The organism is Bacillus sp. AR4-2 (assembly GCF_008274865.1).
Lineage (GTDB): Bacteria > Bacillota > Bacilli > Bacillales > Bacillaceae_G > Bacillus_A > Bacillus_A cereus.
Window position 1 is genome coordinate 958,187 of the sequence record NZ_CP031062.1, and the last position, 57,142, is coordinate 1,015,328.

The window sequence follows — 57,142 nt, forward strand, 5'->3', positions numbered from 1 at the left end:
CACCAAAGCCCATAACAGTTCCTCCTTTTAATAGGAAGGGAAAACCAAGAGGTCACTCATGTGTTTTAACGGATTCCATTTACTTTATTCTTTTACGAATGAATGGAGCAGGTCCTTTTTAAAATAGATTTATGCCGCTATTTGTCGGGTAGTAAGACCCGGATTGGTGAGGGCTGATTAAAGTTTCACTTTATTATTTAAGAGCGAATAAATGAAAAATAAAATATCTAATAATATAGATAGAAATCCGCTTTTATACCTTTCAATAAAAGAATAATAGCATTATATATTATAAGGAATACTTGTCCTTAATTGTAAATGAAAGGGGGGAATTGGTATGAGTTATGGCTATGGTCACCCTCCAAAAAAATGCTTTGAACATCATAATGAAACTTTATCAACGGGTGTATTACGTAGACATTCCGCTACGTTATTTCTTACTGTTGAAGCTATGAATGTTGATCCAGATGATACTCGTAGAGTAACAGTTGAAATGTTTGATTGGTCATCAGGTTCTCCGGTATTATTACCATTAATAGACCCTTCAACACAAACATTGCCACCTAATCGATATGTTACTTTTCGTTCAGCAGCTCTTCCTCCAGCACTTTTTGCTTATGAAGTAAGAATCATTCGTCCGAAAGATAGAGATGTTGTTACGAATGTTTTTGGTCTTAGTGCAATCGTATTTAACCCACAAGAAGGAAATAATGTTTTACAACATGATTTAGCAAAATTAGACCTTAAATAGATTTTATAAAGGTCTATTTATTGAGCATGATTAAAAAAAGAGTAGGATGTAATCCTACTTTTTTTTAACGTTAATTAGAATTTTAAAAGAAATCCTTCATTATTTTAGCATCTTTAATATTCACTATCACACCTTCTACCTTATCTTTCTTCTCATCTTTAGCAATCGAAATTTGCTCCTTATTATCAGCCCACACAAGAAATTCTTCTTTTGAGTCATCTTTATATGTAACAGTAATAGTAGAATGTGCAGATTCTCTCTTTTTTTGATCTAGTGTGATTTGTTTAGGAGTGCCTTTTTGGACTGCTGAAACGATAGATTGTATCATTTTTTCGTTGTCTGTTTGAGATTTGGAAGTAGTATGATTTGTTGTTTTCAGTATTTCAATGTCTGTAATATTAGCAGAATTTAATTGAAAGGTATTTTGTTTATGTTCTTGCTTAACTTGTGAAGCTTTATCTGTAGCCGAGGTGCTTGTACAACCTATTAAATTGAAAGATAGAGCGGTTAGAGTGCATATAGATATGATTTTTTTCATAGTATCCCTCCTCAAGTTTAATTATAACAATTTTCTGTTAATTTAGGTAGTTATTGTAAGGAGAAGATGTTTTAAAGTGGTAAATGATGATGTTCATTCTCTATTAAAATCAAAATTCACATAACTTTTTTCATATTTTATGTTTAACATTTCGAAAATGGGTGTACTACATATAATATAACAAATAATTCATTTTAAAGGAGGAAGTTAAAGATGGAAACGAAGTATAGTAAACCTTTTGTATATGAATTTATTACGGAGAAAGAGGTCATGAATGCGGCGAATGATCTCGTGAAAAAAGGAATAGACCAAAAAGATATTTACGTATTAACGCATGAGAAAGATAGGACAGATAGAATTGCGGACAATGCAGACGTGAATACAATTGGGATAAAAGAGGAGGGACTTGGGACAAGCATTATTAACGTCTTTCAAAAAACAGGAGATCAGTTAAGAAATAAAATGCAAGAGTTAGGGCTTAATGAGGAAGAAGCGAACTTTTATGAAGAAAAACTGGATGAAGGGAAAATCTTGTTATTCGTTAAGGATTTAGAAAGAGTCGGTGAATGGTTACAAGAAAGAAGATGCATGTATTCTATTTAAATTTGTATCCTTTAAATCTATAAATCTATTACGAAAAGGAGATTGTAAATATGAGTGAGAACGGACTAAAAGAACAAGTTAAAGGTAAAGTTGAAAAGAAAAAAGGACAAGTAAAAGAAGGAATTGGTGAAGTTACAGAAGATAGAGAGTTGAAAAATGAAGGTAAGTGGGAAAAAACGAAGGGAACGATAAAAGAAAAAGTCGGAAAAGTGAAACAAAAGATAAGTGATGAATTGGATAATAAAGAATAATATATGTTCATCAAGCTTTAGTTACATACTAAAGCTTGATGAATTCAATATAAAACGAATATAGGAGGTTTAATTGTGGGACTTATTATTACGTGTATTGTAGGTGGACTTATTGGTGCGTTAGCTGGAATGATTACAGGAAAAGACTTTCCGTTAGGTATAGTTGGAAACGTGATTGCCGGATTAATCGGATCTTGGGTAGGTAGTGCGTTATTTGGTCATTGGGGTCCTGAATGGGGAGGCATTTTTGTTCTTCCAGCGTTATTAGGTGCAATCGTCTTTATTTTAATCGTTACATTCTTCTCTAGAATGCTGCGGAAAGCGTAAGTATGATAATAAATAGTAATCTTAAGTTTATTATATATAGTTATAAAGTTAATGAACTGATAAAAATACATAAAAAAGCATCCAATTAAACTAATTTGGATGCTTTTTTATGTATTTTACATAGGAATGAGTGGAGGATGAAGAACCCCCCACTCATTAACATTACACTTTCTATTATGTATTAAGCCATCGTTACCTTTTTACAATTATTTATTCTTACGACTTGCCTTGGTTCTATATGAGATAAGTCCTCGCTATTACTTATATCAACTACAATTGTATTCGTTAGTATATTAATAATGGAACCAACTAATTTTGTAGCATGATCGTGTCGATAAGAAAATTGAACAAAATCTCCCTTTTTAAAGTTGTGCTCTTCCATAGATAGATCCCCCTAAAAATAATGTTTATACATTATACATACACAAATTTATAAGTTTTAAACATTTGGTAGTATTTTTTACGTGTTAAGCCGAGAAAGGTGTAGAAAATTTATTTATAATGAAAATAAAAAAATATGTTTAAAACTAATTTTTATGGGTAATTAAATAGTAAAAGTTCGAGATAAGGGGGCGGAAATGATGAATTTAGGAATAAATATTTTGCAAAATGATGTAGGTTATACGGTACAACTTAATGGTGAAATTGATGCGTATACGGCATCAGATTTAAAAAATAAGATTATGCCTATTGCAAGCGAAAAAGAGGTTCAGATTGTAGTAGATTTTCATAACGTAGATTATATGGATAGTACTGGTTTAGGTGTTTTTATAGCTCTATTAAAAGCGGTTAAGAAAAATGATGGAAAACTAGAGTTTATCGGTGTATCTAAAAGATTAAAAAGATTATTCGATATTACAGGATTAACGGAAATATTAAATTTGAATTCTGATTTTGAAAAAGTAGAAAGAAGGTGACTAGGGATGATGGAGAGATTTGAAAAGATAGAAATGAAAATTCCTGCAAAGGCAGAATATGTGGCTATTATTCGTTTAACAATGGCTGGTGTTGCGAATCGAATAGGCTTTGCTTATGACGATATAGAAGATATGAAAATTGCTATTAGTGAGGCGTGTACAAACATTGTACAACATGCATACAAAGAAGACGTTGGAGAAATTACAATTGTCTTTGGGCTATATGAAGATCGATTAGAAATTATGGTTGCGGATAATGGGGTTAGCTTTGATTTTAATAACTTAAAAAGAAAAGTTGGTCCGTATGATATTAGTAAACCAGTAGAACATTTGCCGGAAAATGGTTTAGGTTTATATTTAATCAATACGTTAATGGATGATATACAAATCATGCATGATGAGGGCATGACGGTTTTAATGACAAAATATATACAAAGAGAGCAGGTGGAGAATGATGGAAATCCAATCTCAACCTACGAATCTTACTAAAGAAGACGTTATTAAACTAATTGCAGACTTCCAACAAAACCAATGTAATGAAGCGCAGGAAAGGTTAGTTGATCATTATAAAAATCTCGTATATTCCATTGCATATCGCTATTCAAAAGGCGGGCCGATGCATGAGGATATTATACAAGTAGGCATGTTAGGGCTCTTAGGTGCAATAAGAAGGTATGATTATTCGATAGGGAATGCTTTTGAGCCTTTTGCAATACCTACGATAGTAGGGGAAATAAAGAAGTATTTACGCGATAAAACTTGGGGCATTCACGTTCCAAGGCGAATTAAAGATTTAGGCGGAAAAATTAAACTTGCGATAGAGGAGTTAACAGATCACCTGCAACGTTCGCCGAAGATTATAGAAATCGCAAATCATTTAGGACTATCGGAAGAGGAAGTTCTAGAGATTATGGATGCTAAAAATAATTATCGAGTATCTTCCTTAGATGATGTAGTTGAAAATGCATCTGATGGTAGTTCGGTAGCGAGAATTGAATCTGTAGGTGAAGTAGAGCAAGGATATGAAGAGACAGAAAGGCGTCTCGTTTTAAAGGATATTTTTAACGTATTAAATGACACGGAAAAGAGTGTTATTCATTATATATTTGGAGAAAATTTAAATCAAAAAGATACAGGGGAACGGTTAGGTATTTCACAAATGCACGTTTCTCGTATTAAAAGACAAGCGATAAGTAAATTGAAGCAAGCCGCATTTTTAGATACATAAAAATTTAAAATAATGATGTTTAAAACATGAGAAAAGGGGTACTTATTAAGTATAGGAGGAGATATGAAAATGTCACACGATGTGAAAGAACTAATCGAAGGATTGAATGAAGATTTAGCAGGAGAATACGCAGCAATCATTATGTATAACCATAATGCAGCTACAGTTTCTGGTATATATAGACAAGTGTTAAAGCCTTTCTTTGAATCTGAAATTAGTGATGAACAAGGACATGCCCTATATTTAGCGGAGAAAATTAAGACGCTAGGTGGTACACCTACTACGATCCCTTTATCAGTGAAACAAGTAGAAGATGTTAGAGAAATGTTAGAATACGCTAGACAATCAGAATATGAAACAATTAAGCGTTATGAAACGAGAAAAGAACAGGCAGCGAAATTAAATATGACAGAGTTAGTTGTAAAGCTAGAAGATATGATTGCAGATGAAACTAATCATATGGAAGAATTAGATCGTCTTTTAAATGATAAAGCAATGGTGTTAAATTAAAAGTAGAAATTTATAGAGTGAAAGAACAAATTCCTATTTCTGGGAGTTTGTTCTTTTGTTGTATAAATATGTTTGAGTAAGAAATTTTCATTTTGTAACTGAGTATGTAATACTAGAAAAATAGAAAATAATAATAGATTTACATTTTAAATAAGAAAAGGGGAAATAACTTGTGTCCATTTTAATTGTTGATGATAATCCGGTTAACATATTTGTAATTGAGAAGATTTTAAAACAAGCCGGATATCATGATCTTGTATCGCTCAATTCTGCACAAGAGCTCTTCGAATACATACAGTTTGGAAAAGATTCTTCCAGGCATAATGAAATTGATTTAATATTATTAGATATTATGATGCCTGAAATTGATGGACTTGAAGTTTGTAGGCGATTACAAAAAGAGGAGAAGTTTAAAGATATCCCTATTATTTTTGTTACAGCTTTAGAGGATGCAAATAAATTGGCCGAAGCTCTTGATATGGGGGCAATGGATTATATTACGAAACCTATAAATAAAGTTGAACTATTAGCACGTATGCGTGTAGCGTTACGCTTGAAATCGGAATTAAATTGGCATAAAGAACAAGAAGAAAATCTTCGGAATGAACTAGATTTAGCTACGCAAGTACAAAGAAACTTATTAAGTAGCCCATTACGAGAAGATCATATAAAAATTGAAGCAAGTTACTTACCTTCATTTAAACTAGCTGGAGATATGTATTATTGGTATAAAATCGATGAAAATCGCTACGGTATTATATTATTAGATGTGATGGGACATGGTGTATCTGCTTCATTAGTTTGCATGTTTATTTCGTCTGTATTACGTGAAACGATTAAATGTTTAATTGATCCAGAACTTGTTATTAAAGAATTAAATAAATATATGACCCTTTTACATAATGAAAATGATAATATTCCCTATTATTTTACGGCCATATACTTAGTTGTTAATACAGAAGATAGAACAGTTGAATATGTAAATGCAGGGCATCCTTCTGGATATGTTTTAGTTGATGAAACAAATGTAGTTGAACTAGATCGCGGGAGTTGTGCGGTAGGATTTTTTGATGAAATAAAAGTTAAAAAGACAGTTATACCTTTTGAGAAGAACGCTCAAATACTATTGTTTACAGATGGTGTTCTTGAAGCAATTGCAAATGATGAATTTGAGGCTGAAGAGAAATTACGTACTTTTACAGAAAGAAAATGGGGGGATTTAGAAGGCGAGATAGAAGGGTTTTACAAGGAAGAACAAAAGAAAGCGCAATCAGATGATATGTGTCTCATTATGATACAAACGAATGCGAAATAAAAAGCGTATGAAATCCAAACAGAGGATTTCATACGCTTTTTATTGTATTTTTTGATAAATTTGTTCGCTAGGATTAAATTGAGTATAATGCGGCATTATATTTGAAAAACGAAGAGTTTCTTTATTCCCTAAACATAGAAAACCATTGTGACCTAAGCTTTCATAAAATAGTTGCTGCACTTGATTTTGAAGTTTACTTGTAAAGTAAATTAAAACGTTACGACAAAGTATAATATGAAACTCGTTAAAAGATTGATCGGTTACTAAATTATGCTGTGCAAAAATAATGTTTTGTAAAAGTGATGGATTAAAATAAGCAAAACGATTATCTGTTGAATAATAGTTAGAAAACGCTTGTGTACCGCCAGCTTGTAAATAGTTTTTCGTATAAGTTTGCATTTTATTTAACGGGAGGATACCTTGTTTTGCTTTTTCTAACACATTTGTATTCATATCTGTTGCGTAAATAACCGACTTTTCACTTAATCCTTCTTCGTGAAGTAAGATGGACATTGATAATACTTCTTCACCAGTTGCGCATCCAGCATGCCAAATTCTAATTTCGGGATGCTTTTTTAATTCAGGAATAACATGCTCTCTAAGCGCTTTAAAAAAGGCAGGGTTACGGAACATCTCAGTTACATTAATTGAGAAATCATTTAATAACTGTTCTAAAACCCCTTCCTCGTGAATTACTTTTTCAATTAATTTTGAAATGGTTGGGATATTAGAGAGCTGCATTCGATTACAAATCCTTCTATAAATAGATGTGCGAGCATATTGGCGAAAATCAAATCCTGATAGTTTAAATACCGCTTCCAATAGTAATTCAATTTCTAAGTTCGTGCGCTCATCCGTATCTACTGATGGATCAAAATTATAATACTTATTTTCCACTCCAACTAAACCTCACTTATTTTATTAACCATACACTCATTACCGAATAGAGTTGATGTAGATTTAATGGTTTACTTATATAATCTGAAGCGCCAGCAGATAAACATTTTTCCTTATCATTTGGCATTGCTTTAGCAGTTAATGCGATAATAGGTATTTCATTTAACCCTAAGTTCATTCGGATATTTTCCATCGTTTCATAACCGTCCATATTAGGCATCATAATATCCATTAAAATAAGGTCAATATTTGTATTACTTTTTAGTATTTCTAAACACTCTATGCCGTTTTGGGCAGTAATAATGTTGGCATTTTGTTTTTTTAATGCGTTTTGTAACGCAAATATATTTCGATGATCATCATCGACAATTAAAATGGTTTTCTCTTGGAAGACGTTATTTGTTTCGGGAGTAACGATAGTTTCTTCAACAACTTCAGCAGGAATAACATCTTCTATCGTTGCTGCGACTTCTAAATTGGATAACTGTATATCATGTAATCCATTTGGAAGGTTAGGAATATATACCGTGAAAGTACTACCTTCTCCTACATTACTCTCTAACGTAATCCAACCACCTAATAATCTCGCAAACTCTTTACAAATAGATAAACCTAATCCTGTACCACCATACTTTCGAATCGTTGCTCCATCTGCCTGTTGAAAGGCTTCGAAAATAAGTTGATGCTGTTCTTTAGCGATACCAATACCAGTATCTTTTACTGAAATTGTAATCCAATCTTTACTTATAGACTGCATATCATGACTCAAATTGGTTGTTTCTATCGAATCAAAATGTAAAGAAACGGATCCTTTTTCTGTGAATTTAAATGCATTGGATAATAAGTTTTTAATAATTTGCTCAATCCGTTTTGCATCTGTATAAAACAGATCAGGAATCGTATCACTGTCCTCAATAGTAAATTCGACATTTTTTTGTGCAGCTATATGTAAAAAGTTTTGATGCATATTGGCTGCCATGTCACTTATGTTCGTTGCCTCAAAAATGATGTCTAGTTTGCCTGCTTCTACTTTAGATAAATCTAGTATGTCATTAATTAAAGTAAGTAAGTCTTTCCCTGATGAATGAATGACAGTTGCTAATTCAATTTCATCGTCGGATAAATTGTTATCATGATTTTCTCTTAACATTTCAGATAATAGTAAAATACTATTTAACGGTGTGCGTAATTCATGTGACATATTTGCTAGGAACTCAGATTTGTATTTTGAGCTGCGTAACAACTCGCTTGCTTTTTCTTCTAATTCTGATTTGGTAATTTGTAAGTCAGCTGTCTTCTGCTCAGCCTCTTCAGTTCTAGACTCTAATTGTTCATTCGTTGTTCGTAATTCTTCTGCTTGCATTTGTAGTTCTTCCGCTTGCGTTTGCAATTCTTCTGATTGAACTTGTAACTCTTCTGTCATTGCTTGTGATTCATGTAAAAGAGTTTGAATTCGCATACGTCCCATAATGCTATGGATTGTTAAACCTAGATTATCAACGGTTTGTTGAATTAAATCTTGATGTAAATCTGAAATCTCAGTTACACTTACTAACTCCATTACTGCGATTACTTCATCCTCAAATAAGATAGGGATGATTAATAGATTTTTAGGACGTATTTCTAATACTCCGCTAGTGACATAACGAAACTCTTCGGGTATATCCCTGAGAATAAAACTTTTCTTTTCTAAGGCAGACTGTCCAATGAAACCTTCACCCATTTGAATGGATTGTTTCCCAATATCAGCACCTTGATCGGCGAAAGAAGCTTTTTTCACATAGTAGACAGTTTCTTCATATTCTTCACGTACATAAAATGCACCGCAAGAAGTTTGCGTTTTTTGTATAATTCCACTAAGAATTTTTTTACCTAACATCTCAATAGAAGATACACCTTGATACATTAAAATTAATTCTGCAAGCTCCGTTTGTAACCACTCTCTTTTCGATATTTCGTCTAGTAGGTGATTCGTTGTATGAGCAAGATCTTTTATTTCATCACGTGTGTTTACATGAATTCTTTCCGTGATTTTTTCTTTAGAAGAAATGGATTTAATAACTTGAATTACATTTTTAATCGTTTTTGTAATGGAATTCGAAATATAGAGTGAAATGATAATAGAAATACAAGAAAGTAAGAACAATAAACTGTATAACCAAATCTCTAATTTATTATTTTCAGTATCTAATTGTGCTGCTCTTTTTTTCGTTAATTGCTCCTCAGTGCTACGGAAGTTAGTTACCTGTGACTGTAATGACTGAATTTGAGTCGTGTCGATTGTTTGTACATTATTACTATTATTATTTGCAATGAGTGGGTGAATCTCTTTATTTATCCAACTAATAATATTTTCGTTAATCTGTTTTAATTTTTCTTGCTGAGATGGGTTATCCTCTAATAATGAGAAAAGATCTTGATAATGCTTTTCGTAATCCTTTTCCGCAGAATTAAGAGATTGTACGTAATTTGGATTATTAGAAATGATAAACCCTTTCGCTTTATTTTCAATTGTTAGTAAATCTTTCTCCACTTGATTTGTTAAATTGAGAACTTTAAAATCGTGATCAATAATAAAATTACGAGATTTTTGTAAATTAGAAATCTCATTGTTCAACATAATGAAAGAAACAAGTAAGAACAAAATGATAACTAAATAACCAGCCATAATTTTGTAGCGAATACTAAATTTTGCTTTCGAGTTCATTAAAAATTCCTACCTTCAAGGTTATTAAAACTTTTCTATTTTAAAGAATGAAAAACGTAATATATATTATATCAGTTTTCATAAGGCTAAACTAGAAATCCCCCTATTGTATTAGGGGGTTCTTTTTTAATAGAGGAAATCATTTTGAAATATAAAACTATATATGAAAAGTAACAATCGAGGGAATAGGGGATAACAAAACTTTTAAGAAGGGAAGAGTGTTCTTAAAGCTCTTTTTGCATCTATTCCTTCAAAAATAAATAATACAAGATCTCTCTTTTTTACAGTAAGGAAAAAGGATACTAGAGTGCTTAAGTTTTTAATAGAAGTAAGTGTTCCGTGTTTACTTATAAATACATTCGTTTGAAATGTTGTCATTAAAGCATAAAAATGATGAATTTGAGTTATTGTAGGTGTTTCATTATAAGAAATAGTAGTAGAGTGAATGGCGTTCATCGTAATATTCCTTTCCATATAGTAAGCATAACAATATAAACATACCCGTTTTAAAAAATGTTAAACATATAAATAAGAAAAAATATAATTATAGTTTTTTACGTTTAGAAAAGGTTAGGAAGGGTATACATATACTACAAAGAGATTGACTGAAGATGAATTGTAAGATGTCTATGTTTAGTAGATTAGTCTATCAAAATATACTTTTACTTTAAATAAAAAGGAGCCTGGTATACATGAATGAAATGATGATTAATATTACATTTGATTTAATTTACTTGTTAAGTAGTTCACTTGTAGTGCTTTTACTATTCGCTTTTTTCATAAATGGTTATGTTAATAAGAAAATTAGTGTATACAGAAATGAAGAAAAATAAAAATATATTATATAAAACTTTAGGAGGTTAATAGTTATGAATGTAGATAGAAAAATAGTAGGTGTTTTTAGAACAATTGATGATGCGGCACTCGTTATTAATGAATTAAATGATAAAGGATACTCAGCAGATAACATTTCAGCTATTGCAAAAGATCAGAAGGAAATTGAACACCTTGAAGAAAAATCGGGTGAAAAAGTAAATCATGAAACTGCACATAAAGCAGATATCTTTTCAGCAACAGGGCTTGTGGCAGGAGGAGTAGCAGGTGGACTCGGTGGTTTATTAACAGGTCTTGGTATACTTGCCGTTTCTGGAATGGGTCCAATCGTAGCAGCAGGACCGATCGCAGCAGCTATTGGAGGAGCCGGTATTGGCGGAGGAGCTGGAAGTTTAATAGGAGCATTTATAGGGTTAGGAATTCCAGAAGAACATGCTAAAAAGTATGAAGAATATATTTACGATGGCAATATATTAATTTTAGTAGATGCAAAATTAGATGATAAGTTAGAAATCTATAAAATATTTGATAAGCATAATGCCTATAACTCTGATTTCTTTAAATAAAATGTAAACAAAGTGAATATCATTTTTTGATCTTACAACTTTGGCGCGGCCGAGGAGTCGTATGACTATAAGAGAGGAAGGGCTTATAGTAAAAGATCAAGTTCTATTCTGTTATTTAAAAGGGAAGAGGTGCCTTTTCGTGATTGTAAAAATATTAAAGGATAGCAGTAATAGTTTCCTTTGTACAGTTCAAAATAAAAATGGAGACCAGTATGTGAAGAAATGGTTTCGTAAACATGAGAACAATGAAAAATTAGGACGACCAACTTTCAAAGAAGTAGAAAAGGACTGGAAAGAAAATAAAGAGTCGTTTATGTATCCCAATGTTAAAGCGCTCTATTAGAATGAAACATAATGCGCGTTTCATTCTTACAAAACTGTCACATTCCTGTAAGGTAATTCAATAGATTAGTTGTTTGTTCCGTGTCATAATAAAGACATAAGAAAGCTAATTAAAACTACAACTTATTAGGAGAGTGTCAGTCATGATTGTAACAACAACGTCTGGAATTCAAGGTAAAGAAATTATTGAGTATATCGATATTGTAAATGGTGAAGCTATTATGGGTGCAAATATTGTCCGCGATTTATTCGCTTCTGTTCGTGATGTTGTCGGTGGTCGTGCTGGTTCTTATGAAAGTAAGTTAAAAGAAGCTCGTGATATCGCAATGGACGAAATGAAAGAACTTGCAAAACAAAAAGGTGCGAACGCTATCGTTGGTGTTGACGTAGATTACGAAGTAGTTCGTGATGGAATGTTAATGGTTGCTGTAAGTGGTACAGCTGTACGTATATAAGTAAATAAAAAACAGGCTCACCCCTTGAAGTTTATGCTTTGAGGGGGTTTTTTATTTTTCTTTTGTTCATGACTAAAGTTAAAATAGAGAAGGGCCGATGTACTCGCTCGCTTATTTCAAATGTAGTATATTATTTCTTAAGAAAAAGCAAGTAAATGGAAGTTTTTGTATTTAAAGAAGGTGTTAATTTTATGACAAATAATAAAATTGCTATTTGAGGTACGAAGAGAATGAGTGGTATGAATAATTTTAGAAAGTGTATAGTTAATAGAAATAAACGATGGAGTATGTAAAGAGTTATATTACATAAAATTTATTATGAATGGAGGCGGTTACACTATGTTTTGGTTAGGATGTTTTTTAGGATACATTGTAGGTTCTATTATTACATGTGCGCTACTTTACTTTGGATATAGATCCAATGAAAATAAAAAAGCGGATATGCAAAAAGGGGAGGAGAGAAAAATCAATAAAAGAGGTGTATAGTAGGCGAAAGGTAAGGTGATAACATTGATGCAAAAATAAAGGACAGTTACATATTTCATATGATTACTATGTACTGTCCCGCTTATTCCTTTTGGATTAGGAAAAATTGTTTCCTGTCTTGCTGTAAAATTCATAGGCGAAATATCCAAATAAATAGCCTATTCCAGCTCCTAAACTAACTGAAAGCAGGGCGAAGTTCGGGAAAAATATACCGAAAATCAAACCGATCATACAGCCAACAAGCATTCCCATAGGTATTAAACTGTCTAATAAAATTTGAGCGTTTTTTGATTTTTTCTTACCTAAGTTACCGTTGTTATATTTATGTTTAAGGCTACCAATCACATATACTACAATTCCTCCGGCTATTACAACAGGCGCAATTGCTTTGAGTAACCACATGTTAGAATCTCCTTTCGCTTTTTTAATTAAATTACATAAGCTACTTAAAATTCTATGCTACTAAATGGATTGATAGTTGAATGTACTCAATTTAATAATTCGTTAAAAAAACTTTCCCTTTCGTTTTCTCAGCGGACTGTACAACATCAACTGCCGCTTTCACATCCGCTAATTCATACGTAGAATGGACTTTCATAAAACGTAATTGCTCATTTTCTACTAAGCGAATTAAATGACGAAACGTGTCTTGCCATTTATAAGGTGACACTTCTTTATTCCAATGTCGTAAATGAAATATGTTCGCGTGCACTTTTGCTTTCGTGACAATCTCTGCCCAGTTTACTTGTATTCCTGACAGAAGTCCTATAGTTAAAAAGTGCCCATTGGGACGTAAGGAGAAAGCTAATTCATTTCCATCCGGTCCCCCGATAGAATCAATTGCAGCATCCGCGCCGAGCCCGTTCGTTAATGTCATAACGGTTTCATAAAGCGGGGCAGTCGAAGTATCAATTACATGATGAGCGCCAAGCTGAAGTAATTCGTCTGTATGTTTACTATTTCTTGTCACGGCAATGAGTTGGAAATTTAAAATTTGCGATAACTGCGCAAAAAGATGCCCGATAGCGGATCCACAAGCATTCACTAACAAAACATCATTCCGTTGTAAGTTTAGCGTTTCCGTACATGTAACCCAAGCCGTAAGGGGATTAATATACATTTGTGCCGCGGTAAAATCATCAATAGAATCGGGAATAGGGACTACAAAATCAGCTGATGTCTTCACATATTCTTGCCAAGTACCTTCCCCGCGTAACGGTAACACACGTTTACCGATAAGGTCTCTAGAAACAAAAGCTCCTACATCTTCTACAATACCAACACCTTCATAACCAGGTATGTTAGGTAAAGGGATTCTATGTGCGTACGCTCCGGTTATTGGAATTAAGTCAGATGGATTAATCGGTCTAACTAGCATACGAACGAAAACTTCATTATCTTTCAGTGGTTCTATATTTTTATATTCAACTTGTAATACGTCTTTTGGATTGCCAAACTTATGAAATTGAATGCATGTTCCAAGCAAAGTAATTTGCCCCCTTAGTTTCATTGGGTTTATTATAGCATTTTTAGTTTGGGTGGTTATTTTGTTAATGATAAATAGGGTTTGTACAATGGTAAGTAAAATAGATTTTAATTTACGTATCTATCAGAATTTTATAAAATGTGTATATAAATATGAAATGGGGGGGATTTCTTCATGTGTACTAGTTTGACGTTACAAACAAAAAATTTCCAGCATCTTTTTGGGAGAACAATGGATTTCACATTAGATATGAATCAAGAAGTAATAATCATTCCTCGGCGTTATCAGTGGAACAATATAACTGGTGAAACGATCCGAGCGAAAAAGGCTGTTGTCGGAATGGGAATTAATTTTGGAGGAAGGGTCATGATGGCGGACGGAGTAAATGAAACTGGTATGACATGTGCAACTCTCTATTTCCCAGGATTCGCTACTTATAGTAATCATATAGATAGCAATAAAACGAATGTAGCGCCATTTGATTTTGTGACTTGGAGCCTCACGCAGTTCAATTCTGTTGAAGAGGTAAGAAAATCTATTGATAACATTGCCTTTATAGATGTGCCATTACCAGTTTTAGGAATTACGCCACCGCTACATTGGATTTTAGCAGATAAATCGGGAGCGTGTATTGTACTTGAGCCGACAGCTGATGGAATAAAAGTGTATGACAATCCAATAGGAGTGATGACTAATAGTCCCGAGTTTAATTGGCATTTACAAAATTTAAGACAATATATTGGTCTTAAATCGCAGCCATTTGCGCCAACGGAGTGGGGAGATGTACCATTAAGTGCTTTTGGCCAAGGTTCAGGAACGATGGGGCTTCCTGGAGATTTCACTCCGCCATCAAGATTTGTACGGGCAGCATATGGCAAACAAAACATTCAAAGTATAGAGAACGAAGAAGAGGGGATATCGGCTATTTTTCATATTTTATCAAACTGTGAGGTTCCTAAGGGGGCAGTAATAACAGAAGACGGTATATTAGATAATACGATCTATACAAGTGCAATGTGTATGGAGTCTGGAACATATTATTACCATACTTACGATTGTAGACAAATTATAGCTATTCATTTATTCCATGAAAATTTAGATGCAACTGAGATTAAAACTTATCCGTTTCAGCGGAAACAAAAAATATTTTATGAAAACTGAAGCGCCCCTGAAAAAGTGAGACTAATAAAAACACCTCCATTTAATTTGCATACTTAGTATGCGAATTTAGGAGGTGTTTTTTATCATTTACCAATATTCAGGTTTACTTCTTGCTATTCTATTAAGCCGAAGCTCTCTTCATTCTCTCAAGTAAACTAGATAACACATGCGTACGATAAGATTCTAGTTTTTTACCTTCATAAGTACGGATACCTAATTTTTTAAGTTCTTTTACATACCAACCTTTGCTTCCGAAATACATGTGATCGCTCCCCTTCAACTTTGTTTTCATTTATTCTGATTGCATATGGAGGTACAGGAATTATTAATGAAGGAAATGAATTTCGCGCGAAAATGGTTAACTTTGTTGCAAAAGACATATATACTAAAGATAGTATACAACGAGGTGGACAAGACGTGATTATAGAGAAGCACGAAATTCAAATTGACCAAATTACTAGCGGTAAAGTGAATATCTTTACTTTCTATCGAAATAGAAAGCAAATTGATGATCATTTTTTACGATTGCAAGAACCATCGCTTACAGCAAACTACTTCTTCCATTTTCATTTTGATGCAGAGAGCTTGCATCTACTGCAGAAAGAGTTTCCGAGCGTATATCCGTACGACGGTAGTGAAACGATTCACGACTGGACGGAAAAGATGAAAGCTGAATTGCAACATCAGATCCAAACAGGTAAATGGAATAAACGCGTACGTATCGGTAATCGCATTCTAGATGTGGTGTTTACGTGGTGTGACGAAGATATAGTAGAGTGAAAAAGAAGCGGATGACGCTTCTTTTTTTTAGCGCTGGAATAAAACGAGCTTACCTGCAGTAGATGTACAGCGATGTGTTTTTTCATACAATCCTTTTTCTTGTAAGATAGATTCACCTTTTGCTTTTGCTTCTTTTTCAGTTGCCGCCTCGAATGATTCGTCTAATGCTTTTGAACCATCTTTTTCAAAGACTGTTAGAACGTATACTCCCATGAAAATTCCCTCCAATAATTAAAATCAGAATCTTATAATTATTTTGACATAAAATGCTACAATATGCAAAGAAATATATGACATTGCGTGGTAAAATAGAATGAAACTTTAATCATCGAGAATATTTTTATTCTCGATGATTATTAGTTTTCAGCGATTTTAATTTTGATAAAATGAAACTTTTGAAAGATAGGAAGGATCGTTATTTGTGAAACAAGTAAAGTTTATACATGCGGCTGATTTGCATTTGGATAGTCCGTTTAAAGGGATGGAGATGAATGTTGCGCAGTCTGTTTGGGAGAGAATGAAGCAAAGTACGTTTGAATCATTTGAGCGTATTGTTGATAAAGCAATTCAAGAGCGCGTTGATTTCGTATTACTAGCTGGGGATTTGTATGATGCGGAGACGAGAAGTTTGAGGGCGCAAGTGTTTGTGCGTGAGCAAATGAAGAGACTTTCGCAGTACGATATCCCTGTTTTTATTATTCACGGTAACCATGATCATTTAGGAGGAAGCTGGGCAGCAATTGAGTTTCCGGAAAATGTTCATGTATTTACTGAGCCTTATGTAGAAGAGAAATCATTTTATAAAAATGGTGAGCTATTAGCTTCTATTTATGGTTTTAGTTATTTGCAGCAAGCGGTAACGGATAATATGACAGCGCAGTATACGAAAATGAGTGATGCGCCTTTTCATATTGGCATGCTTCACGGAAGTGTGGAAGGAGATGCAGAGCATAATCGCTATGCACCGTTTCAAATTCGTGAGTTGAAAGAAAAACAGTTTGATTATTGGGCTCTTGGCCATATACATAAACGTGAAATTTTATCAGAAGAACCATACATTATTTATTCAGGGAACATACAAGGTCGTCATCGTAAGGAAACAGGCGAGAAGGGTGCGTACCTTATTGAACTTACGAAACAAGGAACGCAGTGTTCATTTTTCCATACGGCAGATGTTGTATGGGATGAAATGGAAGTTTGTATTGATAGACTTGAAACTGTTGATGAACTTATGACGAGCCTATCTACTGCGATGAATGAATGCCGAAGAGAAGAGGAAGGTACGCTATTAACTGTCGTATTCACAGGACAAGGCCCACTTTCCCCTTATTTGCGTGACGAAAAGCGCGTGGAAGAGATTTTTCACATTTTAGCATCTAGCGAAGAGCGAAAAGATTTTGTATATGCGATGAAGTGGAAAAATGAGACAGTTTCTTTTGCGGAAATCGAACGTTTGAAAGCGGAAAATCATTTCGTAGGTAGTGTGCTAAAGGAGTTAGAAGCTTTCAGCAATATGGACGGAGTATTGCGCACTATTTGGACATCACCTGTAGCGCGTAATAGTATTGAATCTTTTACAGAAGAAGAGAAGAAAGAGATTCAAAAGGAAGCAGAAAATATTATTTTAGAGCAATTATTCCAGCAAGAGAGGGATAAAAAATGAGAATTGAAAAACTCCATATTTATGGGTACGGAAAATTAGAAAATGTGGAAATGGATCTTTCCTTGCTGACGGTGTTATACGGTGAAAATGAAGCGGGGAAATCGACAATTCGCTCATTTATAAAAAGTATTTTATTCGGTTTTCCGACGAGAGGACAGCGCCGTTATGAGCCGAAAGAAGGCGGGAAGTATGGCGGTGCGATGACTGTGCAAACAGAGCAGTACGGTCGTTTGAAAATTGAGCGATTGCCAAAGACGGCAGCTGGCGAGGTGACCGTTTATTTTGAAGACGGGAAAACGGGCGGAGAAGAAATTTTAAACGATATATTAAGCGGGATGAATGAAAGTTTATTTGAATCTGTCTTTTCATTTGATATGCATGGCCTTCAAAACATTCATCAGCTTGGCGAAGCGGATATTGGCAATTATTTATTTTCGGCAAGTGCAGTCGGAAGTGATGCGCTATTGCAGTTAGATAAAAAGCTAGAAAAAGAAATGGACCAGCGCTTCAAGCCGAGTGGTCGTAAACCAGAAATTAACGTGTCATTGCAAGAGATGAAGAAACTTGAAGAGAAGATGAAAGAGTGGCAAGGAAAAATTGGCACGTATGAAAAACAAGTAGAGCAGTTAAAAGAAAGTGAAGAGAAGCTTGCTTCTGTTCGCGGGGAAAAAGAGAGTGCAGAAAAGCGAAAGCAAGATTATGAAATATTAGCAGCGCTTGAGCCACTCGTTATTGAAAAACGTGCGCATGAGAAAGTGTTAGAGAACGAGAGCGGGCAGTTTCCTGTAAACGGAATGGCGCGTTATGAAGCAATTAAGGCGAAAATGGAGCCGCTTCAATTACAAGTTGATTCGCTCCACAAGAAAATTGAGACAGTGCAATCGGAAATTGCTTCGATTCAAATAGATGAAGAGTTTTTACAAAAAGAAAGTTATGTAGAAGAACTTCGTATGCAGCATATGTCTTACGAAAATGCACGCCAAGAAATGCGTGATATGAGCGGGAATATTACGAATATAAAAGAAGAAATCGCAGAACTAGAACAACAAATTGGTACTACTTTTGAAAAGGAAACAGTTCTTTCATTTGATATGAGTTTGGCAACGAAAGAGTTAATTACGCAAACAGTGCAAAAGGCGCGCGAATTAGAAACGCAAAAAGCACAGCTCGATGATCGTTTTAAAGTAGCGCAAGAGCAATTAGAAGAACAAGAAGAAAATATAAGACAGATTAAGAAACAAATGTTAGTGGATGAAGAGAGAAATGTGTTAGTTGAGAAAGAGAAATCGTTCCAAGATGCGGCGTTTATCGGTATGGGCGCAGAGAGAATGAAGCGCAAGTATGAGGAAAAAGCAGGAGCAGCTAAGCAAAAGAAAAAGCAGTGGCAAAGAGTTTGTCTTCTGTTAGTTTTTATTAACACAGGCGTTTTATTCACAAGCTTATTTATAGATAACCGAGCGCTCTTATTTATTAGTGTCATTGTTTTTGTAGGGATTGTTCTCGCCCTTGTTTTATATAAAGATCCATCAAATGGATTACAAGAAGAGCTCCTTACACTTCAGCAAAGTGCCGGCGGGAGACAAAGTGAAGAAGCGATGTCTGTTCGCTATCAGTTAGAAAAAGATGAAGAGATACGTAAATTATTTGAGCGTGAGTCTTATAAGTTACAGCAGTTGGAACGAGCGTATGATAAAGTCGTTTCATCGTATGAGGAATGGGAGAGAGAAACGTTCCAGGCGGGAGAACAAGTCGATGCATATAAAACGCGCTATATGTTTCCTGAATTTTATACGTATGCACACATATTGCCGGCGTTTGAGCGTATTGAAAAAATGCAGCAATTATATCGTGAATTAGAGAAACAAGGCACGCGAAAATCTTCATTATATGAAATGATTTCGCAATTTGAACATAAACTAGAAACTGTTATCGGTAGTGCGGAGTATAGTAAGCTACACGAGGCACAAAGCCGTATGCAAAATGAGAAAGAGAAGCGCCAAACTTGTAAGCAGTTAAAAGAAAAACTGGCGGAATGGCAAGAAGAATATGAGTTTATGCAAGAACAATTAAAGCAATTACTAATAGAACGAGATGGTTTATGGCATATTGCAGCGTCTACAGATGAAGAGATGTTTTTAGAAGCGGGTAAACTAGCGGAAAAACGTGAAGATGCAGAGAAACAAGTGGGGCGTTTATTACCGCAAATTGATCTGTTAGAACAGCGTTTAACGAGTTTATCATTAGCTGAACATTACGAAGCTGACGGTTATGACGGAAAATTAAAGCAAGAACTGACAGTCGTACAAAACTGTCTGGCGCAAGAGAAAGAACTGACAGAGCGTATTGCGAAACATCGTATGGAAATTGCGAATTTAGAAGAAGGTAGTACGTACGGTGATTTAATGCATGAATGGGAAATGAAAAAAGCGCAAGTGCGTGAACAAGTGAAGAAGTGGGCTGCTTATGCGGCCGCAAAAACGGTGTTAACGAAAACGAAGCAATATTATCATGAAGTACATCTTCCTCGTATTTTACAAAAGTCAGAAGAGTATTTCGTCTATTTAACAGGCGGACGATATAGTAAAATCTTTTCACCGTCAGAGTCAGAGCCGTTTATTGTAGAGCGTAACGATGGTATGCGTTTTTACAGTCATGAACTAAGCCAAGCGACAGCGGAGCAGTTATATTTATCGCTGAGATTTGCACTAGCAAAAACATTTGAGCATGATTATCCATTTATTATTGATGATAGTTTCGTGCACTTTGACGCGGTAAGGACGAATCGAACGATTGAACTTATAAAGGAAATTGCAAAGGATAGACAAGTCATATTCTTTACATGTCATGCGCATTTACTCGCGTATTTTACAGAAAAACAGATTATAAAATTAACACATATGCGTAAAGAAAATGAGTTGTAGTGTGCTATACTAAAAGTAACTGATTTGGTGGAGGAATTCGAATGAAAAAGAAAATTGCAGAGTATGAAGTTGGTGAACAAGTCGATATTTTCTTGTTAATTAAAACAGCGACAAAAGGTATCGCAAGCAATGGAAAGCCATTTTTAACAGTAATCTTACAAGATCCAAGTGGAGATATTGAAGCAAAATTATGGGACGTATCACCAGAAGTTGAGAAACAATATGTAGCGGAAACAATCGTGAAAGTAGCTGGAGATATTTTAAACTACAAAGGACGTATTCAATTACGTGTGAAACAAATCCGTGTTGCGAATGAAAATGAAGTAACAGACATCTCAGACTTCGTAGAAAAAGCACCAGTGAAAAAAGAAGATATGGTTGAGAAAATTACGCAATACATATTTGAAATGAGAAACCCGAACATTCAACGTCTAACAAGACATTTATTAAATAAGCATCAAAACGAATTTTTAGACTATCCAGCAGCGACAAAGAACCATCACGAGTTCGTATCTGGACTAGCTTATCACGTCGTATCAATGCTTGATTTAGCGAAAGCTATCTCAAATCTATACCCGTCGTTAGATAAAGACTTACTATATGCAGGCGTTATTTTACATGACCTTGGTAAAGTAATCGAACTATCTGGCCCAATTTCTACAACGTATACGTTAGAAGGAAATTTACTAGGCCACATTTCGATTATGGTGAACGAAATTGGTAAAGCGGCAGACGAATTGCAAATCGATGCAGAAGAAGTATTAATTCTTCAACACATCGTCCTTTCTCATCACGGAAAAGCAGAATGGGGTAGCCCAAAACCACCATTAGTAAAAGAAGCAGAAATTCTGCACTACATCGATAACTTAGATGCAAAAATGAACATGATGGACCGCGCATTAGGACGCACAAAACCAGGCGAATACACTGAGCGTGTCTTCGCACTTGATAATCGTTCGTTCTATAAGCCGTCGTTCCATAATTAAAAGTGTGAATAAAGTGGCCTCATTAAGTTTTAATATGCTTAGTGAGGCTGTTTTTATAGGAAGTAAATAATATGATACAAAAAATATCTCGAATTTGAGATAAATCACTTGCTTTTTAATCACTTGAGGTGTAAAGTGATAGTAACGAAAGCGATTGAGTCATATGAAAACATACACTCAGTTGTTTTTGATTAAAACAAAGTAACTTATACAGTAAAAACTAAGATGAATTTACAAAAATATAATTAAGAATAAATTGAAAAGCTAAAAACCATATTAGTTGTGGGAAATGTTATTTTTTTAGTTGTCACTTGACTAGTAAAACGAAACGGAGGAATAACCAATGTATGAAATTAAAGGGCATCATCACATTTCAATGGTTACGAAAAATGCAAATGAAAATAATCACTTTTATAAAAACGTGCTTGGCTTACGTCGTGTGAAAATGACAGTAAACCAAGATGATCCGTCAATGTACCACTTATTTTATGGAGATAAAACAGGAAGTCCAGGTACGGAATTATCATTTTTTGAAATTCCATTAGTAGGAAGAACATATCGCGGTACGAATGCGATTACTCGAATTGGATTACTTGTTCCTTCAGAGGATAGCTTGCATTACTGGAAAGAACGCTTTGAAAAATTTGATGTGAAACATAGTGAAATGACAACATATGCAAATCGTCCTGCTTTGCAATTTGAGGATGCTGAAGGTCTTCGCTTAGTACTACTCGTTTCAAACGGAGAAAAAGTAGAGCACTGGGAAACTTGGGAGAAATCAGAAGTTCCTGCAAAGCATCAAATTCAAGGAATGGGTTCTGTAGAAATGACAGTGCGTAGACTTGATAAAATGGCGAGTACACTTACAGAGATGTTCGGTTATACAGAGGTTAGCCGAAATAATCAAGAAGCAATTTTCCAGTCCATTAAAGGAGAGGCTTTTGGAGAAATCGTTGTGAAATATTTAGATGGTCCTACTGAAAAGCCGGGCCGAGGCAGCATTCACCATTTAGCAATTCGCGTGAAAAACGATGCAGAGCTTGCCTATTGGGAAGAACAGGTGAAACAAAGAGGCTTCCATTCTTCAGGAATCATCGACCGTTTCTATTTTAAAAGCTTATATTTCCGCGAATCAAACGGAATCCTATTTGAAATTGCGACAGATGGCCCAGGATTTACAGTTGATGGAGATGTGGAACATTTAGGAGAAAAACTTGATTTACCACCATTCTTAGAAGGTCAGCGTGCAGAAATTGAAGCGAAATTAGCACCTATTGAAGAGAAGTAATAGAAGAGAAAATAAAATTTAAAACCACTGGAGGAATATAAAATGAACCAATTAAAAGGAATTCACCACGTTACAGCAATTACAAGTAGTGCAGAAAAGAACTATGAGTTTTTCACTCACGTCTTAGGAATGCGTTTAGTTAAAAAAACAGTAAACCAAGATGATATTCAAACGTACCATTTATTCTTTGCAGATGATAAAGGTAGTGCCGGAACAGATATGACATTCTTTGACTTCCCAGGTATTCCAAAAGGAGTACACGGTACAAATGAAATTTCAAAAACTTCATTCCGTGTTCCGACTGATGCAGCGTTAGCATATTGGGTAAAACGTTTTGACCGTCTTGAAGTAGAACATACAGGAATTAAAGAGCAATTTGGTAAGAAAACTCTTTCTTTCGTTGACTTTGATGACCAATACTATCAATTAATATCGGATGAACTTGATAAAGGGATCGAATCAGGTACACCTTGGCAAAACGGACCAGTTCCATTAGAATATGCAATTACTGGTTTAGGGCCTGTATTTATCCGCATTGCAAACTTTAGTTTCTTCAAAGAAGTGTTAGAAAAAGTTTTATTATTTAAAGAGGTTGCGCAAGAAGGAGAATTCTATTTATTTGAAGTGAACAAAGGCGGAAACGGTGCTTCTGTCATTGTAGAACATAATACAGTTCTTCCTGAAGCACAACAAGGTTTTGGTACAGTGCACCATGCGGCATTCCGCGTAGAAGATCGCGCTGTATTAGAAGAATGGATTGAGAGAATCAGTAGCGTAGGGCTTCCTTCATCTGGTTATGTAGATCGTCATTTCTTTGAATCATTATATGCAAGAGTTGCACCACAAATTTTATTTGAATTTGCAACAGACGGCCCAGGATTTATGGGAGATGAGCCATACGAAACACTTGGTGAAAAATTATCTTTACCTCCATTCCTAGAGCCAAAACGTGAAGAAATTGAAAAATTAGTTCGTCCAATTGATACAGTGAGAAGTACGAAGGAATTTATTAAAGAGTAAAAATAGAGATAGTAAGTAGGAGAGCAAGTAGTTTTAGCGGAGTGCTGGAACTGCTTGCTCTTTTATTTGTCCTGTTAAGTTTTCTGACAATTGTTTCTCAAGTTGTTAAAAAGGAAAAGTTTGGTATAATTAATTAAAATATTTAATTTTCTGATAATTATTTTTCAATGCATAGAAAAGGAGTGGTAATATACAATTTTAATAATTGTATAAAAATCCTAATTTTGTAATTTTGGAGAAAAGGAGATGCGAGTGTATGGGAGCAGATGTAGTAACGCGGGAGCAAATGAAACATTCTTTAGATGATTGGTATCGTGTAATGTTACAGCAAAATATAGAGAAAGCTACGGAAATGAAAGAGGAGATTGAAAGTAAGATTAGTGGGTTGGACGTGGATCAGGATGTATTGCTTTATCATGCGTTGTTGAATTTTAGATATGATGCATTGGTTGATTGGATTTCAGTTAGAGAAGATAGTTTTGATAAAGTGGAATCTTTCGAAATTCCAATAGAGGGCTTTTTAGCTTATTATTATCACTTCTTTAAAGGGTTTCATTGCACATTAATTTCAAATTATAACGAAGCGAAAGAACAGTATGAGCAAGCTGAGAAGTTATTGGAATATATTTCCAATCCGATAGAACATGCGGAGTTTCATTATCGGATGGGGAATTTCTATTATCATTCTTATCAACAAATCAATGCGATTGATTACTTGAAAAAGGCAAAAGAAGATTTTACGAAGCAACCAGGATATGAGATTAATTTGGCTTTATGTGAGAATATATTGGGGTTATGCTATGTTGATTTAAATCAATTTGAGTTAGCGGAGGAGATATTTAATCATTCACTAAATATTTTTCAACAAATTGACCATGAAAAATATATTTTAATGGTTAGAAATAACTTAGGGTTGCTATATGCAAATCAGAATTTATCAGAATTAGCAATTCGGCATTTATCCGAAGTAACAAAGAAAGCCCCTAATCATTTTAGAGCACTTTACTTGGAAGCTGATGAATATTTAAAAATAAATGAATTTGAAAAAGCGAGTGTCATAATAAGTAAAGGATTACATATTTGTAATCAGTTGAAGAATCAAGAATATCAATACCGATTCATGGTTTTAAATGTAATGAATACAAATGTTGATGCATTAGAGGAGGCTGTTATAGCGGGAGTTTCTTACTTTGAAAGAGAAGAATTGTTTGACTGTATTCAGGAATATACAGAACGCTTAGCAGATCAATTTTATAATATAAACAATCATGAAAAGGCTAGTAAATATTATCGCATGAGTAATGAATCAAGGAAAAAACAGGTGGCAAAAGGGGCGTTAAAATAATGAAAAAAATTGTATTAGCATTAATTGGATTTGCATTTACTTTTTCAGTTTTAGGTTCCCACGATTTTAATGCTATTGCTCTTAATAAGGGAGACACAGGCGGAGCACCAGCAAGACTAAACTATGTTAGCTTTAATAAGGGAGACACGGGCGGAGCACCAGCAAGACCAGACTACGTTAATATTGGTGACACAGGCGGAGCACCAGCAGATAATAGAGGCGATGGTGGAGCACCAGCCAACTTCAATAAAGGTGACGGTGGCGGTATTAGCAAACAAGACTCACACGCTGATCATTTTTAAATTAAATAATAACAAAGAAAGGGATCTCACAACGAGGTCCTTTTCTTTGTTATTAGGCCATGTAGAGAAAAGAATTGACTTACTTTAAATATGTAACTATAATAGTTACGGAATAACCATTAGTAATAGAAATGAGTTATATTTTTTTAGTATTATTGTAACTGAATCAGTTACAATTAAAAAAGAGAACATAAAATAACCAAAAAATGTAAAAACTTTAAATAGCAACAAGAGAAAGGAGACGGGAACTTTGAAAAGGTTTAAGTTTTATATGATTAGCGGTATTGTGCTCGTTTTGTTAATTGTTTGTAACTTCGTTGAGAAGCCGATTGCGAAGGTTGGCGAAGTGAAAGATACTGTTATGATGAAGCTGAATACGAAAGAGAGTATGGCGCAAATTGACGGGCAGACGATTTATTTTAAGCAAATTGGTGAGGGAAAACCCCCGTTACTCATGTTGCATGGGTTTGGTGGTTCTTCTGATGGGTTTAGTGATATTTATCCGGAACTAGTGCGAGACCATACGATTATTGCGGTTGATATTTTAGGGTTTGGGCGTTCTTCTAAGCCAGTTGATTTTCAGTATTCGTTTCCTGCGCAAGTGAATTTATATTATAAGTTAATGAAGAAGCTCGGATACGATCAGTTTGCGGTGCTCGGCCATTCAATGGGCGGAGAGATGTCCCTTAATTTAGCGTATTTATATCCGGATGCAGTGACGCATCTCATCTTGGCGGATTCTACAGGGATAGAGTCTTTCCAGCAAAAAGAAAGTTATGAAGTACCACCGCTATCGACGGACTTACAAACTGTAACTGAGATTGCGAAGTATAATAAAAATGAAGTGAAAAATAGTCGTGATGATAAAGAGCATTATGATCAGCTTACGAAAATGAGAGAGCGCCGCATTGCGATGGAAGCTGATAAAATTAAGGTGCCGACTTTAATTATATGGGGACGACATGATAAAAGTGTTTCTTGGAAAAATGGTGAACTGTATCATGGGCTATTTGCGAATAGTACGTTTCATATTATTGAAAAAGGATACCACGCACCGTTTCGTCAGGAACCAATTGAGTTTATGGAATATGTACAAGCATTTTTCGCGAAGCATCCACAATAAAAATTTTAAGCATAAATTCACTTCTTTCCTCATAAAGTGAAACTAATAAGGCTTGTCTAAGGAAAGGAATGAAGTGATTTGGAAACTTTACCATGGTGGGTTTATCTTGTAATTGTTGGGATTGTACTAAGTGGCTACATGGTTTTATATACTTCGAAAAAAGAGCAAGATATGGATAATGAGTTTATCGAAAAAGAAGGCGAAGTGTATATGAAGCGCTTAGAAGAAGAGCGCGAGAAACGTAATCAGGATAGTGATAAAGATTCGGTATTGCTTTAATAGATTACGTTTAAAGAAGAGAAATATATTGTATTTCTCTTCTTTTTTATTATGTTAAATATTTGTATAAGAGAAAAGTATATGTTTCATTTGTTAGCTGTCATTTTAAAATTGAAGACTTATTAAATGAAAAAATTGATATTTGCTTGAGGGTATTTTATATTTAAAATATTTAATATATGATTTTATTGTTTTTGAGGGAGATGAGAACTAACATGAATACAAAAAAATTTCAAACCTATGTGGCGTTGTCAACAAAAGACTGGAGTGCTGAAACATTTGTAAGAACCTTAGAAGAGATTGTATCTTCGGCAAAAGAATATGAAAATGATTATATTGAAGTCCATCAAGTACTAGAAATGGTAGTAACAGAAGTTGAAGTTGAGTATGTAATCATTCTAAATCATACGAGAAACTTAGATGATTTGGGGAAATACCTTAAATAATAATTTTTAAATACTGTTTATAAAAAGGAATGCTGTTCTATTTGGATAGAATGGTATTCCTTTTTGTCGCTGTTAATAATATAAGGGATTTTGATATGGAATTTTAAAAAGAGAGTGTTAATATTGGCCTCTAAAAAAGGGTGTAATCAGTATGACAAAGGAAAGACTTTTGGACACTTTACGTAAAAAAAAGAAAACGCCCTCTGTTAACCTTTCTGAAACAGAGGGTGTTTTTTGCATTTTACTTAAAGTTTTTGTTGTCCATCTTCTGTTTTAAATAGTAATGGGTAGTAGACTGTTAGAGCGAAAATTGCCGAATCTATAGTAAAAGTAACCATTCAAAGCCCAATTCATACACTATGATGGAGGCTTTTTACTTCATAACCGGATGAAAAAGGAGTGTAATCATGAAGAAACGTACTGTTAATGAAGCAGGAAGGAATGTGCCACAACCAATCCGCAGCGACGGAGCAGGTGCGATTGATTCTGGACCTCGTAATGTTATGCGGGATATTCAAAATCCGAATATGCTTGTTCCGCCTATAACGGATGCAGGGTTAGTTCCTAACTTGAAGTTTTCATTCTCGGACACTTCTATGATTTTGAAACAAGGCGGGTGGTCTCGGGAGATTACTGTTCGAGAACTACCGGTTTCGACGACGATTGCAGGAGTAAATATGAGTTTAACGGCCGGTGGAGTACGAGAACTACATTGGCATAAAGAAGCGGAATGGGCGTATATGCTTTTAGGACGGGCACGCATAACGGCTGTTGATCAAAATGGACGGAATTTTATTGCTGATGTTGGACCAGGTGATCTTTGGTATTTTCCGCCTGGTATTCCGCATTCCATTCAAGGATTGGAACATTGTGAATTTCTACTCGTTTTCGATGATGGACATTTTTCTGATTTATCTACTTTAGCTATTTCTGATTGGTTTGCGCATACGCCAAAAGAGGTGTTGTCGGCTAATTTTGGAGTACCTGAGAGTGCTTTTCGTTCTATCCCTTCAGATCAAGTTTATATTTATCAAGGAGAGGTGCCAGGTTCCCTTGAAAGTCAGGAAGTTCAATCACCGAAAGGAGAAGTTCCTTTAACATTTAAACATGAATTGTTAAAACAAAAGCCGATTAAGACGCCTGGTGGTAGCGTTCGAATTGTAGATTCCACAAATTTCCCTATTTCCAAAACAATCGCAGCAGCGCTCGTTGAGGTTGAGCCTGGCGGAATGAGAGAACTTCATTGGCACCCGAATAATGATGAATGGCAATATTATTTGACGGGGGAAGCGAGAATGACTGTGTTTCTTGGAAATGGTACCGCTCGTACATTTGATTATAGAGCTGGCGATGTCGGATATGTACCGTTTGCGACGGGGCATTATATTCAAAATACAGGTACCGAAACATTATGGTTTTTAGAGATGTTCAGAAGCAATCGTTTTGAAGATGTATCGTTAAATCAATGGATGGCACTGACTCCTAAAGAAATAGTGGAGAGTAATATACATGTTGGCCCGCAAGTAATGGATTCTCTGCGTAAGGAGAAGTGGCCTGTTGTGAAATATCCGGGGTTTTCATATAGTCCGAAAAGTGATGAGTAAAAATGAAAAATTGCGTTATTCTTTCTGGAGACTGATAAGAAGGGATGGCGTATTTTTTATGCCTAATCTAGTCTTTATCCCGCTATTTGCCGGGTAGTAAGACCCCCACCTCAAAATTCAGCTGAAGTAAAGAAGTTAGGTGGGGGGGGCGGGCTGTCCGTAAAAGTCCGATTGGTGAGGGCTGATTAAAGTTTCACTTTATTAGTATCCGTCCCTTGTATTATTGTTCGGGAAATTATTATTGGAGCATAGTATAGGGAAGATACATATAAAATAGCGCCATTATAAGCTGTAACGCATAAGTTGCGCAGGAAATGCAACGATAACTAGCTTTACTCTTCATCATTTATTTGAACATAATGGGCATAGAGAGGTGATAAACACAGTATGATTTTTAGTGAGCGTTTAAAAGAAGAAAGGGAAAAAAGAAATTGGTCGCAAAATGATTTGGCTGAAAAACTTCATGTGAGTAGGCAATCTGTTTCGAAATGGGAGACGGGAAAGAACTATCCGAGCATTGAAATTATTATTCATTTAAGTGATCTGTTCGGTATTACAATTGATGAACTGCTAAGGAGTGATGAAGAATTGACGCAGAAAGTAATTGAAGATAGTAAGCAATTGGCGTATCCAAAATGGAAGGTGTTTTTGGATAGTCTATTTATAATAGGAGTATTTTTATTTATTGCAAAAATCGTTGTATGGATGCTAAATAAGTTTGCTGGAGCAAGTATTACAATTGTAGCAGATGCGCCATATGTAATGAATCTTTTGCCCCTTGTATTCATGATTATAGGTGGTATAGGTTCTGATAAGTTGAAGAAAATATATAGATAAGAGAAAGATTTGAAAGAAATCCCCGACACTAGCTGTTCTTTTCACTTAAATTGTGTACTATAAAGGATAGGATGACATAAAGAAGGGGACGTATAGAATGGAATTTCATGAACAGAAAATTTTGCCGGCAGTGAGGCAAATTAAAGATTTGGAAAAGCTATTACATAGTTCGTATGAATATATCGTTATTTTAGATATTCATGTCGGCCAATTGAAGAGTGTTATATCGCTTGCGAAGCAATATTGTAAAAAGGTGTTTTTACATGTGGATCTAATTCATGGTTTGCAGAGTGATGGGCATGCGACGGAATATTTATGTCAGGAGTTTAGACCGTACGGGTTACTTTCAACAAAGGCGAGCGTTATTATGAAGGCGAAGCAAAAAGGTGTTGTGGCAATACAACGCATCTTTTTAATCGATTCGAGTGCGATGGAGAAGAGCTGCAATCTTTTAGATAAGACGAAACCGGATTATATTGAGGTACTTCCTGGAGCATTAACGGATGTTATCGCTGAAGTGAAAGAGCGTACTGGTGTACCGATTTTAGCAGGTGGTTTTATTCGTACTGTAGAAGATGTGGAAAGAGCTTTAAACGCTGGTGCGACAGCAATTACGACATCAAAACGCGAATTATGGAAACATTACCAAAAAAAGTGACGAAAATGTGAATTTTTTCGTTGACACCGCTTTCATTTACGGTTAACATTATAGACAAGTTAATAAACGTGACGGAGAAAAGTAGAGATCCACATTTCATTGTTTCTATATAAATTTATATAGAAGCGTGCAAGCTGTGGGTCTTTTTCTTTTGACAAAAACGAATGGCCATTCATTTTACCTCTATCACATTTGAAAGCGTTTAAATTGATTGTGGAGGGATACTATGTCAGCATTTTTAGGAGAGTTAATAGGGACTGCGTTGTTAATCGTACTTGGTGGCGGCGTTTGTGCTGGTGTAAGTTTAAAGAAATCGTTTGCGAAAGATTCAGGTTGGATTGTTATTACAATGGGCTGGGGCTTAGCAGTAGCGGTTGCAGCGTATGCGGTTGGATCAATTAGTGGGGCACATTTGAATCCAGCTTTAACGATAGGATTAGCATTTAAGGGAGCGTTCCCATGGAGTGACGTACCAGGTTATATCGTAGCACAAATGATTGGGGCAATTATCGGGGCAGTTATCGTATATTTACATTACTTACCACACTGGAAAGAAACAGAAGATCCAGGAACAAAGTTAGGTGTATTTGCAACAGGTCCAGCAATTCCGAACACATTTGCAAACCTTTTAAGTGAAATGATTGGAACATTCGTTTTAGTATTTGGTATATTAGCAATTGGTGCAAATAAATTTGCAGATGGATTAAATCCATTTATCGTAGGTTTCTTAATCGTAAGTATTGGTTTATCATTAGGTGGAACAACAGGATACGCAATTAACCCGGCTCGTGATTTAGGTCCGCGTATCGCACACTTCTTCCTTCCGATTGCAGGAAAAGGCAGTTCAAACTGGAAGTATGCATGGATTCCAGTAGTTGGTCCAATTTTAGGTGGATCACTTGCAGGTTTATTCCATCAAGTTGTATTTGAGGGAAAACAAAATTCAGCACTTATTTATGTGATTATCGCAACTGTGATTGTACTAGCAATCTCTTATATGACAAGTAAAAAAAGCGGAAGCAATACAAATAGTAGAAAAGTAGCATAAGGGGGAAACCGATATGAAAAAATATATTCTTTCATTAGACCAAGGAACAACAAGCTCACGCGCAATTCTTTTCAATAAAAAAGGTGAAATTGTTCATTCAGCTCAAAAAGAGTTTACACAACATTTTCCAAAGCCGGGCTGGGTAGAGCATAATGCACAAGAAATTTGGGGATCTATTTTAGCAGTTATCGCAACTTGCTTAAGCGAAGCGGATGTAAAACCAGAACAAATCGCTGGTATCGGTATTACGAACCAACGTGAAACAACGGTTGTATGGGATAAAACAACTAGTAAACCAATTTACAACGCAATCGTATGGCAATCTCGCCAAACAGCTGAAATTTGTGATGAGTTAAAAGAAAAAGGTTATAGCGAAATGGTTCGCGAAAAAACAGGTCTTTTAATTGATGCATACTTCTCTGGTACGAAAGTAAAATGGATTTTAGATAACGTTGAAGGTGCAAGAGAGAAAGCAGAAAACGGCGATCTATTATTCGGAACAATTGATTCGTGGCTTGTATGGAAACTATCTGGTGGTAAAGCACACGTAACAGATTACTCAAACGCATCACGTACGTTAATGTTTAACATTCACGACTTACAGTGGGATGATGAGCTTCTAGAAATGTTAACAGTACCAAAGAGCATGCTTCCAGAAGTGCGTCCATCATCTGAAATTTACGGAGAAACAATTGATTATCACTTCTTCGGCCAAAATGTACCGATTGCAGGTGTAGCTGGTGACCAACAAGCAGCATTATTTGGACAAGCTTGTTTCGGTGAAGGTATGGCGAAAAATACTTACGGAACTGGTTGTTTCATGTTAATGAACACTGGTGAAAAAGCAGTAGCTTCTGAGCACGGCCTATTAACAACAATTGCATGGGGAATAGATGGTAAAGTAAACTACGCATTAGAAGGAAGTATTTTCGTAGCAGGTTCTGCAATTCAATGGTTACGTGACGGAATGCGCATGTTTAAAGATGCAAGTGAGAGTGAAGTGTACGCAAATCGCGTTGAATCAACTGACGGTGTATACGTTGTACCAGCATTCGTTGGACTAGGAACACCTTATTGGGATAGTGAAGTACGCGGCGCTATGTTTGGTGTAACACGCGGTACGACGAAAGAGCACTTCATTCGTGCAACGCTAGAATCTTTAGCTTACCAAACGAAAGATGTATTATGCGCAATGGAAGCAGATTCAGGTATTGAACTGAAAACATTACGCGTTGATGGCGGAGCAGTTAAAAATAACTTCTTAATGAAGTTCCAAAGTGATATTTTAGATGTTCCTGTAGAGCGTCCGGTGATCAATGAAACAACAGCTTTAGGTGCAGCATACTTAGCTGGTCTTGCGGTTGGATATTGGAAAAACCAAGATGAAATTAAAGAACAGTGGCATATGGACAAACGCTTTGAGCCAACGATGGAAGCGAAAACAAGCGAAGAGCTATATGCTGGATGGAAAAAAGCAATTGAAGCAACAAAAGCTTTCAAATAATCATAAACAGTGTTATAATGGTGACAAGTTAATAATTCGGTAGGAGATTTGGAGAGACCACAACGCGCTATAGAGGCGAAATCTATAGCGGAGTTTGTGGTCTCTTTTTTCGTTATCAAAGGGAGGAATTACCATGAAATTTTCAAGTAAACAACGTAAAGACGTATTAAACGGAGTAAATAAACAAGAGTTAGATGTGATCGTAATTGGTGGAGGTATTACTGGTTCTGGTATTGCATTAGATGGAGCAACACGCGGGTTATCAACAATTGTGTTTGAAATGCAGGACTTTGCAGCAGGTACATCAAGTCGTTCAACGAAGCTTGTACACGGTGGTCTACGTTATTTAAAACAACTTGAAGTGAAAATGGTAGCAGAGGTGGGTAAAGAGCGTGCGATCGTATATGAGAACGGTCCCCATGTAACAACACCAGAGTGGATGTTACTTCCGTTCCATACAGGCGGTACGTTCGGATCATTTAGTACATCAATTGGTCTTCGTGTATACGACTTCTTAGCAGGTGTAAAACGAAGCGAGCGCAGAAAGATGTTTAACCGTGAAGAAACGCTAAACAAAGAGCCTCTTGTAAAAAAAGAAGGATTAAAAGGCGGCGGTTACTACGTAGAATATCGTACAGACGATGCGCGTCTTACAATTGAAGTAATGAAAGAAGCAATTGAGCACGGCGCAAAAGCTGTTAACTACGCAAAAGTAGACAGTTTCTTATATAAAGATGGAAAAGTATGCGGTGTACGTGTAATCGATTTACTAGACGGTGAAGTATACGAAGTTTACGGTAAGAAAATTGTAAACGCAGCTGGTCCTTGGGTAGATACACTTCGTGAAAAAGATAACTCGAAAAAAGGAAAAGTACTTCAGTTATCAAAAGGTGTTCACTTAGTAATTGATCAAAAACGTTTCCCGTTAGGTCAAGCGATTTACTTCGATACACCAGATAAACGTATGGTGTTCGCGATTCCTCGCGGCGGAAAAACATACGTAGGTACAACAGATACGTTCTATGATAAAGACGCAGCTGTACCACAAATGACAACAGAAGATCGCACATACATCATTAATGCGATTAACTATATGTTCCCAAGCGTAAAAATTACGGAAAAAGACATCGAATCAAGCTGGGCTGGTGTTCGTCCGTTAATTTATGAAGAAGGTAAGAGTGCATCTGAAATTTCTCGTAAAGATGAAATTTGGACTTCTGAATCTGGTTTAATTACAATCGCAGGTGGTAAATTAACTGGATACCGCAAAATGGCTGAAATGGTAGTAGACTACGTAACGAACTTACTACAAAAAGAAGGCCATAGTGCATATCCGAAGAGTACAACGAAACATATGCCAATCTCTGGTGGACATGTAGATGGTTCACACGGATTCCCAGCATTCGTTGCGAAAAAAGCTGGCGAAGGTACGAAATATGGTTTAACGACAGCACAAGCAGAAGAATTCGCAAAATTCTACGGCTCTAACGTTGATGTACTATTCGACTTAGCGAAAAAACATAAAGACGAAGCGAAAGAATATAACATGCCGCTAGACGTTCTAATCCCGCTTGTATACGCAATGGATTACGAAATGACAGTAAAACCAGTCGACTTCTTCGTACGCCGCAGAGGCGCTGTATTCTTCAACATCCACTGGGTATACGAGTGGAAAGAAGCAGTAATCAACTACATGGCTGCGAAACTAGGCTGGAGCAAAGAAGAACAAATGAAATACACAGCTGAACTAGAAAAAGCATTAACAGACGCTGTAATTCCTGTCGATCAACAAGAACAGGCGGCTGCTTTAGCGTAAAATAGAAAACCACCTGAAGGGGAGCCTTTAGGTGGTTTTTTTTATGGAATATTCTTCTAACTATATTGCATAACGACATATGTTGTTATACGATGTATATAAGGTGGTGGTATTGTTGGACAAAGAAATCTTAAAGGGAAGTATAGATATTTTATTACTTTCTATCATTGCAAAACGTGATACATACGGCTACGAAATAGCTCAAAGTTTAAAGGATGCAAGTGAAGATTTGTATAGTATGGGGCAGGGAACTTTGTACCCTGCTTTAAAGAGATTAGAGAAAAAGGAGTTTCTTGAATCTTATTGGAATGAATCTGAGAATGGGATGAAAAGGAAATTCTATACTATTACAGATAAAGGGAAAAAAGAATTGCAGAAGAAAGTGAACTCTTGGGAGAGTGTAACAGCATTAATTCAAGCTTGTCAGAAAGGAGTTATTTATGAGTGAATTTGACGAGTATATTAAGTCTATTTTAGCCTATTCAGAACTTAGTGATATTGAACAGGATGAGTTATTTCTAGAAATGTATGATCACTTGAACAGTTTGAAAGAAGAATATATGGAACAAGGTATGAATGAAAAAGAAGCAATTTATAAAGCGATTCAAAGTTTTGGAGAATCAAAAGTTATTGGCGTAGAGATTAATAAATCGGTATACGAAGTTCCTAGGCCATTAAAGGTATTATCAAAAATTTTATGTATTCCTTATATAATCATTTGTTTTATTGTCTTTTTAGGAACATTTATTTCAACTTCTACATTTGACTCTGTTCGCAGTTTGACAGGTGGGACTGTCTATCATCCCATTGAATTTTGGCAGCAATTTTTACATATATCTGATTTAGAAACGTTATTACAACTTTTTGGAATAACACTTTGGCAAGTTAAAGATTTTATTGCACATCCAGGTCCTTGGGGAAACTCAACTTATTGGTTAAGCGTTTTACAACATATAATATTAGTAGTTCCATTCGGATTTTTCGTTCCAGTGCTGATTAATAAAGTGACTAACTATAAGAAAGCTCGTAAGTGGTATGTTATGACCTTTCTTGTTTGGGAGATATTACATTTACTAACTTTGTCTGATGTTTTTGATGTGTGGCGGATTGCTATAAATATGCTCGGTGCGTCGGTAGGATATCTTTTATTTATAAGCATGATACAAATAGATAATAAATTTAGGATAATGCGCAAGAACATATTTGAAAATTAACTTGCTATTCTGTAGTTTAAATTATACAAATTTAGTTTGATGGTAATAGAGTATTGCTGAAAACATAGGTGCTATGTAGTGAGGGGATTTTTTATATTCGTAATAGGTGTTGTTCCTTGTTTATTCATCCTGTTATGAAGCGGGTACATAATCCGTCTTTATTGGTGCTATAAATGATGAGAGCGGCACAGCTGAACTAGAAAAAGTCTAGAACAACAAGAACAGGCAGCTGCGTTAGCGTAAGATAGAGAACCACCTGAAGGGGGAGCCTTTAGGTGGTTTTTTCTCTTGACTAAAAATAAATAAAATGTGTTACAATGATGATAGAGTATTTAGTGTGAATTTTGCATAAAATAAAAAAGACAGAAGCCTGAGAAACTTCTGCCTTGTGTAACCTAACTTGCTATTGTGGTGGTAGTAGGTGCGGTTATAAGACAATTACATTAACGTTTTAGCCGAGAACCGCCCTTACCTTTTCCACGAAGCAGGGTGGTTCTCGCTTTTTTGTATACAGAAATTAGCCACGGACCGACGTATCTTCTACCGATGACAACGCCAGCTCCGGTTAGGATACCATACACTAATTTAATTACAAACATCGCGATCATATTATCACCTCCCCCCTTTTTCAAAATGGAAGAGATGATTGCCACACCTACTAGTTATAGCTTATTAAGTTACATTTTAATTGTATTATGTTTTAAAATAGGGAACAAGATATATGGATGAAAATTCCTGTTTTTAAGCAGAGCATTAGTGTCAGGGGACAAGAAGTAAATAAATATTCATAAAAAAACGGTATGGACATTACCATCCGTATTTTTTTATGTATTTATAAAACTTTTCCATACAGTGCGTCGTCTAATATATGGGAAGGAGGAAATGATGTGGATGAATTAACGATAGAAGCGTTTGAAATAGAAGATAAGGAGGACCTTATCGACGAAATAATGAACAAGTATGGACAAGAAGTCCTACAGCTTGTGTATTCATATGTGAATAATAAAGAGGTTGCGGAGGATGTAACGCAAGATATATTTGTGAAATGTTATAAATCTCTTCATACATACAAAGGGAAATCGAATGTGAAAACGTGGTTATGGAGAATTGCGATTAATCAATGTAAGGACTATATAAAAAGTTGGTATAACAAAAAGGTAATCGTTACAGAGGATGAATTTGCGTATATTGGGATTCAAAATGATAGTGTCGAACAAACTGTCATTCAAAATGCTGAGGATAGTAGGTTAGCTTCTGCAGTAATGAATTTACCGATAAAATATCGAGAAGTCATTTATCTATTTTATTATGAGGAATTATCAATTAAAGAGATTGCTACAGTAATAGATGTGAAAGAAAACACGATAAAGACAAGACTAAAAAAAGCGAAGGAACTTTTGAAGGAAGGATTGGAGGAATAATCAAATGGAAGATCGATTAAAAGGCTTGCGAAAATCAATGGAGAACACAACGTTTAAACATTTGAGTTTTTCTGATCAGCACCAGAAGCAGGTGCGCGAAAAAATTAAGCAATCGTCCGAAAAGGAAGAAGATATCCTTTTAGCAGTGTTACAACTTCTTATGAATGAAAAAACAGGTTATGAATTGATGCAGTTACTAAGAGGAAGAGGGATTCAAAAATTCGAAGGTGATGAAGGGTCTCTATACACTTTATTACATCGTCTAGAACAGAATCGCTTTATCCAATCTAATTGGGATCACGCAGGAGCTAAATATTATCAATTAAATGATAAAGGAAACAAGATGCTGCGAAAGGCAGAAAAAAATGCTACGAAGGCACGATTTATATTAAAAGGCTTAGTACAGGAGTGAGAAAAAATTGAACAAAAAAGGGGAGCGTTTTTTAAAAGAAGTTACGAACCATATTAAATCAAAAGAAGCGAAGGACTTGGTAGCAACGGAACTAAATTTTCACTTAAAACAGACGAAGAATATGTGGATGGATAAAGGGTTAAGTGAGGAAGTTGCTGAAGATAAGGCTGTTGAACAAATGGGAAGTCCGATTAAACTTGGGCAAGAGCTTAACAAACTGCATAAGCCAAAGGTTGACTGGTTCTTAATTGGTTTATTAGTGGCTGCGATGGGGCTAGGGTTTTTGCCAATAATCGCTCTTGGGCATACGAACGATTTATTAATGAACAAAGTAATTTTTGTTATTCTTGGCATTGCAACAGCTATTGGGATCATGCTACTTGATTATCGGAAGTTAGAGAGGCTCGGGTGGCTGTTTTATACAATTGGTGTACTTATCTTGTTAATGATAAAATGTTTTCCGACTGGTTACGTGATTGGGGAAGCAATAATAAAAATTGGCCCCATCAAAATTGACTGTTTAATGACGATGCCATTCTTCTTTCTAGCTTGGGCTTCTTTTTTCAATAATAGTAGGTTAAAGTTTATGCATCTTCTCATGTTGTACGTATTTTCTTTATATCTATTTTCGACTATATCAATTCTTTTACCAATTTTCATCTATATTACGATGGTATTCGTTATGCTTTGGTGGAGTAAGCTAGGAAAGAACACGGCATGGCTCATTACGATTTTACCAATTTTACCCTTTATTATTAGGGATCTATTTTCCTGGTCTGCGGTAAAAGAATACCGGATAGCTAGAATTTTAGGATTTATAAATCCAGCGCATGATCAATGGGATTTACGTTTACAAGAGGCAATGTCTTCAGCAGGTTGGTTCGGTACATATGGAAATATAAAGTCTATCCGTGCTGCCCATACTGATTTTGTATTTGCAAGTTTGACTTACTATTATGGATATGTACTTGCGCTAGTTCTTGTCGTGATTCTTTCTCTTTTTGCAGTAAGAATAATGAACATAGCTTATAAAATAAATGATGGTTATGGTAAATTGCTTCTCGTTGGCGGAGTGACTCTTTTTGTAATCCATTTTATTTGTAACGTTGGCATGACCCTCGGGATATTACCACGTGTTTCTATATCATTACCTTTTATTAGCTACGGATTGATACCAACTCTGTTTCATGCATTTATAATGGGGATTGTGCTGAGTGTATATCGCCGTAAAGATGTGTCGTTTAGAATGAAGAAAACACCTTGATAATGATCAAGGTGTTTTTTGTAATATACAAAAAGAATTCACTATTATAACCAACTACGGCATACTAAAAGAACAACAAAAGTTATAGGGAGGACAAATAAATTGAGTAACCTTACGCGTTTACGTACACAAATTTTAATAACGAACACTTTCATAGAACTATTAAAAGAAAAACCATTCTCATCCATTACGATTAATCATATTTGCGAAAAAGCAATGATTCATAGAAGTACGTTTTACCGTTATTACGTTGATAAGTATGAGCTCTTTAGTGCCACGATAAATACTATTGCCATAGAGCTATTTGAACAAACGAAGCAAGGTTTGAATTTGGAACGTACATTTTTTGAAGAAGTAATTGACTACATAGATGTGAATCGTGCGTTGTTTTTTAATGTTACGAGTAAAAATAATAGCCGTGAATTATATGATAAGTTGATTCAACTTGGCGGGGAGTCCTTATATGAAAATGCAACGCAATATAACGACCCTCTTTCAAGACAAATCCAAAATTCAGATTATCCAAATGTGTTATGTGATTTTTATTGTAGTGGATTTTTTGAGATCGTAAAAAAATGGGTAAATAATGAATATCCGTATTCAAAAGAAGAACTCATCCATATCGTTAACAATTTTCTCATAAATGAACCAAAATAAGACATATGTCTCATTTTGAGACGTATATTCATTTTTATTCATCGTTTTCCTCTAAAGCCTATGATAAATTATTGAGCATAGCAAAGGAGGAAAGAAAAATATGAATAAGGTTTTTGATACAATTGGACGGTTTATCATCAAGTACGCAAAGATGAATATTGCACTTATATTATGTTTAACGATATTTTTCGTATTTGGTATAACGAAAATTGAGATGAAGATGGGGAATGATGTATTTCTAAGTAATACATCTGATGTTTATAAGGATACAGAAACGTACCAAAAACATTTTGGCGGGGATGGTATATACGTATTGCTTAGTGGAGAGAGTGATACATTGCTTTCACAAGAAACAAATAAAGCAATTGTAGAATTCACTAAAAAAGCAGAAGGTATTAAAGATATTACCGGATCAACACATTATGTTGGCTTATTAAATGAAATGTTATCCGCTCCTGCTCCTTCATTTTCAACATTTGATACAGGAGTAGCAAATGAGAAATTAGAAACAGCTTTGAAAAACTCTATTTCAAGCGAAAAAATGAATGAAATTAATAATAACGTCAAAAGCAGTTTAACGAATGAGCAACGTGAAAAAATGGGAGTGTTTATTCAGCAACAACTTGCAGCTGAACAAATGCAAGAAATACAAAAACAATTAGTCGCGCTCGGACATACTCCTACAGTTGATGAGCAAGAGAAAATAACGCAATCTGTTTTAACGGAAAAGCAAAATGATGAAGTTGCAAAGTATACGCAAAGCATTTTAACAGAGCAACAAAAAGATCATATGCAACGAGCTATTTTGAAAGCTCTACCGAATGTTCAAAATATGAATAATGATTTACTTCATGAAATCGTCTTTTCTAATAAAGGGAAAGTACCAGACCAATTGAAACAACTCATTCCTGGGAATGGAAAACACGTTGTGATTCAGCTTCACACATCAAATAATACAGAGATGACGACGTATGTACGTATGAATAAAGAGCTAAATGAACTTATTAAAGATACGAATTTCAGTCAAGGTGTAACAGTAAAGGTAGCTGGAATGCCTGCAATTTTAGGGGATATTCAAGAAGAGGTCATAACGACATTAGGAATCATGCTCGGTTTAGCGGTTCTATTAATGATTGTTGTACTATTCTTCGTATTCCCTGTAAGACGTCGTATTATTTCATTAGCCTTTGTGTTAATCGGATTAATATGGACATTTGGTTTCATGGGATGGGCCGGAATCCCGATTACGCTCGCAACAATGGCGACACTACCAATCATTATAGGGCTCGGCACTGACTTCGGTGTTCAATTCCATAATAGATATGAAGAGGAATATAAAACGAGTGGATGTAATGCGAAGCTTGCAACATTACATGCCGTTCGTCATATTGGACCTGGCGTGGGAATTGCAGTTGTGATTATGAGTTTAAGCTTCCTGACAATGTATTTATCGAAAGCGCCGATGATGCAACAATTTGGATTAACTTTAGCGATAGGTGTTATATTCTGTTACGTTGTTGAACTATTATTGATGTTCTCAACATTCTACTTATTAGATCGCAAAAAAGAAGTACCTACATTAAAAGGTGATGTAGATAAAAACACAATGTTATCACGTTTCTTAAATCAATACGCGAATCTAGCTATGAAACTCGCAATTCCTATTTTAATCGTTTCAGTTATTTTATCTGGTCTTGGATTTATAGCAGAAAAGTCTATACCAACTGAAACAGACCTAACAAAAATGATTCCGCAAAATATGGAGACATTAAAAAATACGAAACAATTACAAAAGATAGTTGGCTCTACAACATATATTACGTATTTAGTAGAAGCAGAGGACGTCACGGAACCGAAAGTAATGTCTTGGATGCATAATGAAAGTGAAAAGATTGAAAGCAAATATAAAGATGTGAGTGATGTCATATCACTGCCTAAAGCTATTTTGCAAATCAATGGGAAAAGTGCGTTGCCAGAATCTACTGCACAAGTAGCAAATGAGCTTGAAAACGTGCCAAATTCTCTGAAAGAAACCGTTATAAGTAAAAACAAAAAATACGCAACAGTTCAGTTCCAAGTGAATCCAGATCTGTCTTCGGCGGATCAATTGAAGTTGATGCATAACATATCAAAGGATATGAAGCCGATCGATGGTGTGAAAATGAAGCCAGCGGGCGCGCAAGTTATGATGCTGTATGGTATTGATAACATTGGTGCAAATAGTGAATTAATGATTGGCGCAGGGCTGCTCATTATTTTCTTATCTTTACTCCTTGTGTATCGCCGCGTAAAACATGCATTATATCCATTAATACCAATTGTTTTAGTATTAGGATTTTCGCCTGGTGCTTTAAAACTACTCGATATTTCATATAATCCGCTAACAACAGCGCTAAGCTGCCTTGTACTTGGAATTGGAACAGAGTTTACGATTCTCATTATGGAAAGATATCGTGAAGAAGAGGCGAAGGGACTGTCTCCCAAAGAAGCAATTCGCGTCTCTCTTTCAAAAGTGGGGCAAGCCATTACAGCTTCAGGATTAACAGTAATTGTTGGATTCTCAACGTTAATTTTTGTTAACTTCCCAGTCTTACGTGAATTTGGTATTACAACTGTTATTGATACAACACTTTCTTTATTCTGCGCTTTAACCATATTACCAGTCTTAATTGTGTTGTTTCAAAAACGTAAATAGATAGTTAGGAAAAATAACATTCTTATTGTAAAAAAACACCTTGATAATCATCAAGGTGTTTTAGTTATTAGTTCAAAACTATCCGAATCAGCCCCAAGTATAAAAGGACTAACTTCGCCAACGCTATAAAGTTGTAATTCGTGCATTGCGCGCGTACAAGCAGTGTAGAACAATCTACGAACGCTCTCATCGCTGTACACATCTTTAGAAGCATCGTAAATAATAACGGCATCAAATTCAATGCCTTTCGCTAAATAAGCAGGGATAATAACAACGCCTTGTTCGTATTCAGCAGAGGTGCTCTTCACAAGTTTAATATCTTCAATGCTACTAAGTTCCTCATAGGCAGCGGCGCTTTCAGCTGCGGATTTACAGATGATTGCGATCGTATTGTGCTGCTCTTTTTGTAGTTCAGCAACTTTGGCAGTAATATGTTCGTGCAGTTCGCTGTAATCAGCTACTTTCGTCACTGTAGGTTTCGCGCCGTCACGTTCAAAGGCGTGAATGTTCTTCCCTTCCGGTACGAGAGCACGTGTAAATTCAATAATCGGTTTTGTTGAGCGATAGCTACGAGTTAAGTTAATGCCGTTTGTTTCGTCTGGCCCGTATAAATTCGTAAGTGTATCGAAATTCACCGTTTCACTCGCATGGGCAAATATCGCTTGGTTAAAGTCTCCGAGTACCGTCATTCTTGCAGCAGGGAAGAGACGTTTTAAAAACTCGAACTGAAACGGCGAGTAATCCTGTGCTTCGTCTACGAGTACGTGTTTAATCGATCTGTTCGTTTGGAAGCCTTCAATTAATTCTTTTAAAAGTAAAAATGGAGTCGCATCCTCGTAATATAGCTTTCCTTCATCAAGCATATTTACTGTTAATGAGCAAATATCATCCCACTCTTTCGGTTTTTCTCCAGTAACCCATGATGCATCTGTGAAAAGCTGTTTATATATACCTGTAAAATTGATAAAGCGCAATGTTTGAACGCCTTTACGAAGAGGCTTCAATTTTTTACGGACAATCATACGTCCAAGTACTTTCGCCTCTTTCTCAAAATCGTTAAAGGAGTTGTCGTCAAACTCGCCTTTTTTCTGTAAATATTTATAAGCCTTTTGATATTCATCTTTACTAAGTAGTTCGATTTCTTCTTCTACCCAAGGCTTTTTCAGTTCTGCTTTTTCAAGTGCATCTATTTGCTTATTTAGCCAATCCGTTAACTTCTCAATTCGGCTATGGAAGCGGAGAGAGGAGTCAGTATTATAAAATTGCTCTGTGATTTCTTTAGCTGAGGCAATTAGTTTCCCTCTAAATTTCATTCCTCTAAATAGCATGCCTGAAGATTCAAGAGATTGTCTGTAAGCTCTAATCATCTCGAAAAATTGAGTAGATGCTTTAAATCGGATGCTAGCATTTCTCGTTTTATAGGTAGGGTTATTTGTTTCAGTTAGCATATATTCTAATTGCTCATAAGGGTCTTCAACGTCAAATGACTTGCTCAGTCTATGATTTAAATATTCTTGGAATGTCACTTGCTGCATATTTTCTTCACCGAGTTCAGGTAGTACGTTAGAAACGTAGCTATTGAACATAGAGTTAGGGGAGAAGAGAATAATTTGATCCGCTTTTAGCCATTCGCGATATTTATATAGTAAGTAGGCGATTCGCTGCAGGGCAGCTGACGTTTTACCACTACCAGCAGCTCCTTGCACGATAAGGAGTCGGCCTTCATCGTGACGAATAATTTCATTTTGTTCACGCTGAATTGTAGCGACGATACTTTGCATATGTTTGTTCGTACCTTTTCCGAGCGCTTGTTGCAAGATTTCATCGCCAATTGTAAGGCTCGTATCGAACATAGAATCAATCTCGCCATTTTGAATAATGTATTGTAATTTTTTCTCCACATTACCGTGGATTACGCCTCCTGGTGTACTGTACTCAGCTGGTCCTGGTGGATAATCGTAGTATACACTCGAAATAGGTGCGCGCCAGTCATATATAAGAAAGTTTTCTCCGCTAGCATCCGTAAGTGTAGCAACACCGATATAAATTTGATCCGCAGCAGATTCTCCTTCTTCTTTGAAATCAATTCGTCCAAAATAAGGTGCTTTATGCATGCGTCTTAATGCGGCAAGTCGATTAAAGGTATGCTTATGGGTAATTTGTGTGACAGCTAGTGACTGAGCTTGTTGTCTTAAGTTGATAACTGTTTCAAGATAATCATCAAAAGTATCCGTGTTCACTTTCACATCATCCCAAAAGTGTTTACGAATATTGATTACTTCTGCCCGGCGTCTGCCAGTTTCGTTTTCCAGTTTATCAATTTGCTCCGTAATTGTCTCGATTACGGTATCCAATCTTTTTTGCTCTAAATCAAGTTTTTTGTTCATACGGTAAGCACTCCTTTAAAAGTGAAAAATAGAGGTTGACTGAAGATGTGTTTTGGTGTACAATTAAAATACGGATAAATACGTTCCTTTTATTTTAGAAAACGTGTTTCTGTACTAATTTAACATAGTTTTTGAATTTAATCAATGATAATAAGATAAACCTTGGTTCTGCGTGGCGTGGATCAAGGTTTTTTTGTGTTTTTCTTTAAGGAAGAATCGCAATTTTATTGAGGAGAATGTAAGTAAAGCAAAGAAGAAAATCAGGAATAGGGGGATACTGATGCAAAAATATTTTGAGGAAGCACATCGTTTTTGTTCTCGTAATAGAAAGTACTTAGAAAAGGATGTTATATGTGGTTGTTTCTATTGTTTAGAAATTTTCCATCCAGAAAAAATTACAGAGTGGTGGGATGATGATAACACAGCAGTTTGTCCGCATTGCGGGATTGACTCTATTATAGGAGAAAATTCTGGATTTAAAATTACAGAAATGTTTTTAAGTGAAATGCATAAAAGATGGTTTTAGTTAAACGAATGAAAAAATAAACTTTCATTAACGAAGAGGATACATAAAAAAGCTCGGGCCGAAGCCCAAGCTTTTTTTACTTCATTATTTCTTTTCTTCTTTTTTATCGTCAGCTTTTTTCTCTTCGAAAAGATCTTTTAAATCTTTATCGTCAACTTTTACGTCAGCTTTTTTGATTTCTTTCATCATAAGATCGTTCATGAATGCAGCATCTTGTGCTTTCTTCTGAACTAGATCTTTTTTGATGTCGCCTTTTACTTCATCAAATGGTTTTTGTTCTTTAATGTCTGTTACTTTAATGATGTGGTAACCGAATTGTGATTTCACAGGTTCGCTTACTTCATCTTTTTTCAGCTTGTAAGCAGCATCTTCGAATTCTTTAACCATTTTACCAGCAGTAAAGTAGCCAAGGTCTCCGCCTTTTTCTTTTGAACCAGTATCTTCAGAGTATTGTTTCGCTAACTCTTCGAAAGATTTACCTTGTCCAAGTTCTTCTTTTACCTTTTTCGCAGTAGCTTCATCTTTTACAAGAATGTGGCTTGCTTTAATTTCAGGCTTGTAGTTTTCTTTTAGTTCTTTATCAGTGATTGTTTTCTCGATAGCTTTTTCTTGAGCTAATTGAGCACGCACACCAGTTTTTATAGTTTCTTCTTTAATACCTTGTTGTTTTAATAGTGTATCGAATTGATCACCGTATTGTTTTTTCATTTCATCGAACTTTTTGTCTACATCTTTGTCTTCAACTTTGTAGTTTTTAATAAGTACTTTTTCCATAACCATGTTGTTTAGTACTTGTTTACCAGCTTGTGTCTTCATTTGATCGTAGAATTCTTCTTTTGTAATGTCACCAGCTTTAGATGTAACAATTTTGTCTGATGATGATGTTCCACATGCTGATAATGCGATTACACTTGTTGCGGCTAAGGCAAGCATAGCTTTCTTCATTCGATAAACACTCCTACTATTATGTATTTTTAATTTATCCTACACCAATGAATTTTGATTCATAAGAGCCCGATTAAGTCTCACTGATACTTTTGCTTTTTTATATTGGTAAAGCGCGCTTAACAGGGCTTACCGAGGCTGAGGATAAAGTTTTGATGAATGTTTTGTTCTATAGTATAAGCAATATGTACAAAATTTAATATATCATATTTCGAACCGTTTTCATATTGATAAAGAAAAATTAACCAGCACGTGTCAGATTTTGAAAGTGTGCCATATTGGGCGTATGCCGCATATACAGAATAGAGGAGGGGATGGGGATGAATTCTCAACTTATTTTATTACTTGTACTGTTTATTTTATTGGTTATTGTAGGTATAATTTGCTTATAGAGGAAAAAAGTGAGGAAGGGGCTTTCCTTCCTCACTTTCCATGAAATATAATTTCTATATAACTAGAAATTAATAAAATTGTTATACATACATTAATAACCCGAAAGACACCGGGCTGGCGGCTCGCAGCTATTTGTTTTCGTTCACACAGTGTATGTGTCATGAAATTCGTGTAAAATATAACAAGAAGTGCGAATGCGACAAAAACAACTGTTATAAGTGTCATGAGGCGAGACCTCCTTTTGGCTAAAATACATATACATATATTGTATCACACGATATTTTGTTCGTGTTACAAAATTCAGAAATAGAAGACTTTGTGTTAGAAAGTGAGGGAGAAAATGGACGTTGTTAGAAGATTAGAACAAGCTGAATACTATGTAGACCTACTATTTAAAATGATTGATGAAGAGAAGTGTCCATTTTATTCTTTGATCATAAAGAAAAAAGCTCGTAAAAAAGATATTGAACGTATACTAAATCTTTGTGAAAAACTGAACGAGCAATATGTAGTGGAGAAAGCAGAAGGGCTTCTTTTGTTCGATGCGCTGTTAGATCAATTTGAAAAAGCGCTTCCACATCAGCTCGAAGTACACGAAACTGCGGAAGCGCTAGCAAAACAAGGTTTATTTAAGCCGCTTATGAATGAATTCTTAAGCATGATTGCGAAAAAATAAATAGATTATTTCTTAACTAACTTTTGATCGGATTCTGTAAAGTTCTCTTCAATATCTTCTAATGATTTCTCAAAAATATCGATAAAGTCTTGTCCGTAAATATTACGCAGGATTGCAATCAGTTCGATATTTTCTGGGAACTTCCCATAAAAATTACGAAGTGCAAGAGCCCCATTAAACACTGAATTATTTTCAGGATCATACTCCTCCATTAAGCGAAGTAGTAATTCTTCCCCTTTGTCTGTAATTTCAATGTACGTATTTCGTTTATCATCTTCCTTTTTTGAGAATACAAGATAGCCACGTTCTTCTAGCTTTTTAGAGAAGTTAAACGCCGTTGATACGTGCATAACTCCAAACTTAGCAATCTCAGAAATAGAAGCCCCTTTTAAATGATAAGCGATTGTTAAAATATGATGTTCATTAATATTTAAATCGTAAGGTTTAATCCACTGCTGCCAATCTTTCTCTACACATTTCCATAACGCTTTCGATAATTGAGCAATGCGTTGGCTGAAAATCATCGCTTCTTTTACCGAGTAATCTTTTTCTCCACTTTTCATTTACTCACCCACTTTAACATTCTTTTTTCATTACTATCTATTATGCCAGTAAAATAAAAATTAATAAAGTCTTTTTGTGAGAATTGTGAAAATTTTTCGGAAAAATGACATTCTATACAAATCATGCATAACTATGGAAGCGTTTTATGAGTCGTGAATACATACGTTGTCCTTACATGTTAAGTGATAACATATATTGTAAATGCATAAAAACACGGCATATCTATACGACATGCCGTGTCAAGGTCAATTTATATAAAAAATATTTGTTATATGCAAAAAACTAAGCAGGAATTTGTTTACGCTTTTTCTGGAACAGCTTCTTGTAGTTTCTCAATTGACTTTTGGATGTCCAAAATTTCTTTCTCAATATGGCGCTTGTTTTGAGAAATATCTTGCTTCCAGTTAGAAAGTGTATCGTGCATATCGTCTTTTAATTCTTGGAACACTTCTTTACCTTCTGAAGCAGTTTCAACGATTTGACGTTTTAATAATTTCGTATCAGCTGTAATATCAGCTAAAGTCTTTTTAATATCATTTCCTTTTTCTTTTAACTTGCCGCGCATGTCTTTACCAGAAGAAGGAGTTGAGAAAAGAACAGCTAGTCCAGCAACTGCTCCGCCGCAAATAACACCTGTAATAAAGGATTTAGCTTTTGACATAAAAGGAGACCTCCTTATTTTTTGTTCGTATTCATGATGGGAAAATATGCATATCTTTCTTATATGTGCTATGCACAAACAATCATCCCTGAGCATTTTAAGTAAAGAAACAAGCCATGCGGAATTTGATGACTTCAGGGAAGTGGCTTGTTATGTATTACGCCTTCTTATAGTGTCATTATTTCACACTATTTGCAATTGTACTTGCGATGTTTTGTAAATTTTCCATAGTGTATTCATTTTGGTGTGATTTCCAAACAGCACCGAAACCATCTTTTTCACCGTAGCGTGGAATTAAATGAAGGTGGAAGTGGAACACAGTTTGTCCAGCTTTTTCACCGTTATTGTTAAGTAGGTTAAAGCCAACTGGATTAAACTCTGCTTTAATCGCATTTGCGATTTTTGGAACGACAGAAAAAATGTGTGATGCGATTTCTGGCGTTAACGCAAAAATGTCTTGTTTGTGAACTTTCGGAATAACAAGAGTATGTCCTTTTGTTACTTGACTAATATCTAAAAATGCAAGCACATGTTCATCTTCGTATACTTTTGAGCAAGGGATTTGCCCGTCAATGATTTTACAAAAAATACAATTGTCTGCTGTATGATTCATTGATCTCATCCTTTCAAATATCCTTAGCCGTATTTTACCATAATTACATAAGAGAACAAACACGAAAAACAGGAAGCTGACTCAGCTTCCTGTTTTCTGAAGAGGGATTGAAAAAGCATTATCGTAATTTACGTTTCGCAGACACCTCATTTATTTAAGAAATGCACGGTAAATCGGCTAAAGTTTCTGCCGCAGACACCCCATTTTCAAGTGAAATGAATTGCAATCTTTTTTAAAATGAAATTGTTTATTTTTTAAAACAGTATATGCTCTTTCAGAGACACCCCGTTTCGAAAATGAAACAAATGATCTGGTTATGTGTAAATTTCATTGTCCAACTTGGACACCCCATTTCATGATGACTTCACTATGTTGTTGTACTCATCAATTGGTGGTTGCTTTTTCAATGTGTTCCTTCTTCAATAATTATGATGTCCGCTTTCGGGAAATTATATGCTAATAAATTTAAAAATTTTTTTTGAGTACATGGATACTATGTAGTACAGCATAATTTTTGGTAAGATGAATATAGAATGAATACTAATGAAGAAAGTGGTGTCGTATGAGCGAGTTATTGCGTGTGGAAAATGTTACAGGAGGATATACGAAACGACCTGTATTAAAAGACGTTTCGTTCTCTGTTAATAAAGGCGAACTTGTCGGCTTAATCGGTTTAAATGGAGCTGGTAAAAGTACGACGATTAAACATATTATCGGTTTAATGGAACCGAAAAAAGGAACTGTCACAATTAATGGGAAAACAATTCGTGATGATATGACAGCGTACCGTTCTAGCTTTTCATTTATTCCGGAAACGCCGGTATTATATGATGAATTAACGTTAGAAGAGCATTTGAAATTAACAGCTATGGCGTACGGCGTGGATGAAAAACAATATGAAGAACGTGTAGGACAACTACTACAAGAGTTTCGTATGAAAAATCGTTTAAAATGGTTTCCATCTCATTTCTCAAAAGGGATGAAACAAAAAGTAATGATTATGAGCGCATTTTTAGTGGAGCCATCTCTTTACATAGTAGATGAACCTTTCGTTGGATTAGATCCGTTAGCGATTCAATCCCTTCTTCAAATGATGGACCAAATGAAAAAGAGTGGTGCCGGTATTTTAATGAGCACACATATTTTAGCGACGGCAGAGCGTTATTGTGATTCGTTCATTATTTTGCATCAAGGTGAAGTAAGAGCGAAGGGAACGCTATCTGAACTGCAATCACAGTTTAATATGCCAGGTGCAACGTTAGATGATATTTACATCGCGCTAACAAAGGAAGAAGATTATGAATAGCACAGCGTTATGGAAAGAACGATTTCGTCACTTTCTAAAAGAAGTTCGTACATATAGTAAATACGTATTTAATGATCATTTGAAATTTATTTTCGTGTTCATCATCGGTGCGGGAGCGTATTATTACCAGCAATGGTTACAAACGTTAACAACTTCGTTTCCAACTGCGCTCGTAATGGCAGTATTAATTGGACTCGTGTTAACGGCTGGATCCATTCAAACATTATTAAAAGAAGCGGATCTCGTTTACTTACTGCCAGTTGAAGAAAAGTTAAAACCTTACTTCACAAAGGCATTTCTTTTTACATTTATGATTCAGTTATACATAATCGCAATCGTAGCAGCCGCGCTTGCTCCGTTATACTTCCAACAAATGAAGCAAACAGGAGCTGGCTACATATGGATCGTACTCGCATTTGTCATTGTAAAAGCGTGGAATTTATTTGTAGCGTGGGAAAAGTCATTTTTAACAGATCAAAATATACAAAGGGCTGATTGGTTTATTCGTTTTATCCTAAACGGTTTATTTGTATATTTCCTTGTAGAACGTACTTCAGTTCTTTTCATTGGTGGAATCGTCCTTCTCATGGTGTTATACCTTGCTATCATGCATCAAATGGTCAAAGGAAAGCCACTAAACTGGGAGTATTTAATTTCCGAAGAAGGTAAGAAGATGATGCTACTGTACCGCATTGCGAACATGTTCGTTGATGTACCAGCATTAAAAGAAAGAGTAGCCCGCAGAAAATGGCTAGATTTCATTCTGTCGATGATAGGCGAAAAGCGTACATATTTATACTTATATACGAGAACATTTTTAAGATCTGGTAATTATTTTGGATTATATGTGCGTCTGCTCGCTCTTGGCGGAGTAATTCTTTACTTCATTCCATTTTTATATGGACGATTTATCGTAAGCCTTATCTTCCTATACTTAATCGGTTATCAGCTATTAACTTTATGGAAACATCATCGCATGAAAATTTGGCTTGATTTGTATCCAGTAGGGGGAGAAGAGAAGAAGAAAGATTTTCTTGCTTTATTAAACGCGATTCTAATCATCGGAAGCGTAATCTTTACAGTTATATTTGCACTAGCAACGAAAGATTTCATGATGACAGGAATTTTACTTATCGTAAGCATATTATTTAGTATCGGTTTCGTTTACCAATACGGGGCGAAGCGCATTGAGCGTTTAAATTGAAAGGAATGAACCTATGATTACATACGAAGAGAAGGTTATAAAAGAATTGGAGCAGTGGAAAGCTACATTCATGAAAGATTCTTCTATGATGACACGGTTCTCCAAAAAAGTGCAGACGAAGGTGCAACAGCTCATTCCGGCGAAAGTACAAAAGGTACTAACAGAGACGATTCGTATGATGGTGCAAACGATTAGCGCCGGGTCAAACTTTATAAAGCCGAAACTAAAAGAGACGACATGGTCACTGCAAAGACGTGACGATGAAGTTCGTAAAAAAATGGATGAGTACAAAAAAATAGCAGCGGCAGAAGGAGCAGGGACTGGAGCTGGTGGTATTCTCCTCGGTCTTGCTGACTTTCCGCTTTTACTTACAATTAAAATTAAATTTTTATTCGATGCAGCGACATTGTACGGATTTGATACGAGTAAACAAGAAGAGCGTCTTTTTATCCTTCACGTTTTCCAACTTGCCTTTTCAAGTGACGATCACAGAAAAGAAATATGGAAAGCAATCGAAACGTGGGATACAGAAAAAGAAAATCATATGGACTGGGAAAAGTTCCAAACAGAGTACCGAGACTATATTGATTTAGCGAAAATGCTTCAGCTCGTACCAGTAATCGGTGCCCCAGTCGGCGCATATGCGAACTATCAATTACTGCAAAGGCTTGGAGAAGTGACGATGAATTGTTATCGTATGCGATTGCTGAATAGAGATTAAAAACAAGGCGTCCTACATATGTAATGTAGGACGCCTTTTCTTAGAAGCTAAGTCCGATATAGCTAATTCCAGCTATAATCAATACGATAAAAAGTACAATGATTAATGAAAATCCGCTCTTACCAGCTTGTCCCGCTTCACCGCCGCCATTACCACCACTACCGCCATTACCACCAAGTCCCATATGATATCCTCCTTATTCTTATATGTTGCTTTTACTTTATAACTTTCTGTATTTTCCAATAAATACCTTCTGTAGTGCTAACTAAATTGAAAATCATTTCGTTTTGTTTTATAATTTACTTACCGAACGGTAAGTAAAAATAAGTGAGGTACAGTATGACGAAGAATTTACAAACATCGCAGAACATTGTAGAGGCATCATTTAAACTTATGGCAGAACACGGCATTGAGAAGATGAGTCTTTCCATGATTGCGAAAGAGGTAGGTATTTCAAAACCGGCTATTTACTATCATTTTTCTTCTAAAGAAGCGTTAGTTGATTTTTTATTTGAAGAGATTTTTTCTGATTATCATTTTACAAAATACTTTAATGAAGAGCGGTATACGAAAGAAAACTTTGCAGAAAAGCTAATCGCAGATGGTTTACATATGCTCTCTGAGTATGAAGGGCAAGAAGGAATACTACGCGTTATCAATGAATTTATCGTAACTGCATCGCGAAATGAAAAGTATCAGAAACGTTTATTTGAAATACAAGAGGATTTTTTGCATGGTTTCCATGATTTATTGAAGAAAGGCGCGAGACTGGGCGTTGTGTCACAACATGAAACGGAAGAAAATGCTCATACGCTAGCGCTCGTGATCGATAATATGAGCAACTATATGCTCATGGGATTCCAGTTAAAGTATAAAGAAATTTGGATTCGAAATGTGAAAAACGTAATGAAGGAGGAGTAAAAATGAAAATGCAAAAAAACTGGTGGCTCGGTTTTCTTGGATTTATTGGGGTTTATAAAATACCAGGTATGATTGAAGCTTTTCAAGCGGATGGAAATTGGATGAAGTTAATCGGTTTCATTTGGCTACTTTGGTTCGGATATTTTATTCCTGAGAAGAAAGAAGATTAAATTCCAATTTTCTGTAAAGTTACGTAAAATATAGATTGAGAGTATTCATATATTAGATTACTAGATTTGGAGTGGTTACATGGATCCATTGAAAAATGAAATTCACCCTGACATGGTCAAGGTGTGGAAAGCGCGTTCTTTAATTGAGCTAGGAATCAGTATTATAGTCATTTTTGCATATCTTTTCTTTATGATTAAGTTTAATTGGTGGGCTTGGATTTTCTATGTGCTCATCGGATTAACAATCGTATATACACCGTTTGATTACTTTACGTTTCCGAAACTACGTCAACGTTATTACAGCTACCAACTAAATGAAGAAGAACTTGAAATTCAGCATGGCCTTTTCGTTGTTAAGCGCGTATTAGTGCCGATGATTCGTGTACAGCACGTAACGATTGAACAAGGGCCAATTATGAGAAAATACGGATTAGCAGAATTACACATTTCAACAGCAGCAACTTCTCATAGCATCCCAGGTTTAACGATGTATGAAGCTGAAATGTTGAAAACGAAAATCGCAGAATTAGCGAAAGTGAGTGATGAGGATGTATAAGAGGCAGCATCCTATCACGATGTTATTAGAATTAAAAATAACAGATTTTATACCACTCATTATTTTTCTTTTTAGCTTAAGGGGAAAGTTTCCATTTTGGTATTTAGTTCCTATTGGTTTTGCGTTGATCACAATTATTTCAGCTATCGTAGGCTGGTATTACAAAGTATACTGGGTCGAAAATAACGTATTACATGTGAAACAAGGTCTCTTTGTGAAAAAGGAGAGCTACTTAAATAAAGAACGTGTTCAAACAATTAATACAAGTTCTAACGTACTATACCAAATGCTCGGTTTGAAAAAAATTCAGATTGAAACAGCTGGCGGGGGCGATGAAGCAGAAGTTAGCTTAGCTGGAATTACGGTAGAAGAGGCGACGGAGCTTATTACTTTGTTAAATGAGCCAACTCCAGAAGTGAAAGCAGAAAAAACGTTAGACGAAGCAGCAGAAAATACAGTAGAAAAAGCAATTGTTACAGAGGAAAAACAAACGACAGAGTACAAGTTAACGTGGAAAGAGATTTTAATAGCGTCTGTTACATCTGGTCAATTTGGAGTATTGTTCTCTTTAATCTTTTTCGTTTATCACCAAGTAGATGAGTATATTCCGAAATGGATAAAAAATAGTGTGACGTCATATGTAATGGACCACGATATATATGGCTGGATTTACATGGTAGCTATTTTACTTGTCGTTTCTTGGATGATATCTACAATTGGCTACGCGTTAAAACACGGTAACTTCACAGTGAATCGAAAAAATGATGAAGTCCGTATTTCGCAAGGGTTACTGGAGAGAAAAGAACTCGTACTAAAATTGCACCGCATTCAAGGGATTACGATAAAAGAAGGCATTTTACGCCAACCGTTCGGTTATTGTGCTGTGCAAGTAGAAGTCATTCAAAGTGAAGGGAAAGAAGAAAAAGTTACACTGCATCCTATCATTCGAAAAGATCGAGTGCAACAATTACTCGCGCATTTACAATTACCATACGAACTGAATGCAAGTATTACTTCGTTACCAAAAGCAGCATTGCGCCGCTATCTCATTGATAGTTTTATCTTTTTCGCTATGCTCGCAATCCCGCTTACTGGAATAAGCATATACTTTGAAAAGTATTACATCATGTGGGCATTACTACCGCTCGCAATCCTTATCTTTACACTTGGATACGCAACATTTAAAACAAATGGCTACAGTGTTAACGGAGAACAAATTACACTTGTCTATCGTAGCGTCGGAAAATATACAGGACTTATTAGAAGAAGACATGTCCAATCAATGGAGAAGACACAATCATATTTCCAGCGCCGTGCGGATTTATGTACGTATAAGTTTTCGAGTGCATCATCTAGTTACAAAATAGAGCATACGAGAGTAGAAGATGCGGAGAGAATGCAGGATTGGTATAAGAATAAAATAAATGAGATGTAACTTGAGAAAGCTTGCCTATTATGAAAGGCAGGCTTTTTTGTTATAGGGAAAAGAGTCGTTTAATCCATATATTAGTACAACTACAGCACACATGTATCAATACGTATGAAAAAAGGTAATATGCTTCTGTTTTAGGAAAATATGTGGGATTTTTGATATAAATGGTATAATAAAATGGAAATAGTATTAGGAGGTTATATATGATAAGTCAGTTGAAAAGAGAAGCACTTGATGCATTAAAAGGAAGATGGGGACTAGCGGTAGGGGCAACCTTATTAATTGGAATCCTTATTGGAGCTGTTGAAATGCTAACAACAGGTATTTTCTCGATATTTTGGGGTTGGGAAGAAGCAAGTGATTCACTTACAGTAAGTATTATAGTAATGCTTGTTATTGGTCCATTAACAATAGGTGCCTATTATCTTGTTTTAAATGCAATTCGTGGGACTGATGCTCGCATTGGTCATATATTTAGATGGTTTAGCGATGGAAGTAAGTTGATGAAGTCGTTTTTAACATATTTACTAATGTATGTATACTTGACTCTATGGACATTACTTCTTATTATTCCAGGTATTATTAAATCATTTTCTTATTCTATGACATATTTTATTTTGAATGATCATCCAGAATATACAGCGAATCAAGCGATTACTGAGAGTCGTCATATGATGAATGGACATAAAATGGATTACTTTTTACTATGCTTAAGTTTCTTAGGTTGGTTCATTTTAAGTATTCTTACTGTAGGAATCGGTTTCTTATGGTTAGCACCTTATTTCTACGCGACATCAGCCGCATTTTATGAAGAGATTTCAAAAGAATATTATAGAAAAGAAGGCACTACTTTCTAATAAAACATATAAACTATCTACCCTAAAGAATGTAGGGAGCAGATAGCAGATGGTTTAGGTGTTTTGATATTTGTCCTATTTTCGGGATTCACTTCAGGATAAGGTATAGATTTTTATATAGAAATGCTACCCTCTATGTTTTATCATAGAGGGTTATTTTTTTATGTAAAAATGATAGGAAATAATGAATAATATATGTAAAGAAAAAAGCGAGGTGAATGAGAGTGAACAAATTTTTAATACCGTATTCATTTTCTATATTAAGTTTCTTTATTTCAGCAACAGCACTTGATTTATATGATAGGATGGGAAACAATAGTGAGCTGGTTTCGCCGAACATAATTGGAAAGATAATTCAATCTACTGCGCAAATGGGAGTCCTTACATTGTATTTCGGAGTACCTATTATTTTAGGTGGCTGTCTACTTGGTGAGCTATTGTTTAGAGGTATCATTTTACGATTTAAACTCAGCTATATTATATCTTTATTATTATATCTACTTTTAGTTTTTAGTATTGTTTTCGTAACGGTAGGCATTCCAACTACATATGA

67 protein-coding genes (2 of these 67 cut by a window edge) are annotated in these 57,142 nt (G+C 35.4%); 50 read left to right on the forward strand and 17 right to left on the reverse strand.

What is annotated here, in order from left to right; all coding sequences use genetic code 11:
• Window positions 1–13: the 5' end (the start) of a YjcZ family sporulation protein gene (locus tag DN399_RS04985; RefSeq protein WP_000505670.1), read on the reverse strand. The gene continues 95 nt to the left of window position 1, outside the view; the window shows 13 of its 108 coding nt (coding positions 1–13); it begins with the start codon at window positions 11–13; its stop codon lies off the left edge, out of view.
• A gap of 324 nt (window positions 14–337) precedes the next feature.
• Here DN399_RS04985 and DN399_RS04990 point away from each other — a divergent pair, with 324 nt between their 5' ends.
• Entirely contained in the window at window positions 338–751 is a 414-nt protein-coding gene (locus tag DN399_RS04990; RefSeq protein ID WP_000120217.1) for a hypothetical protein, read from the forward strand.
• 82 nt (window positions 752–833) lie between these two features.
• Here DN399_RS04990 and DN399_RS04995 read toward each other — a convergent pair whose 3' ends face one another.
• On the reverse strand, window positions 834–1,289 hold the full coding sequence (locus tag DN399_RS04995) for a hypothetical protein (RefSeq protein ID WP_149149380.1): 456 nt from the start codon (window positions 1,287–1,289) through the stop codon (window positions 834–836).
• A gap of 213 nt (window positions 1,290–1,502) precedes the next feature.
• Here DN399_RS04995 and DN399_RS05000 point away from each other — a divergent pair, with 213 nt between their 5' ends.
• The 3 genes from DN399_RS05000 to DN399_RS05010 all read left to right on the forward strand — a co-directional run bounded on the left by DN399_RS05000 (window position 1,503) and on the right by DN399_RS05010 (window position 2,470).
• Window positions 1,503–1,892, forward strand: coding sequence for a YflT domain-containing protein (locus tag DN399_RS05000; protein WP_000448802.1), 390 nt, complete (start codon window positions 1,503–1,505; stop codon window positions 1,890–1,892).
• A 50-nt stretch (window positions 1,893–1,942) separates the two neighbouring features.
• Complete coding sequence (locus DN399_RS05005; protein ID WP_001293468.1) at window positions 1,943–2,143, forward strand: CsbD family protein; 201 nt, start codon at window positions 1,943–1,945, stop codon at window positions 2,141–2,143.
• A gap of 75 nt (window positions 2,144–2,218) precedes the next feature.
• Entirely contained in the window at window positions 2,219–2,470 is a 252-nt protein-coding gene (locus DN399_RS05010; RefSeq protein WP_000522903.1) for a GlsB/YeaQ/YmgE family stress response membrane protein, read from the forward strand.
• Between the two features lie 181 nt (window positions 2,471–2,651).
• On the opposite strand, the gene DN399_RS05015 is transcribed toward DN399_RS05010, so the two are convergent.
• Entirely contained in the window at window positions 2,652–2,852 is a 201-nt protein-coding gene (locus DN399_RS05015; protein WP_000391011.1) for a hypothetical protein, read from the reverse strand.
• 196 nt (window positions 2,853–3,048) lie between these two features.
• Here DN399_RS05015 and rsbV point away from each other — a divergent pair, with 196 nt between their 5' ends.
• From rsbV to DN399_RS05040, 5 genes are all read left to right on the forward strand, one after another.
• Complete coding sequence (gene rsbV, locus DN399_RS05020) at window positions 3,049–3,387, forward strand: anti sigma b factor antagonist RsbV (protein WP_002023450.1); 339 nt, start codon at window positions 3,049–3,051, stop codon at window positions 3,385–3,387.
• 6 nt (window positions 3,388–3,393) lie between these two features.
• Complete coding sequence (gene rsbW / locus DN399_RS05025; RefSeq protein ID WP_000970572.1) at window positions 3,394–3,876, forward strand: anti-sigma B factor RsbW; 483 nt, start codon at window positions 3,394–3,396, stop codon at window positions 3,874–3,876.
• Window positions 3,839–4,615 (forward strand): RNA polymerase sigma factor SigB, encoded by a 777-nt coding sequence (gene sigB, locus DN399_RS05030; protein WP_016122036.1) that lies wholly within the window; start codon window positions 3,839–3,841, stop codon window positions 4,613–4,615. The genes rsbW and sigB overlap by 38 nt, the downstream gene beginning before the upstream one ends.
• A 69-nt stretch (window positions 4,616–4,684) precedes the next feature.
• Window positions 4,685–5,125, forward strand: coding sequence for a ferritin-like domain-containing protein (locus tag DN399_RS05035; RefSeq protein WP_000017742.1), 441 nt, complete (start codon window positions 4,685–4,687; stop codon window positions 5,123–5,125).
• Between the two features lie 172 nt (window positions 5,126–5,297).
• Window positions 5,298–6,440: a fused response regulator/phosphatase gene (locus DN399_RS05040; RefSeq protein WP_000025520.1), complete on the forward strand. Its 1,143-nt coding sequence runs from the start codon at window positions 5,298–5,300 to the stop codon at window positions 6,438–6,440.
• 39 nt (window positions 6,441–6,479) lie between these two features.
• Here the strand turns inward: DN399_RS05040 and DN399_RS05045 are convergent, their stop codons facing one another.
• The 3 genes from DN399_RS05045 to DN399_RS05055 all read right to left on the reverse strand — a co-directional run bounded on the left by DN399_RS05045 (window position 6,480) and on the right by DN399_RS05055 (window position 10,500).
• Complete coding sequence (locus DN399_RS05045; RefSeq protein WP_000429036.1) at window positions 6,480–7,337, reverse strand: CheR family methyltransferase; 858 nt, start codon at window positions 7,335–7,337, stop codon at window positions 6,480–6,482.
• Window positions 7,338–7,353: 16 nt separating this feature from the next.
• The gene (locus DN399_RS05050; protein WP_149149381.1) at window positions 7,354–10,044 is read right to left on the reverse strand and encodes an ATP-binding protein; all 2,691 of its coding nucleotides are present in this window, start codon (window positions 10,042–10,044) and stop codon (window positions 7,354–7,356) included.
• A 204-nt stretch (window positions 10,045–10,248) separates the two neighbouring features.
• On the reverse strand, window positions 10,249–10,500 hold the full coding sequence (locus DN399_RS05055; protein ID WP_000991357.1) for a hypothetical protein: 252 nt from the start codon (window positions 10,498–10,500) through the stop codon (window positions 10,249–10,251).
• 236 nt (window positions 10,501–10,736) lie between these two features.
• Between DN399_RS05055 and DN399_RS27975 the strand changes: the two genes are divergently transcribed.
• From DN399_RS27975 to DN399_RS27980, 5 genes are all read left to right on the forward strand, one after another.
• The gene (locus DN399_RS27975; protein WP_001004570.1) at window positions 10,737–10,877 is read left to right on the forward strand and encodes a hypothetical protein; all 141 of its coding nucleotides are present in this window, start codon (window positions 10,737–10,739) and stop codon (window positions 10,875–10,877) included.
• Between the two features lie 36 nt (window positions 10,878–10,913).
• Complete coding sequence (locus DN399_RS05060; protein ID WP_001100088.1) at window positions 10,914–11,444, forward strand: general stress protein; 531 nt, start codon at window positions 10,914–10,916, stop codon at window positions 11,442–11,444.
• Window positions 11,445–11,583: 139 nt separating this feature from the next.
• A complete protein-coding gene (locus tag DN399_RS05065) occupies window positions 11,584–11,787 on the forward strand; it encodes a DUF4028 family protein (protein WP_002023439.1) in 204 nt (67 codons plus the stop codon).
• Between the two features lie 142 nt (window positions 11,788–11,929).
• Entirely contained in the window at window positions 11,930–12,241 is a 312-nt protein-coding gene (locus DN399_RS05070; RefSeq protein WP_000637511.1) for a YbjQ family protein, read from the forward strand.
• Window positions 12,242–12,580: 339 nt separating this feature from the next.
• Entirely contained in the window at window positions 12,581–12,727 is a 147-nt protein-coding gene (locus DN399_RS27980) for a hypothetical protein (RefSeq protein WP_000498628.1), read from the forward strand.
• A gap of 96 nt (window positions 12,728–12,823) precedes the next feature.
• On the opposite strand, the gene DN399_RS05075 is transcribed toward DN399_RS27980, so the two are convergent.
• Together DN399_RS05075 and DN399_RS05080 are read right to left on the reverse strand one after the other, a co-directional pair.
• Complete coding sequence (locus DN399_RS05075; protein ID WP_149149382.1) at window positions 12,824–13,129, reverse strand: hypothetical protein; 306 nt, start codon at window positions 13,127–13,129, stop codon at window positions 12,824–12,826.
• Between the two features lie 91 nt (window positions 13,130–13,220).
• Window positions 13,221–14,213: a zinc-dependent alcohol dehydrogenase family protein gene (locus DN399_RS05080; RefSeq protein WP_006924740.1), complete on the reverse strand. Its 993-nt coding sequence runs from the start codon at window positions 14,211–14,213 to the stop codon at window positions 13,221–13,223.
• A gap of 174 nt (window positions 14,214–14,387) precedes the next feature.
• On the opposite strand from DN399_RS05080, the gene bsh reads away from it, so the two are divergent.
• Window positions 14,388–15,374 (forward strand): choloylglycine hydrolase, encoded by a 987-nt coding sequence (gene bsh, locus DN399_RS05090; RefSeq protein WP_016122042.1) that lies wholly within the window; start codon window positions 14,388–14,390, stop codon window positions 15,372–15,374.
• A gap of 121 nt (window positions 15,375–15,495) precedes the next feature.
• Here bsh and DN399_RS05095 read toward each other — a convergent pair whose 3' ends face one another.
• Window positions 15,496–15,636 (reverse strand): YflJ family protein, encoded by a 141-nt coding sequence (locus tag DN399_RS05095; protein ID WP_000273537.1) that lies wholly within the window; start codon window positions 15,634–15,636, stop codon window positions 15,496–15,498.
• 155 nt (window positions 15,637–15,791) lie between these two features.
• On the opposite strand from DN399_RS05095, the gene DN399_RS05100 reads away from it, so the two are divergent.
• Window positions 15,792–16,154: a hypothetical protein gene (locus DN399_RS05100; protein WP_000582785.1), complete on the forward strand. Its 363-nt coding sequence runs from the start codon at window positions 15,792–15,794 to the stop codon at window positions 16,152–16,154.
• Between the two features lie 27 nt (window positions 16,155–16,181).
• Here the strand turns inward: DN399_RS05100 and DN399_RS05105 are convergent, their stop codons facing one another.
• The gene (locus tag DN399_RS05105; protein WP_000539552.1) at window positions 16,182–16,367 is read right to left on the reverse strand and encodes a YhzD family protein; all 186 of its coding nucleotides are present in this window, start codon (window positions 16,365–16,367) and stop codon (window positions 16,182–16,184) included.
• Window positions 16,368–16,575: 208 nt separating this feature from the next.
• Between DN399_RS05105 and DN399_RS05110 the strand changes: the two genes are divergently transcribed.
• The 23 genes from DN399_RS05110 to DN399_RS05225 all read left to right on the forward strand — a co-directional run bounded on the left by DN399_RS05110 (window position 16,576) and on the right by DN399_RS05225 (window position 42,657).
• A complete protein-coding gene (locus DN399_RS05110) occupies window positions 16,576–17,817 on the forward strand; it encodes a metallophosphoesterase family protein (RefSeq protein WP_049107792.1) in 1,242 nt (413 codons plus the stop codon).
• A complete protein-coding gene (locus DN399_RS05115; RefSeq protein WP_149149383.1) occupies window positions 17,814–20,738 on the forward strand; it encodes an ATP-binding protein in 2,925 nt (974 codons plus the stop codon). Before DN399_RS05110 ends, DN399_RS05115 begins: the two co-directional genes overlap by 4 nt.
• Before the next feature lie 41 nt (window positions 20,739–20,779).
• A complete protein-coding gene (gene yhaM / locus DN399_RS05120) occupies window positions 20,780–21,724 on the forward strand; it encodes a 3'-5' exoribonuclease YhaM (protein WP_000726638.1) in 945 nt (314 codons plus the stop codon).
• Window positions 21,725–22,067: 343 nt separating this feature from the next.
• Window positions 22,068–23,012, forward strand: a complete 945-nt coding sequence (locus DN399_RS05125) for a ring-cleaving dioxygenase (protein ID WP_149149384.1) — start codon at window positions 22,068–22,070, stop codon at window positions 23,010–23,012.
• A gap of 42 nt (window positions 23,013–23,054) precedes the next feature.
• Window positions 23,055–24,032 (forward strand): ring-cleaving dioxygenase, encoded by a 978-nt coding sequence (locus tag DN399_RS05130; protein WP_113303206.1) that lies wholly within the window; start codon window positions 23,055–23,057, stop codon window positions 24,030–24,032.
• 256 nt (window positions 24,033–24,288) lie between these two features.
• Window positions 24,289–25,377, forward strand: a complete 1,089-nt coding sequence (locus tag DN399_RS05135; RefSeq protein ID WP_149149385.1) for a tetratricopeptide repeat protein — start codon at window positions 24,289–24,291, stop codon at window positions 25,375–25,377.
• The gene (locus DN399_RS05140; RefSeq protein WP_006924771.1) at window positions 25,377–25,679 is read left to right on the forward strand and encodes a hypothetical protein; all 303 of its coding nucleotides are present in this window, start codon (window positions 25,377–25,379) and stop codon (window positions 25,677–25,679) included. The genes DN399_RS05135 and DN399_RS05140 overlap by 1 nt, the downstream gene beginning before the upstream one ends.
• A gap of 250 nt (window positions 25,680–25,929) precedes the next feature.
• Window positions 25,930–26,802 (forward strand): alpha/beta fold hydrolase, encoded by an 873-nt coding sequence (locus DN399_RS05150; protein ID WP_006924772.1) that lies wholly within the window; start codon window positions 25,930–25,932, stop codon window positions 26,800–26,802.
• A gap of 78 nt (window positions 26,803–26,880) precedes the next feature.
• Window positions 26,881–27,081 carry a sporulation YhaL family protein gene (locus DN399_RS05155; protein WP_000449223.1) on the forward strand — a complete coding sequence of 67 codons (201 nt, stop codon included), beginning with the start codon at window positions 26,881–26,883 and terminating at the stop codon, window positions 27,079–27,081.
• A gap of 215 nt (window positions 27,082–27,296) precedes the next feature.
• On the forward strand, window positions 27,297–27,527 hold the full coding sequence (locus DN399_RS05160; protein WP_001093032.1) for a hypothetical protein: 231 nt from the start codon (window positions 27,297–27,299) through the stop codon (window positions 27,525–27,527).
• A 407-nt stretch (window positions 27,528–27,934) separates the two neighbouring features.
• Window positions 27,935–29,131 carry an oxalate decarboxylase family bicupin gene (locus DN399_RS05165; protein WP_000747529.1) on the forward strand — a complete coding sequence of 399 codons (1,197 nt, stop codon included), beginning with the start codon at window positions 27,935–27,937 and terminating at the stop codon, window positions 29,129–29,131.
• A gap of 387 nt (window positions 29,132–29,518) precedes the next feature.
• The gene (locus DN399_RS05170; protein ID WP_000577663.1) at window positions 29,519–29,968 is read left to right on the forward strand and encodes a helix-turn-helix domain-containing protein; all 450 of its coding nucleotides are present in this window, start codon (window positions 29,519–29,521) and stop codon (window positions 29,966–29,968) included.
• Window positions 29,969–30,065: 97 nt separating this feature from the next.
• Entirely contained in the window at window positions 30,066–30,626 is a 561-nt protein-coding gene (glpP, locus tag DN399_RS05175; RefSeq protein WP_000394285.1) for a glycerol uptake operon antiterminator GlpP, read from the forward strand.
• Between the two features lie 226 nt (window positions 30,627–30,852).
• Window positions 30,853–31,674: a glycerol uptake facilitator protein GlpF gene (gene glpF / locus DN399_RS05180; RefSeq protein ID WP_086389231.1), complete on the forward strand. Its 822-nt coding sequence runs from the start codon at window positions 30,853–30,855 to the stop codon at window positions 31,672–31,674.
• 13 nt (window positions 31,675–31,687) lie between these two features.
• Complete coding sequence (glpK, locus tag DN399_RS05185; protein WP_000760009.1) at window positions 31,688–33,178, forward strand: glycerol kinase GlpK; 1,491 nt, start codon at window positions 31,688–31,690, stop codon at window positions 33,176–33,178.
• Between the two features lie 133 nt (window positions 33,179–33,311).
• Complete coding sequence (gene glpD, locus DN399_RS05190; RefSeq protein ID WP_149149386.1) at window positions 33,312–34,994, forward strand: aerobic glycerol-3-phosphate dehydrogenase; 1,683 nt, start codon at window positions 33,312–33,314, stop codon at window positions 34,992–34,994.
• Between the two features lie 115 nt (window positions 34,995–35,109).
• On the forward strand, window positions 35,110–35,442 hold the full coding sequence (locus tag DN399_RS05195) for a PadR family transcriptional regulator (protein WP_000356630.1): 333 nt from the start codon (window positions 35,110–35,112) through the stop codon (window positions 35,440–35,442).
• Window positions 35,435–36,208 (forward strand): VanZ family protein, encoded by a 774-nt coding sequence (locus tag DN399_RS05200; protein ID WP_025687727.1) that lies wholly within the window; start codon window positions 35,435–35,437, stop codon window positions 36,206–36,208. The genes DN399_RS05195 and DN399_RS05200 overlap by 8 nt, the downstream gene beginning before the upstream one ends.
• A gap of 887 nt (window positions 36,209–37,095) precedes the next feature.
• On the forward strand, window positions 37,096–37,629 hold the full coding sequence (locus DN399_RS05205) for a sigma-70 family RNA polymerase sigma factor (RefSeq protein WP_006924784.1): 534 nt from the start codon (window positions 37,096–37,098) through the stop codon (window positions 37,627–37,629).
• Between the two features lie 4 nt (window positions 37,630–37,633).
• Window positions 37,634–38,041 carry a PadR family transcriptional regulator gene (locus tag DN399_RS05210; RefSeq protein WP_000390147.1) on the forward strand — a complete coding sequence of 136 codons (408 nt, stop codon included), beginning with the start codon at window positions 37,634–37,636 and terminating at the stop codon, window positions 38,039–38,041.
• A gap of 7 nt (window positions 38,042–38,048) precedes the next feature.
• The gene (locus DN399_RS05215) at window positions 38,049–39,305 is read left to right on the forward strand and encodes an FtsW/RodA/SpoVE family cell cycle protein (protein WP_113303277.1); all 1,257 of its coding nucleotides are present in this window, start codon (window positions 38,049–38,051) and stop codon (window positions 39,303–39,305) included.
• A 102-nt stretch (window positions 39,306–39,407) separates the two neighbouring features.
• A complete protein-coding gene (locus DN399_RS05220) occupies window positions 39,408–39,962 on the forward strand; it encodes a TetR/AcrR family transcriptional regulator (protein ID WP_023521355.1) in 555 nt (184 codons plus the stop codon).
• Between the two features lie 100 nt (window positions 39,963–40,062).
• Window positions 40,063–42,657 (forward strand): efflux RND transporter permease subunit, encoded by a 2,595-nt coding sequence (locus DN399_RS05225; RefSeq protein WP_149149387.1) that lies wholly within the window; start codon window positions 40,063–40,065, stop codon window positions 42,655–42,657.
• Window positions 42,658–42,707: 50 nt separating this feature from the next.
• Here DN399_RS05225 and helD read toward each other — a convergent pair whose 3' ends face one another.
• Complete coding sequence (gene helD / locus DN399_RS05230) at window positions 42,708–45,044, reverse strand: RNA polymerase recycling motor HelD (RefSeq protein WP_149149388.1); 2,337 nt, start codon at window positions 45,042–45,044, stop codon at window positions 42,708–42,710.
• 280 nt (window positions 45,045–45,324) lie between these two features.
• Here helD and DN399_RS05235 point away from each other — a divergent pair, with 280 nt between their 5' ends.
• Window positions 45,325–45,570, forward strand: a complete 246-nt coding sequence (locus DN399_RS05235; RefSeq protein ID WP_001174909.1) for a hypothetical protein — start codon at window positions 45,325–45,327, stop codon at window positions 45,568–45,570.
• A gap of 84 nt (window positions 45,571–45,654) precedes the next feature.
• On the opposite strand, the gene prsA is transcribed toward DN399_RS05235, so the two are convergent.
• Window positions 45,655–46,515 carry a peptidylprolyl isomerase PrsA gene (gene prsA / locus DN399_RS05240; protein WP_000710058.1) on the reverse strand — a complete coding sequence of 287 codons (861 nt, stop codon included), beginning with the start codon at window positions 46,513–46,515 and terminating at the stop codon, window positions 45,655–45,657.
• A 423-nt stretch (window positions 46,516–46,938) separates the two neighbouring features.
• Window positions 46,939–47,133, reverse strand: a complete 195-nt coding sequence (locus DN399_RS05250; RefSeq protein ID WP_000172690.1) for a hypothetical protein — start codon at window positions 47,131–47,133, stop codon at window positions 46,939–46,941.
• Window positions 47,134–47,248: 115 nt separating this feature from the next.
• On the opposite strand from DN399_RS05250, the gene DN399_RS05255 reads away from it, so the two are divergent.
• Window positions 47,249–47,584 (forward strand): DUF1878 family protein, encoded by a 336-nt coding sequence (locus DN399_RS05255; RefSeq protein WP_000383655.1) that lies wholly within the window; start codon window positions 47,249–47,251, stop codon window positions 47,582–47,584.
• Between the two features lie 5 nt (window positions 47,585–47,589).
• Here the strand turns inward: DN399_RS05255 and DN399_RS05260 are convergent, their stop codons facing one another.
• From DN399_RS05260 to DN399_RS05270, 3 genes are all read right to left on the reverse strand, one after another.
• Entirely contained in the window at window positions 47,590–48,147 is a 558-nt protein-coding gene (locus DN399_RS05260) for an HTH-type transcriptional regulator Hpr (protein WP_000834924.1), read from the reverse strand.
• Window positions 48,148–48,446: 299 nt separating this feature from the next.
• Entirely contained in the window at window positions 48,447–48,809 is a 363-nt protein-coding gene (locus DN399_RS05265) for a YtxH domain-containing protein (protein ID WP_000030300.1), read from the reverse strand.
• A 178-nt stretch (window positions 48,810–48,987) separates the two neighbouring features.
• Window positions 48,988–49,422, reverse strand: a complete 435-nt coding sequence (locus DN399_RS05270) for an HIT family protein (RefSeq protein WP_001016835.1) — start codon at window positions 49,420–49,422, stop codon at window positions 48,988–48,990.
• Between the two features lie 562 nt (window positions 49,423–49,984).
• Between DN399_RS05270 and ecsA the strand changes: the two genes are divergently transcribed.
• The 3 genes from ecsA to ecsC are packed head-to-tail and all read left to right on the forward strand — an operon-like array spanning window position 49,985 to window position 52,653.
• Entirely contained in the window at window positions 49,985–50,728 is a 744-nt protein-coding gene (gene ecsA, locus DN399_RS05275) for an ABC transporter ATP-binding protein EcsA (protein ID WP_001292603.1), read from the forward strand.
• Entirely contained in the window at window positions 50,721–51,932 is a 1,212-nt protein-coding gene (gene ecsB / locus DN399_RS05280) for an ABC transporter permease EcsB (RefSeq protein WP_001089131.1), read from the forward strand. The genes ecsA and ecsB overlap by 8 nt, the downstream gene beginning before the upstream one ends.
• Before the next feature lie 13 nt (window positions 51,933–51,945).
• On the forward strand, window positions 51,946–52,653 hold the full coding sequence (gene ecsC / locus DN399_RS05285; protein WP_000634142.1) for an ecs operon protein EcsC: 708 nt from the start codon (window positions 51,946–51,948) through the stop codon (window positions 52,651–52,653).
• A 40-nt stretch (window positions 52,654–52,693) separates the two neighbouring features.
• On the opposite strand, the gene DN399_RS05290 is transcribed toward ecsC, so the two are convergent.
• Window positions 52,694–52,837 carry a YjcZ family sporulation protein gene (locus DN399_RS05290; RefSeq protein ID WP_000522758.1) on the reverse strand — a complete coding sequence of 48 codons (144 nt, stop codon included), beginning with the start codon at window positions 52,835–52,837 and terminating at the stop codon, window positions 52,694–52,696.
• Between the two features lie 155 nt (window positions 52,838–52,992).
• Here DN399_RS05290 and DN399_RS05295 point away from each other — a divergent pair, with 155 nt between their 5' ends.
• The 6 genes from DN399_RS05295 to DN399_RS05315 form a co-directional block, all read left to right on the forward strand.
• Entirely contained in the window at window positions 52,993–53,574 is a 582-nt protein-coding gene (locus DN399_RS05295) for a TetR/AcrR family transcriptional regulator (RefSeq protein ID WP_000164838.1), read from the forward strand.
• 2 nt (window positions 53,575–53,576) lie between these two features.
• The gene (locus DN399_RS27985) at window positions 53,577–53,744 is read left to right on the forward strand and encodes a hypothetical protein (protein WP_000783813.1); all 168 of its coding nucleotides are present in this window, start codon (window positions 53,577–53,579) and stop codon (window positions 53,742–53,744) included.
• A gap of 79 nt (window positions 53,745–53,823) precedes the next feature.
• Entirely contained in the window at window positions 53,824–54,300 is a 477-nt protein-coding gene (locus DN399_RS05300; protein ID WP_000371345.1) for a PH domain-containing protein, read from the forward strand.
• Entirely contained in the window at window positions 54,293–55,735 is a 1,443-nt protein-coding gene (locus DN399_RS05305) for a PH domain-containing protein (protein WP_098279422.1), read from the forward strand. The genes DN399_RS05300 and DN399_RS05305 overlap by 8 nt, the downstream gene beginning before the upstream one ends.
• Window positions 55,736–55,935: 200 nt before the next feature.
• The gene (locus DN399_RS05310; RefSeq protein WP_000625401.1) at window positions 55,936–56,589 is read left to right on the forward strand and encodes a DUF975 family protein; all 654 of its coding nucleotides are present in this window, start codon (window positions 55,936–55,938) and stop codon (window positions 56,587–56,589) included.
• 224 nt (window positions 56,590–56,813) lie between these two features.
• A protein-coding gene (locus DN399_RS05315; RefSeq protein WP_149149389.1) for a hypothetical protein crosses the window boundary here: on the forward strand, window positions 56,814–57,142 show its 5' portion. Its footprint extends 109 nt past the window's final position; only the first 329 of its 438 coding nucleotides appear in the window; it begins with the start codon at window positions 56,814–56,816; its stop codon lies off the right edge, out of view.

Bases quoted from the DNA above. Each gene is read 5' to 3' on its own strand.
- bsh (WP_016122042.1), top strand. From the start codon at position 14,388: ATGTGTACTAGTTTGACGTTACAAACAAAAAATTTCCAGCATCTTTTT.
- DN399_RS05160 (WP_001093032.1), top strand. From the start codon at position 27,297: ATGAATACAAAAAAATTTCAAACCTATGTGGCGTTGTCAACAAAAGAC.
- DN399_RS05290 (WP_000522758.1), bottom strand. From the start codon at position 52,837: ATGGGACTTGGTGGTAATGGCGGTAGTGGTGGTAATGGCGGCGGTGAA.
- ecsB (WP_001089131.1), top strand. From the start codon at position 50,721: ATGAATAGCACAGCGTTATGGAAAGAACGATTTCGTCACTTTCTAAAA.
- rsbW (WP_000970572.1), top strand. From the start codon at position 3,394: ATGATGGAGAGATTTGAAAAGATAGAAATGAAAATTCCTGCAAAGGCA.
- DN399_RS05140 (WP_006924771.1), top strand. From the start codon at position 25,377: ATGAAAAAAATTGTATTAGCATTAATTGGATTTGCATTTACTTTTTCA.
- DN399_RS05225 (WP_149149387.1), top strand. From the start codon at position 40,063: ATGAATAAGGTTTTTGATACAATTGGACGGTTTATCATCAAGTACGCA.
- DN399_RS05075 (WP_149149382.1), bottom strand. From the start codon at position 13,129: ATGTGGTTACTCAAAGCAATTGCGCCTGTTGTAATAGCCGGAGGAATT.
- DN399_RS05015 (WP_000391011.1), bottom strand. From the start codon at position 2,852: ATGGAAGAGCACAACTTTAAAAAGGGAGATTTTGTTCAATTTTCTTAT.
- DN399_RS05235 (WP_001174909.1), top strand. From the start codon at position 45,325: ATGCAAAAATATTTTGAGGAAGCACATCGTTTTTGTTCTCGTAATAGA.
- DN399_RS27975 (WP_001004570.1), top strand. From the start codon at position 10,737: ATGAATGAAATGATGATTAATATTACATTTGATTTAATTTACTTGTTA.
- ecsC (WP_000634142.1), top strand. From the start codon at position 51,946: ATGATTACATACGAAGAGAAGGTTATAAAAGAATTGGAGCAGTGGAAA.
- glpD (WP_149149386.1), top strand. From the start codon at position 33,312: ATGAAATTTTCAAGTAAACAACGTAAAGACGTATTAAACGGAGTAAAT.
- rsbV (WP_002023450.1), top strand. From the start codon at position 3,049: ATGATGAATTTAGGAATAAATATTTTGCAAAATGATGTAGGTTATACG.
- DN399_RS05055 (WP_000991357.1), bottom strand. From the start codon at position 10,500: ATGAACGCCATTCACTCTACTACTATTTCTTATAATGAAACACCTACA.
- DN399_RS05135 (WP_149149385.1), top strand. From the start codon at position 24,289: ATGGGAGCAGATGTAGTAACGCGGGAGCAAATGAAACATTCTTTAGAT.
- ecsA (WP_001292603.1), top strand. From the start codon at position 49,985: ATGAGCGAGTTATTGCGTGTGGAAAATGTTACAGGAGGATATACGAAA.
- DN399_RS04990 (WP_000120217.1), top strand. From the start codon at position 338: ATGAGTTATGGCTATGGTCACCCTCCAAAAAAATGCTTTGAACATCAT.
- DN399_RS27985 (WP_000783813.1), top strand. From the start codon at position 53,577: ATGAAAATGCAAAAAAACTGGTGGCTCGGTTTTCTTGGATTTATTGGG.
- DN399_RS05070 (WP_000637511.1), top strand. From the start codon at position 11,930: ATGATTGTAACAACAACGTCTGGAATTCAAGGTAAAGAAATTATTGAG.
- DN399_RS05170 (WP_000577663.1), top strand. From the start codon at position 29,519: ATGATTTTTAGTGAGCGTTTAAAAGAAGAAAGGGAAAAAAGAAATTGG.
- DN399_RS04995 (WP_149149380.1), bottom strand. From the start codon at position 1,289: ATGAAAAAAATCATATCTATATGCACTCTAACCGCTCTATCTTTCAAT.
- DN399_RS05000 (WP_000448802.1), top strand. From the start codon at position 1,503: ATGGAAACGAAGTATAGTAAACCTTTTGTATATGAATTTATTACGGAG.
- DN399_RS05095 (WP_000273537.1), bottom strand. From the start codon at position 15,636: ATGTATTTCGGAAGCAAAGGTTGGTATGTAAAAGAACTTAAAAAATTA.
- DN399_RS05250 (WP_000172690.1), bottom strand. From the start codon at position 47,133: ATGACACTTATAACAGTTGTTTTTGTCGCATTCGCACTTCTTGTTATA.
- glpK (WP_000760009.1), top strand. From the start codon at position 31,688: ATGAAAAAATATATTCTTTCATTAGACCAAGGAACAACAAGCTCACGC.
- prsA (WP_000710058.1), bottom strand. From the start codon at position 46,515: ATGAAGAAAGCTATGCTTGCCTTAGCCGCAACAAGTGTAATCGCATTA.
- DN399_RS05130 (WP_113303206.1), top strand. From the start codon at position 23,055: ATGAACCAATTAAAAGGAATTCACCACGTTACAGCAATTACAAGTAGT.
- DN399_RS05295 (WP_000164838.1), top strand. From the start codon at position 52,993: ATGACGAAGAATTTACAAACATCGCAGAACATTGTAGAGGCATCATTT.
- DN399_RS05260 (WP_000834924.1), bottom strand. From the start codon at position 48,147: ATGAAAAGTGGAGAAAAAGATTACTCGGTAAAAGAAGCGATGATTTTC.
- DN399_RS05305 (WP_098279422.1), top strand. From the start codon at position 54,293: ATGTATAAGAGGCAGCATCCTATCACGATGTTATTAGAATTAAAAATA.
- DN399_RS05300 (WP_000371345.1), top strand. From the start codon at position 53,824: ATGGATCCATTGAAAAATGAAATTCACCCTGACATGGTCAAGGTGTGG.
- glpF (WP_086389231.1), top strand. From the start codon at position 30,853: ATGTCAGCATTTTTAGGAGAGTTAATAGGGACTGCGTTGTTAATCGTA.
- DN399_RS05255 (WP_000383655.1), top strand. From the start codon at position 47,249: ATGGACGTTGTTAGAAGATTAGAACAAGCTGAATACTATGTAGACCTA.
- DN399_RS05270 (WP_001016835.1), bottom strand. From the start codon at position 49,422: ATGAATCATACAGCAGACAATTGTATTTTTTGTAAAATCATTGACGGG.
- DN399_RS05005 (WP_001293468.1), top strand. From the start codon at position 1,943: ATGAGTGAGAACGGACTAAAAGAACAAGTTAAAGGTAAAGTTGAAAAG.
- DN399_RS05165 (WP_000747529.1), top strand. From the start codon at position 27,935: ATGAAGAAACGTACTGTTAATGAAGCAGGAAGGAATGTGCCACAACCA.
- DN399_RS05060 (WP_001100088.1), top strand. From the start codon at position 10,914: ATGAATGTAGATAGAAAAATAGTAGGTGTTTTTAGAACAATTGATGAT.
- DN399_RS05310 (WP_000625401.1), top strand. From the start codon at position 55,936: ATGATAAGTCAGTTGAAAAGAGAAGCACTTGATGCATTAAAAGGAAGA.
- DN399_RS05125 (WP_149149384.1), top strand. From the start codon at position 22,068: ATGTATGAAATTAAAGGGCATCATCACATTTCAATGGTTACGAAAAAT.
- DN399_RS05035 (WP_000017742.1), top strand. From the start codon at position 4,685: ATGTCACACGATGTGAAAGAACTAATCGAAGGATTGAATGAAGATTTA.
- DN399_RS05265 (WP_000030300.1), bottom strand. From the start codon at position 48,809: ATGTCAAAAGCTAAATCCTTTATTACAGGTGTTATTTGCGGCGGAGCA.
- DN399_RS05200 (WP_025687727.1), top strand. From the start codon at position 35,435: ATGAGTGAATTTGACGAGTATATTAAGTCTATTTTAGCCTATTCAGAA.
- sigB (WP_016122036.1), top strand. From the start codon at position 3,839: ATGATGGAAATCCAATCTCAACCTACGAATCTTACTAAAGAAGACGTT.
- DN399_RS05210 (WP_000390147.1), top strand. From the start codon at position 37,634: ATGGAAGATCGATTAAAAGGCTTGCGAAAATCAATGGAGAACACAACG.
- DN399_RS05115 (WP_149149383.1), top strand. From the start codon at position 17,814: ATGAGAATTGAAAAACTCCATATTTATGGGTACGGAAAATTAGAAAAT.
- DN399_RS27980 (WP_000498628.1), top strand. From the start codon at position 12,581: ATGTTTTGGTTAGGATGTTTTTTAGGATACATTGTAGGTTCTATTATT.
- DN399_RS05105 (WP_000539552.1), bottom strand. From the start codon at position 16,367: ATGGGAGTATACGTTCTAACAGTCTTTGAAAAAGATGGTTCAAAAGCA.
- glpP (WP_000394285.1), top strand. From the start codon at position 30,066: ATGGAATTTCATGAACAGAAAATTTTGCCGGCAGTGAGGCAAATTAAA.
- yhaM (WP_000726638.1), top strand. From the start codon at position 20,780: ATGAAAAAGAAAATTGCAGAGTATGAAGTTGGTGAACAAGTCGATATT.
- helD (WP_149149388.1), bottom strand. From the start codon at position 45,044: ATGAACAAAAAACTTGATTTAGAGCAAAAAAGATTGGATACCGTAATC.
- DN399_RS05050 (WP_149149381.1), bottom strand. From the start codon at position 10,044: ATGAACTCGAAAGCAAAATTTAGTATTCGCTACAAAATTATGGCTGGT.